52 protein-coding genes, 1 other RNA gene and 3 pseudogenes (2 of these 56 cut by a window edge) are annotated in these 56,738 nt (G+C 66.4%); 29 read left to right on the top strand and 27 right to left on the bottom strand.

The features are described 5' to 3' along the window. The 3 genes in view from hisB to OC159_RS07220 are tightly spaced (at most 45 nt apart) and all read right to left on the bottom strand, a layout consistent with a single transcriptional unit that may run on beyond the window. Window positions 1–24 carry the start of an imidazoleglycerol-phosphate dehydratase HisB gene (hisB, locus tag OC159_RS07230; protein WP_265500479.1) on the bottom strand. Its footprint begins 564 nt before the window's first position, so 24 of the gene's 588 nt are visible here — the first part of the coding sequence; it begins with the start codon at window positions 22–24; the stop codon falls past the left edge of the window. Window positions 25–69: 45 nt separating this feature from the next. Continuing rightward, window positions 70–1,404, bottom strand: a complete 1,335-nt coding sequence (locus OC159_RS07225) for a TrkH family potassium uptake protein (protein ID WP_407674072.1) — start codon at window positions 1,402–1,404, stop codon at window positions 70–72. Window positions 1,405–1,445: 41 nt separating this feature from the next. Continuing rightward, the gene (locus OC159_RS07220) at window positions 1,446–2,102 is read right to left on the bottom strand and encodes a potassium channel family protein (RefSeq protein WP_265500478.1); all 657 of its coding nucleotides are present in this window, start codon (window positions 2,100–2,102) and stop codon (window positions 1,446–1,448) included. A gap of 209 nt (window positions 2,103–2,311) precedes the next feature. On the opposite strand from OC159_RS07220, the gene OC159_RS07215 reads away from it, so the two are divergent. The 4 genes from OC159_RS07215 to OC159_RS07200 all read left to right on the top strand — a co-directional run bounded on the left by OC159_RS07215 (window position 2,312) and on the right by OC159_RS07200 (window position 5,382). Then, a complete protein-coding gene (locus OC159_RS07215) occupies window positions 2,312–4,087 on the top strand; it encodes a BCCT family transporter (RefSeq protein WP_265500477.1) in 1,776 nt (591 codons plus the stop codon). 105 nt (window positions 4,088–4,192) lie between these two features. Then, entirely contained in the window at window positions 4,193–4,681 is a 489-nt protein-coding gene (locus tag OC159_RS07210; RefSeq protein WP_265500476.1) for a hypothetical protein, read from the top strand. A gap of 1 nt (window position 4,682) precedes the next feature. Beyond that, a complete protein-coding gene (locus OC159_RS07205) occupies window positions 4,683–5,042 on the top strand; it encodes a cell division protein ZapA (protein WP_265500475.1) in 360 nt (119 codons plus the stop codon). 73 nt (window positions 5,043–5,115) lie between these two features. Then, on the top strand, window positions 5,116–5,382 hold the full coding sequence (locus tag OC159_RS07200) for a hypothetical protein (protein ID WP_265500474.1): 267 nt from the start codon (window positions 5,116–5,118) through the stop codon (window positions 5,380–5,382). 369 nt (window positions 5,383–5,751) lie between these two features. Here the strand turns inward: OC159_RS07200 and OC159_RS07195 are convergent, their stop codons facing one another. Continuing rightward, window positions 5,752–6,537, bottom strand: a complete 786-nt coding sequence (locus OC159_RS07195) for an alpha/beta fold hydrolase (RefSeq protein ID WP_265500473.1) — start codon at window positions 6,535–6,537, stop codon at window positions 5,752–5,754. Window positions 6,538–6,591: 54 nt separating this feature from the next. Between OC159_RS07195 and OC159_RS07190 the strand changes: the two genes are divergently transcribed. Then, on the top strand, window positions 6,592–6,990 hold the full coding sequence (locus OC159_RS07190) for a hypothetical protein (RefSeq protein WP_265500472.1): 399 nt from the start codon (window positions 6,592–6,594) through the stop codon (window positions 6,988–6,990). A gap of 96 nt (window positions 6,991–7,086) precedes the next feature. Next, on the top strand, window positions 7,087–8,274 hold the full coding sequence (locus OC159_RS07185; protein WP_265500471.1) for an MFS transporter: 1,188 nt from the start codon (window positions 7,087–7,089) through the stop codon (window positions 8,272–8,274). Here OC159_RS07185 and OC159_RS07180 read toward each other — a convergent pair. Further along, a complete protein-coding gene (locus OC159_RS07180; RefSeq protein WP_265500470.1) occupies window positions 8,192–8,956 on the bottom strand; it encodes a DUF599 domain-containing protein in 765 nt (254 codons plus the stop codon). The genes OC159_RS07185 and OC159_RS07180 overlap by 83 nt on opposite strands. An 87-nt stretch (window positions 8,957–9,043) precedes the next feature. On the opposite strand from OC159_RS07180, the gene OC159_RS07175 reads away from it, so the two are divergent. The 4 genes from OC159_RS07175 to OC159_RS07160 all read left to right on the top strand — a co-directional run bounded on the left by OC159_RS07175 (window position 9,044) and on the right by OC159_RS07160 (window position 13,413). Continuing rightward, window positions 9,044–10,504 (top strand): FAD-linked oxidase C-terminal domain-containing protein, encoded by a 1,461-nt coding sequence (locus tag OC159_RS07175; protein WP_407674070.1) that lies wholly within the window; start codon window positions 9,044–9,046, stop codon window positions 10,502–10,504. Then, window positions 10,494–11,534, top strand: a complete 1,041-nt coding sequence (locus tag OC159_RS07170) for an FAD-binding protein (RefSeq protein ID WP_265500469.1) — start codon at window positions 10,494–10,496, stop codon at window positions 11,532–11,534. Before OC159_RS07175 ends, OC159_RS07170 begins: the two co-directional genes overlap by 11 nt. Beyond that, on the top strand, window positions 11,534–12,832 hold the full coding sequence (gene glcF / locus OC159_RS07165; protein WP_265500468.1) for a glycolate oxidase subunit GlcF: 1,299 nt from the start codon (window positions 11,534–11,536) through the stop codon (window positions 12,830–12,832). The genes OC159_RS07170 and glcF overlap by 1 nt, the downstream gene beginning before the upstream one ends. A gap of 128 nt (window positions 12,833–12,960) precedes the next feature. After that, window positions 12,961–13,413, top strand: coding sequence for an Hsp20 family protein (locus OC159_RS07160; RefSeq protein WP_265500467.1), 453 nt, complete (start codon window positions 12,961–12,963; stop codon window positions 13,411–13,413). A gap of 97 nt (window positions 13,414–13,510) precedes the next feature. Here the strand turns inward: OC159_RS07160 and recR are convergent, their stop codons facing one another. The 3 genes from recR to OC159_RS07145 are packed head-to-tail and all read right to left on the bottom strand — an operon-like array spanning window position 13,511 to window position 16,250. After that, the gene (gene recR / locus OC159_RS07155) at window positions 13,511–14,110 is read right to left on the bottom strand and encodes a recombination mediator RecR (protein ID WP_265500466.1); all 600 of its coding nucleotides are present in this window, start codon (window positions 14,108–14,110) and stop codon (window positions 13,511–13,513) included. A gap of 7 nt (window positions 14,111–14,117) precedes the next feature. Then, window positions 14,118–14,462, bottom strand: a complete 345-nt coding sequence (locus tag OC159_RS07150) for a YbaB/EbfC family nucleoid-associated protein (protein ID WP_265500465.1) — start codon at window positions 14,460–14,462, stop codon at window positions 14,118–14,120. A 3-nt stretch (window positions 14,463–14,465) separates the two neighbouring features. Further along, window positions 14,466–16,250, bottom strand: coding sequence for a DNA polymerase III subunit gamma/tau (locus OC159_RS07145; RefSeq protein WP_265500464.1), 1,785 nt, complete (start codon window positions 16,248–16,250; stop codon window positions 14,466–14,468). Window positions 16,251–16,637: 387 nt separating this feature from the next. On the opposite strand from OC159_RS07145, the gene OC159_RS07140 reads away from it, so the two are divergent. Both OC159_RS07140 and OC159_RS07135 read left to right on the top strand, forming a co-directional pair. Beyond that, window positions 16,638–17,264, top strand: a complete 627-nt coding sequence (locus OC159_RS07140; RefSeq protein ID WP_265500463.1) for a hypothetical protein — start codon at window positions 16,638–16,640, stop codon at window positions 17,262–17,264. Beyond that, a complete protein-coding gene (locus OC159_RS07135) occupies window positions 17,183–17,518 on the top strand; it encodes an ATP-binding protein (protein WP_322626715.1) in 336 nt (111 codons plus the stop codon). The genes OC159_RS07140 and OC159_RS07135 overlap by 82 nt, the downstream gene beginning before the upstream one ends. 862 nt (window positions 17,519–18,380) lie before the next feature. Here OC159_RS07135 and OC159_RS07130 read toward each other — a convergent pair. Both OC159_RS07130 and OC159_RS07125 read right to left on the bottom strand, forming a co-directional pair. Then, the gene (locus tag OC159_RS07130; RefSeq protein ID WP_265500462.1) at window positions 18,381–19,523 is read right to left on the bottom strand and encodes a metallophosphoesterase; all 1,143 of its coding nucleotides are present in this window, start codon (window positions 19,521–19,523) and stop codon (window positions 18,381–18,383) included. 422 nt (window positions 19,524–19,945) lie between these two features. After that, window positions 19,946–20,557 carry a winged helix-turn-helix transcriptional regulator gene (locus OC159_RS07125; RefSeq protein WP_265500461.1) on the bottom strand — a complete coding sequence of 204 codons (612 nt, stop codon included), beginning with the start codon at window positions 20,555–20,557 and terminating at the stop codon, window positions 19,946–19,948. A gap of 137 nt (window positions 20,558–20,694) precedes the next feature. Between OC159_RS07125 and OC159_RS07120 the strand changes: the two genes are divergently transcribed. Further along, entirely contained in the window at window positions 20,695–21,144 is a 450-nt protein-coding gene (locus OC159_RS07120) for a VOC family protein (RefSeq protein WP_265500460.1), read from the top strand. Then, window positions 21,113–21,751: a glutathione S-transferase family protein gene (locus OC159_RS07115; protein ID WP_265500459.1), complete on the top strand. Its 639-nt coding sequence runs from the start codon at window positions 21,113–21,115 to the stop codon at window positions 21,749–21,751. The genes OC159_RS07120 and OC159_RS07115 overlap by 32 nt, the downstream gene beginning before the upstream one ends. A 358-nt stretch (window positions 21,752–22,109) precedes the next feature. Here the strand turns inward: OC159_RS07115 and OC159_RS07110 are convergent, their stop codons facing one another. The 5 genes from OC159_RS07110 to OC159_RS07090 form a co-directional block, all read right to left on the bottom strand. Continuing rightward, a complete protein-coding gene (locus OC159_RS07110; RefSeq protein WP_265500458.1) occupies window positions 22,110–24,233 on the bottom strand; it encodes a TonB-dependent siderophore receptor in 2,124 nt (707 codons plus the stop codon). Window positions 24,234–24,355: 122 nt separating this feature from the next. Next, window positions 24,356–25,168 carry an ABC transporter ATP-binding protein gene (locus OC159_RS07105; protein ID WP_265500457.1) on the bottom strand — a complete coding sequence of 271 codons (813 nt, stop codon included), beginning with the start codon at window positions 25,166–25,168 and terminating at the stop codon, window positions 24,356–24,358. Beyond that, on the bottom strand, window positions 25,165–26,199 hold the full coding sequence (locus OC159_RS07100) for a FecCD family ABC transporter permease (protein WP_407674069.1): 1,035 nt from the start codon (window positions 26,197–26,199) through the stop codon (window positions 25,165–25,167). The genes OC159_RS07105 and OC159_RS07100 overlap by 4 nt, the downstream gene beginning before the upstream one ends. After that, window positions 26,196–27,230 (bottom strand): FecCD family ABC transporter permease, encoded by a 1,035-nt coding sequence (locus tag OC159_RS07095; protein ID WP_265500455.1) that lies wholly within the window; start codon window positions 27,228–27,230, stop codon window positions 26,196–26,198. Before OC159_RS07095 ends, OC159_RS07100 begins: the two co-directional genes overlap by 4 nt. Continuing rightward, on the bottom strand, window positions 27,227–28,213 hold the full coding sequence (locus OC159_RS07090) for an iron-siderophore ABC transporter substrate-binding protein (RefSeq protein WP_407674068.1): 987 nt from the start codon (window positions 28,211–28,213) through the stop codon (window positions 27,227–27,229). Before OC159_RS07090 ends, OC159_RS07095 begins: the two co-directional genes overlap by 4 nt. A gap of 264 nt (window positions 28,214–28,477) precedes the next feature. Here OC159_RS07090 and OC159_RS07085 point away from each other — a divergent pair. Both OC159_RS07085 and OC159_RS07080 read left to right on the top strand, forming a co-directional pair. Then, window positions 28,478–29,364 (top strand): annotated as a pseudogene (locus OC159_RS07085) (tyrosine-type recombinase/integrase). A 12-nt stretch (window positions 29,365–29,376) separates the two neighbouring features. Beyond that, a pseudogene (locus OC159_RS07080) lies at window positions 29,377–30,572 on the top strand (IS91 family transposase). 734 nt (window positions 30,573–31,306) lie between these two features. Here OC159_RS07080 and OC159_RS07075 read toward each other — a convergent pair. The 3 genes and pseudogenes from OC159_RS07075 to OC159_RS07065 all read right to left on the bottom strand — a co-directional run. Further along, window positions 31,307–31,850 (bottom strand): annotated as a pseudogene (locus OC159_RS07075) (transposase); the annotation flags it as partial. A gap of 236 nt (window positions 31,851–32,086) precedes the next feature. Next, window positions 32,087–32,183: signal recognition particle sRNA small type (gene ffs, locus OC159_RS07070), an RNA gene on the bottom strand. Window positions 32,184–32,244: 61 nt separating this feature from the next. After that, window positions 32,245–34,059, bottom strand: a complete 1,815-nt coding sequence (locus OC159_RS07065) for a bifunctional 2',3'-cyclic-nucleotide 2'-phosphodiesterase/3'-nucleotidase (protein WP_265500454.1) — start codon at window positions 34,057–34,059, stop codon at window positions 32,245–32,247. A 292-nt stretch (window positions 34,060–34,351) separates the two neighbouring features. On the opposite strand from OC159_RS07065, the gene OC159_RS07060 reads away from it, so the two are divergent. Then, the gene (locus OC159_RS07060; protein WP_265500453.1) at window positions 34,352–34,906 is read left to right on the top strand and encodes a hypothetical protein; all 555 of its coding nucleotides are present in this window, start codon (window positions 34,352–34,354) and stop codon (window positions 34,904–34,906) included. Window positions 34,907–34,910: 4 nt separating this feature from the next. On the opposite strand, the gene OC159_RS07055 is transcribed toward OC159_RS07060, so the two are convergent. Continuing rightward, complete coding sequence (locus OC159_RS07055) at window positions 34,911–35,765, bottom strand: prephenate dehydratase (protein WP_265500452.1); 855 nt, start codon at window positions 35,763–35,765, stop codon at window positions 34,911–34,913. A 123-nt stretch (window positions 35,766–35,888) separates the two neighbouring features. Here OC159_RS07055 and OC159_RS07050 point away from each other — a divergent pair, with 123 nt between their 5' ends. The 11 genes from OC159_RS07050 (at window position 35,889) to OC159_RS07000 (ending at window position 48,759) form a co-directional block, all read left to right on the top strand. Continuing rightward, window positions 35,889–36,431 (top strand): c-type cytochrome, encoded by a 543-nt coding sequence (locus OC159_RS07050; RefSeq protein WP_265500451.1) that lies wholly within the window; start codon window positions 35,889–35,891, stop codon window positions 36,429–36,431. 153 nt (window positions 36,432–36,584) lie between these two features. After that, complete coding sequence (locus OC159_RS07045; RefSeq protein WP_265500450.1) at window positions 36,585–38,462, top strand: extracellular solute-binding protein; 1,878 nt, start codon at window positions 36,585–36,587, stop codon at window positions 38,460–38,462. 97 nt (window positions 38,463–38,559) lie between these two features. Beyond that, complete coding sequence (locus OC159_RS07040; protein WP_265500449.1) at window positions 38,560–39,639, top strand: microcin C ABC transporter permease YejB; 1,080 nt, start codon at window positions 38,560–38,562, stop codon at window positions 39,637–39,639. Beyond that, on the top strand, window positions 39,639–40,742 hold the full coding sequence (locus tag OC159_RS07035) for an ABC transporter permease (RefSeq protein WP_265500448.1): 1,104 nt from the start codon (window positions 39,639–39,641) through the stop codon (window positions 40,740–40,742). Before OC159_RS07040 ends, OC159_RS07035 begins: the two co-directional genes overlap by 1 nt. Continuing rightward, window positions 40,739–42,466 carry an ABC transporter ATP-binding protein gene (locus OC159_RS07030; protein ID WP_265500447.1) on the top strand — a complete coding sequence of 576 codons (1,728 nt, stop codon included), beginning with the start codon at window positions 40,739–40,741 and terminating at the stop codon, window positions 42,464–42,466. Before OC159_RS07035 ends, OC159_RS07030 begins: the two co-directional genes overlap by 4 nt. After that, window positions 42,466–43,689, top strand: a complete 1,224-nt coding sequence (locus tag OC159_RS07025) for a glycosyltransferase (RefSeq protein WP_265500446.1) — start codon at window positions 42,466–42,468, stop codon at window positions 43,687–43,689. Before OC159_RS07030 ends, OC159_RS07025 begins: the two co-directional genes overlap by 1 nt. Window positions 43,690–43,719: 30 nt before the next feature. Beyond that, window positions 43,720–45,129 carry a cysteine--tRNA ligase gene (cysS, locus tag OC159_RS07020; protein ID WP_265500445.1) on the top strand — a complete coding sequence of 470 codons (1,410 nt, stop codon included), beginning with the start codon at window positions 43,720–43,722 and terminating at the stop codon, window positions 45,127–45,129. Continuing rightward, complete coding sequence (locus OC159_RS07015; RefSeq protein ID WP_265500444.1) at window positions 45,126–45,896, top strand: squalene/phytoene synthase family protein; 771 nt, start codon at window positions 45,126–45,128, stop codon at window positions 45,894–45,896. The genes cysS and OC159_RS07015 overlap by 4 nt, the downstream gene beginning before the upstream one ends. 78 nt (window positions 45,897–45,974) lie before the next feature. Continuing rightward, complete coding sequence (locus tag OC159_RS07010) at window positions 45,975–46,841, top strand: ABC transporter permease (protein WP_265500443.1); 867 nt, start codon at window positions 45,975–45,977, stop codon at window positions 46,839–46,841. Then, window positions 46,838–47,650 (top strand): ABC transporter permease, encoded by an 813-nt coding sequence (locus OC159_RS07005; protein ID WP_265500442.1) that lies wholly within the window; start codon window positions 46,838–46,840, stop codon window positions 47,648–47,650. Before OC159_RS07010 ends, OC159_RS07005 begins: the two co-directional genes overlap by 4 nt. A gap of 8 nt (window positions 47,651–47,658) precedes the next feature. Further along, window positions 47,659–48,759, top strand: coding sequence for an ABC transporter ATP-binding protein (locus OC159_RS07000; protein WP_265500514.1), 1,101 nt, complete (start codon window positions 47,659–47,661; stop codon window positions 48,757–48,759). Here the strand turns inward: OC159_RS07000 and OC159_RS06995 are convergent. The 7 genes from OC159_RS06995 to OC159_RS06965 form a co-directional block, all read right to left on the bottom strand. Beyond that, window positions 48,756–49,094, bottom strand: coding sequence for an MmcQ/YjbR family DNA-binding protein (locus tag OC159_RS06995; protein ID WP_265500441.1), 339 nt, complete (start codon window positions 49,092–49,094; stop codon window positions 48,756–48,758). The two genes, OC159_RS07000 and OC159_RS06995, sit on opposite strands and share 4 nt — an antisense overlap. Further along, window positions 49,091–50,434, bottom strand: coding sequence for a cytochrome P450 (locus OC159_RS06990; protein WP_265500440.1), 1,344 nt, complete (start codon window positions 50,432–50,434; stop codon window positions 49,091–49,093). The genes OC159_RS06995 and OC159_RS06990 overlap by 4 nt, the downstream gene beginning before the upstream one ends. Continuing rightward, entirely contained in the window at window positions 50,431–51,618 is a 1,188-nt protein-coding gene (locus tag OC159_RS06985; protein ID WP_265500439.1) for an alpha/beta hydrolase family protein, read from the bottom strand. Before OC159_RS06985 ends, OC159_RS06990 begins: the two co-directional genes overlap by 4 nt. A gap of 58 nt (window positions 51,619–51,676) precedes the next feature. Then, entirely contained in the window at window positions 51,677–52,360 is a 684-nt protein-coding gene (locus tag OC159_RS06980) for a M48 family metallopeptidase (protein ID WP_265500438.1), read from the bottom strand. A 47-nt stretch (window positions 52,361–52,407) separates the two neighbouring features. Beyond that, window positions 52,408–52,728 (bottom strand): hypothetical protein, encoded by a 321-nt coding sequence (locus tag OC159_RS06975; RefSeq protein WP_265500437.1) that lies wholly within the window; start codon window positions 52,726–52,728, stop codon window positions 52,408–52,410. Window positions 52,729–52,916: 188 nt separating this feature from the next. Then, a complete protein-coding gene (locus OC159_RS06970; protein WP_265500436.1) occupies window positions 52,917–54,098 on the bottom strand; it encodes a vWA domain-containing protein in 1,182 nt (393 codons plus the stop codon). Next, a complete protein-coding gene (locus OC159_RS06965; RefSeq protein ID WP_265500435.1) occupies window positions 54,098–54,262 on the bottom strand; it encodes a hypothetical protein in 165 nt (54 codons plus the stop codon). The genes OC159_RS06970 and OC159_RS06965 overlap by 1 nt, the downstream gene beginning before the upstream one ends. A 128-nt stretch (window positions 54,263–54,390) precedes the next feature. On the opposite strand from OC159_RS06965, the gene OC159_RS06960 reads away from it, so the two are divergent. After that, a complete protein-coding gene (locus tag OC159_RS06960) occupies window positions 54,391–56,007 on the top strand; it encodes a GMC family oxidoreductase (protein ID WP_265500434.1) in 1,617 nt (538 codons plus the stop codon). Here the strand turns inward: OC159_RS06960 and OC159_RS06955 are convergent. Continuing rightward, a protein-coding gene (locus OC159_RS06955) for a GH1 family beta-glucosidase (protein ID WP_265500433.1) crosses the window boundary here: on the bottom strand, window positions 56,004–56,738 show its 3' portion. The gene runs 573 nt beyond the window's last position; 735 of the gene's 1,308 nt are visible here — the last part of the coding sequence; the start codon falls outside the window, past its right edge; its stop codon occupies window positions 56,004–56,006. The genes OC159_RS06960 and OC159_RS06955 overlap by 4 nt on opposite strands.

Here is a 56,738-nt window from a genome sequence, read left to right as displayed (position 1 = left end):
GCGGGTGATCGTGGCCTGGCGCATTGGATGTCCTTCGTGTTCGCGGGCCTTATAGGCCCACGGGCGCAATCAGCCAAGATGCACCTGGCCCGCAGGGTACCGCACGCGCGGCATCATCCGCGTGGCCAGGAAGAAACCCAGCGTCAGCGGCCCGACGCGGCCCAGGAACATCACCGTCATGATGACGATGCGACCGAAATCCGTCAGCTCGGCCGTATAGCCGCGCGACAGGCCGGTGGTGCCGAATGCGGACGAGACCTCGAACGCGATGTCGATGAATTCGCCGTCATGGCTGAGCGCCATCAGGAAGACCGCCGTGAAGATCACCGCCGACGCGATCGAGATCAGCGCCATCGCCTTCAGCACGTCGCCAAGCGCGATGGATCGGCCGAAGGCCCAGATCTCGGTCCGGCGACGCAGGAAGGCGGCCGTGGCCAGCACCATCACCACGACGGTCGTCACCTTCAGCCCGCCCGCCGTCGAGGTGGGTCCGCCCCCGATGATCATCAGCGCCATGTAGAGCAGCGAGGTCGAATCGTGCAGGCCGCTGATGTCCGTGCTGTTGAACCCGGCGGTTCGCGTGGTCACGCCCTGGAACCATGCCACGGTCATCCGTGCGCCCCAGCTGTCGTACTGGCCGAGCGTGCGCGGGTTGGTCCATTCCAGCGCCGCAGTCAGGCCGACGCCCACCAAGATCAGGACGGCAGTGCCGATCATCATCAGGCGGGTGTGCAGGCTCCACCCCCGCCAGAAGGGGCGGTTCCAGATGTCCGCCACGACGACATAGCCGATGCCTCCGACGATGAAGAGCGCGGGGATCACCGTGTTCACGATGGGGTCGATGGCATAGCCGGTCAGGCCCGGCGAAAAGGTCGAGAACCCGGCGTTGTTGAAGGCCGATATCGAATGGAAGATCGCGTGCCACAGCCCCCCGGCCAAGCCGTGGTTCGGCATGAAGGACAGGCACAGCAGCATGGCGCCGGCGATCTCGGCCACGATGACCACGCGGAAAATCGTCCAGACCAGCCGCGTCAGGCGGACATAGGAGGTCTGGTTCAGGTCCTCTCGCAGATAGGTCCCCTGGGTGATGCCGACCGGCAGACCCAGTGCCGACCAGACGAGGACCGCAAAGGTCATCAGGCCAAGGCCGCCCATCTGGATCAGCACGGCGACCACCAGCTGGCCCCAGAAGGTCAGCACGAGTTCCGTATCGATCACCGCAAGCCCGGTCACCGTCACCGCCGAGGTCGAGGTGAAGAGCGCATCCATCAGCGTGATCGGCTGGCGCGTCATCGGCGGCAGCAGCAGCAGGAACGCCCCCAGCACGACCAGCGCAAGATAGCCCGAGGCCAGCACCGCAGGCGGCGGGGTCCGGGACAGCCAGCGGGCCAGTGCCCGGCGCAGCCCCAGCAGGCCGGGTGCCTGTCTGCGCCGCGGCGCGCGGCTCACAGCTGATCGCCGAAGCGGGTCAGGTCCACCCGCTTGCCCAGCAGCAGCAGGCGGTCGTTCGTCTGCAGCACCGGGTCGTCGTCGCGGGTCGACCGATATTCTGTTCCCCGCATCATGCCCAGAACCTCGATCCCGCTGTCGATATGCAGGTCGGACAGCTTGCGGCCAGAGAGGCGCAGCGGGATCATCAGGTTCACGACTGAAAAGCCGTTGCCAAGCGCGACATAGTCCTGCACCGCCGGGTTGTTCAGCATCTGAGCGGCATGGCGCCCCATCTCCAGCCCCGGCAGGATCACGCGGTCGGCGCCGATCTTGGACAGAATGCGGTGGTGGGTGCGGCTTTCGGCCTTGGCCCAGATAGTGCCAACGCCGATCAGGCGCAGGTTCATAGCCGCGATGACGCTGTTTTCGAGGTCGTTGCCGATCGACACCAGGCCGACGTCATAGCGGTCGACGCCGGCCTCGCGCAGCGCGCCCTCGTCCGAGGCGTCGAGAATGGCGACCGACGGCAGCTGGTCCGCCAGCATCGAAACCCGCCGAGGGTCCTTGTCGATGCCGAGCACCTGGTTGCCGAAACGCGCCAGTTCCGAGGCGACTACGCTGCCGAAGGCGCCAAGGCCGATGACGACGAAGCTGCGACTCACTCTTCCCATAAGGGACCTCTTGCAACAGGCAAAACGTCGGGATGCTTCATCTGTGCGCAAGTCGAAGTCAAGCTGGGACGTCGCGGCGCCGAACTTGGCCAGTGGCCAATGTGACGGAAATGTGAGATAGCTTGCCCTGTTATGCCCGCAACGGCCGCGGGGCCAAGGCCCCGGTGTCGGGGCCGACGCCCGGCAGGACTCCGAAATGAAAGGCGACGATGACGAAGAAACCCACAAGCCAATCGCCGGGAACGCGTGACGCACGCAATCCTCGGGATGCGCGCGAACAGGACGCGCTGAGCGGCCGCTTTCCGGCCAAACCCAATAAGCCGCTACCTGCGCCCCCGCTGCCAGTGGCCGAAGCGGACGCCAGCCTCGAGGCGCTGCCCGAGCCCGAAGGGCCGACGGAAATCATCGAGACCGACTATACCATCGGTCAGGACAATATCGAGGGGACGGCCCCGTTCGCCTTCGACATACACAACCCGGTCTTCGGCGTGTCGGCAGCCGCAGTGGTGCTGTTCACCGCAGCCACTTTGATCTTTCCCGAGCAACTGGGTCCCGTGTTCGGCGGGATGCGCGACGGGCTGACGGGGAACCTTGACTGGTTCTTCCTGATTGCGGGCAATATCTTCGTGCTGCTGTGCCTGGCGCTGATCGTATCTCCGCTTGGTGCGATCCGCCTCGGCGGTCCCGACGCCACGCCCGATTTCGGACTGATGGGCTGGTTCGCGATGCTGTTTGCGGCAGGCATGGGCATCGGGCTGATGTTCTATGGTGTCAGCGAACCCTTGGGCCACTTCGAGGCTGCCTTGGGCGGCCCTGTGGTCGAAAACGGCGTCAGGACGGACTGGGCGCCGCTTGCCGGGGCAGAGGGTGATCCACTAGCGGCGCGGCGGCTGGCGATGGCCGCGACGATCTTCCACTGGGGCCTGCACCCTTGGGCGATCTATGCGGTGGTGGCACTGGCGCTTGGGCTTTTCGCCTATAACAAGGGCCTGCCGCTGACCCTGCGGTCGGTGTTCTATCCGATCTTCGGGGAACGCGTCTGGGGCTGGCCCGGCCACATCATCGACATCGTCGCCGTGCTTGCGACGATCTTCGGGCTTGCGACCTCGCTGGGGCTGGGTGCACAGCAGGCGACGGCGGGACTGGCCTTCCTGTTCGGCATCTCCGACAGCAACCTGACGCGGATCGTCCTGATCGTGCTGATCACGATGGTGGCTGGCGCCTCGGTCGTGCTGGGGGTCGAGAAGGGGGTCAAGCGCCTGTCCGAGCTGAACATGCTGCTGGCCGTGCTGCTGCTGGTCTTCGTCATCTCCGTCGGCCCTACGGCGACGATCCTGACGGGGTTCTTCGGCAACCTGCGCACCTATGCCGCGGACCTGATCCCGCTGTCGAACCCCTTCGGTCGGACGGACGACAATTTCCGCCAGGGCTGGACGGCGTTCTATTGGGCATGGTGGATCAGCTGGTCACCCTTCGTCGGCATGTTCATCGCCCGCGTGTCGCGCGGCCGGACCGTGCGGCAGTTCCTGGTCGCCGTGCTGATCGTACCGTCGCTGATCTCGGTGCTGTGGATGACGGCACTTGGCGGCACGGCCATCGACATCACGCTTGGCGGCTTCTTGGGCATCACCGAGGCCCCGCTGGAGCTGGAGTTGTTCCAGATGCTGGCGCAGCTGCCGCTGTCGTCGATCACCAGCTTCGTGGGCATCACCCTGGTGATCGTGTTCTTCGTCACATCCTCGGATTCCGGGTCACTGGTGATCGACACGATCGCGGCGGGGGGCAAGGTGAACGCGCCGGTGCCGCAGCGGATCTTCTGGGTCAGCGCCGAGGGGCTGATCGCCATCGCGCTTCTGCTGGGCGGCGGCCTTGTTGCGCTGCAGGCGATGGCGGTTTCGACCGGGTTTCCGTTCACCATCGTGCTTCTGGGCGCCTGCTATGCGCTGGTGCAGGGGCTGATGGCCGAACGGCGGGAACTTGCCTGATCACGCGGTGACGCGCAGGGGACGGGCGGCTTTTGCCGGCCGTCCTTGTCATATCGGTCCGAGGGTGCCAGAAACCCATGAAACGCTATCGAAGGACCGACGCCGATGAGCGACATCACCGCCAGCGAACGCCGGCTCAGTGCCGCGCTTGACCGCATGGACAAGCTGCTGGACGCAAGGCCGGCGCGCGACGGCGGCGACCCGGATGCGCTGGCGGACCTGACCCGCCGCCTCGCCGACGCCGAAAGCCGCAACGCCGATCTTAAACGCCAGCTGTCCGAGGGGCGCCAGCCAAGGGGCGACGCGGACCTGCAGGCGCGTCTGGACACGGCGACCGAGCAATCGGCCCGACTGTCCGCCGCCAACGAGGAGCTGATGGCCGCGAACCGCAACCTGATCGATGCCGACCAGACCGGCGGCGTCGGAGAGGACGAGCGGCGCGAGGCGCTGGAGGCCGAGATCTCGGCCCTGCGCGCCGCCCGGGAAACCGAGATGGCGCAGATGAGCGAGATCATGACCGAGCTCGAGCGCCTGCTGGCGAATGATCCGGCCGCGGCGCCTGCTGCAACCGCTGGCGAAGACAAGGGGGTCTGACATGGCCGAGGTCGAATTCACCATCGGACACAAGGAATATCGCGTCGGTGCCCAGGACGGCGAGGAGCGGCTGCTGCAGCGCGCCGCCCAGATCCTGGACGACGAGGCGCGCCAGATCCTGGACCAGGCGGGCCGGGTGCCAGAGCCGCGGCTGCTGCTGCTGGCCGGGCTGATGCTGGCCGACCGTTACGCCACGCTGGAGGAGCGTGCCGAGAAGGCCGAGCGCCACGTAAGCCGCCTGCAGCAGAACCCGCCCCGGGTCGAGGTGCCGGTGATCCCCTCCGACCTGCGCGAGGCGATGGCAGAACTGGCGGCACGGGCCGAATCGCTGGCAGACCGCCTGGAAGAGCAGCAGAAGTAACGCTTCGTTAAGCTGTCGCTGCGATGCTTCGCGCATGATGCGGATGCTTTGCCTGATCCTTTTGCCGCTTCTCGTGGCGTGCACGACCCCGTCGCCTGATTTCCTCGGCGCGCCGCGCTTGGATGCCGTGATCGAGGGGACCCGGTTCGCGGTCTATCGCCGCGGAAACGAGGCGCAGGTGATTCGCCTCGACCGCCTGTCCCGCGCCGAGTTGGGGGCCGTTCCCGACCGGATGATCCGCGCCGCCGGAGAGGCGACGGGATGCGCGCCGGTCGCCCGCAGCTGGCGGCCGGTGGGCGGGCCCAATTCGGCGGTGGCGCGGGTGAACCTGCGGTGCTGAGGGCGTGGCTTGCTGGCATCAAGTCTGCTTCGCCCTTGCCGGCCCCGGTTCCCGCAAGACCGCCGTTATCTGCCAGCAGTCAGCGCCCCAGTCAGGCGCGGACCTTCCGTCACGCAGATCACGTGGTGGGGCTTCCTCTCCGGCGGCGACGGTGCCCGGATGAAGGCTCTGTTCGGCCAGTTCGGTAAGGATCATCGCGACATCCCCAACAATGCGACGACTGTGAAATCGGGCACAGAAGCCCCTTGAGGTCGCGGTCACAATGGGCTGCACGAAGCAGCAGGTCGCCTTCTCAAGCGGGTTCTGCCGTCGGCAAACGAGACCGCCCTGCCGCGACCGTTCCCTTGGGCCCAACCAAGGGATCGCGTGTCAGGCGCGATCCCGCCCGTCGCCCAGGAAGGCCGCGAGGGTCTCGGCCACGGCCTCGGGCGCGTCGGCATGCAGCCAATGGCCTGCGTCCTTCAAGGTGACGACGCGCACCTGCGGAAAGAACTGGCGCAGGGCGGCCTCTCCGGCGTCACCGACATAGTCGGACCGCGCGCCCCGCAGCGCCATCGCCTTGCCGGTGAAGGTGCCGCGAGGCAGGTCGTCCGGCCAGCCGACGATCTGCGGCATCTGCTGGCGCAGCGCCGGCAGGCTCAGCCGCCAGACCGGCGGGCTCTCCTTCAGGTCAAGGCTCTGCAGCAGGAAGGCGCGAACGCCCGGATCGTTCACGCGCTGCGCCAGCGCCTGGTCGGCTTGGCTGCGGCGGGTGATGCCGGTCAAGTCCAGCCCCTCCATCGCGTCGATGTGGGGCGTCTGGTCGTGGTGATACGCCAGCGGCGCGATGTCCATCACGACCAGCCGCCGGACCAGCGCCGGTTGCGTCAGCGCCAGCACCATCGCGGCCTTGCCGCCCATGGAGTGGCCGACAAGGTCGACGCGCCCGCCCAGGTCCGCGATTAGCCCGGCCAAGTCCCCGGCCAGTGCGGCATAGCCCGCATCGGCGTCATGCGGGCTTTCGCCGTGGTTGCGCAGATCCACGGTGACCACCGGCCGCGTCTCGGCCAGCCTGCGGGCCTGGGCGCCAAGGTTGCGGCCCTGGCCAAAGAGACCGTGGACCAGAAGGACGGGCAGCCCGTCGGAGGGGCCGGAGATGACGTGATGAAGCTTCATGACGCCAGCTTACGGCGTCTGGCGCCGGGCCGCCATCCCGTCTAGATTGCCGCCATGACGCGCAGCGCAGACAGTTTCGAGGACATTCCCCGCATGGCGGACGAGGTCGCCGTGCTGATGGCCTCGCGGTTCGGCGGAGCCCGTCGTGGCGAACGGCCGCCGCTGGCGGCGATGCTGAAGCGGCGGGGCGGGGCGCTGCCGACCCGGCTGCGGCGTCGCGCGGCGCGGCTGGCGCAGGCGGACCTGCAGGCGGCGCAGCCCCGCGTGGCGCGGCAACTGCCGCTCGAGGCGCTGGCCCGCGACCACGCCGCCCTTCTGGCGCATCTGCAGCCGTTGGGAGCGATCGCGCGCTGGCAGGGCCGGGCGATCAGCTTCACCGCCTCGGTCATCTTCGGGCTGCTGGTCCTGGCGGCCGTGGCGATCTGGATCATGGTCAAGCGGGGACTGCTGTAGGCGCCTTGCGCATGATGCAACCCTGACATCCGGCTGCGGCTCTTGCCAAAGCCCGCGCAAGCTGGTGTGAGGGCTAACATCCACGCAGGAGCGAGCATGACGCAGACACCCGATTTCCGCGCCGCGATCCTGGCGCTGGCGCTTGGCGCCTTTGCCATCGGCACTTCGGAATTCGCGGCGATGGGCCTTCTGCCCTTCTTCGCCGCCGACCTGTCCCTGACGGAACCTCAGGCCGGTCACGTCATCAGCGCGTATGCGCTTGGCGTCGTCGTGGGTGCGCCCCTGACCGCGATCCTGGGGGCGCGGCTGCCTCGCAGGCGCTATCTGGCGGCGCTGATGGCGTTCTATGGGGCGGTGAACCTTCTGGCAGCGGTCATGCCGGGGCTGGCCCTGCTCACGGGCACGCGCTTTCTGGCGGGCCTGCCGCATGGCGGCTTCCTGGGCGTTGCGATGCTCTATGCCGCGGATGCGCTGCCGGCAGGGCAGAGGGCCCGAGGCGTGGCGCGCGTGCTGCTTGGGCTGACGGTTGCGAATATCGTGGGCGTCCCGCTGGCCGGCTGGATGGGGCAGAGCATCGGCTGGCGCTGGGGATTTGCGCTGCCGGGCCTGCTGGCGCTGCTCTCGGCCTGGCTGATCCTGCGGGTCGCGCCGCGCGTCGGCGGCAACCCCGATGCCCGCCCCTGGGACGAGCTTCACGCCCTGAAGAACCCGCGCGTGCTGTGGGTGCTGGCCGTGGGCGCCATCGGCTTTGGCGGGCTGTTCGCGGTCTATGCGTTCCTGACGGCGGGCATTCTTGCCACGACGGACGCGCCGGGCTGGGCCATCCCGCTGACGCTGGCGGTCTTCGGCGTCGGCGGCACGCTTGGGACCTGGGGCGCCGGACGCGTGACCGAGATCGTGGGCATCGACCGCGCCGCCTTCCTGTCGCTGGGCGCCATGGCCGCGACGCAGGGCTTCGCGGCGCTGGCCGTCGGCAACTGGCCGCTGATGGTGCTCTCGTCCTTCCTGATTGCCGCGGGGGCCGGGCTGGTGATCCCGCTGCAGACGCGGCTGATGGACGTGGCAGGCTCTGCCCAGAACATGGCCGCCGCGATGAACCACGCAGCCTTCAACGCCGCCAATGCGCTGGGGCCGTTCCTGGCGGGGCTGGCCTTGGCCGCCGGCTGGGGCTGGCGGGCGCCGGGACTGGTCGGCGTGGCGCTTACGGCTGCGGGTGCCGTTGTTCTGGCGTTCGCAGTGCGACGGGACCGGAAAGTGCAGGCGGCGGCAGCGACCGCAGGATGACTTGGCGGGAGGTCGAGGCGAACTCTCGCCGCCAGGTGACCCATAGCACGATCGCCGTTCCCACCAGCAGGGTCCAGGCGCCCATCAACCAGCCGAGCGAGCCGAGCGCGAAGTAGACGCTGCGCAGCCCGGCGTTGAAGCTGCGCGCGGCGGTGATATTCAGGTCGGCCGCCTGCATCGCACGCTCCATCGCGTCGGGGTGGTCGGGGTCATTGGGAACTGCGGCCATGATGACCGCGCAATAGCCGAACAGCCGGTGCGCCCACACGAACTTCAGGAATGCGTTGACCACGAAGAACATCGTCACCAGCAGCCGCAGCTCCCATTCCGTGTCGGCGGCGGGGGCCAGTTCCAGCCCGCTGGCGATGTTGCGCAGACGTTCGCCATTGCCGATCAGGGCCAGAAGGCCGCCGGTCGCGATCATGCAGGCCGACGCGAAGAAGGCCGTGCCTTCGCGCAGGCTGGCAAGGATGTTGCCGTCGAAGATCCGGGGCTCGCGGCTGACGAAGTGGCGCAGCCATTCCCGGCGGAACCTTTTCATCAGAACCGAGACCGACGGACGCGTCGCCGGCGGACGCTCGGTGAACCAGCCGATGCCCAGCCAGGCCGCGAACAGACAGGCCAGTGCGATGATGTCGCGCAGGTCCAAGGGATGGGTTGCAAGCAGGTCCAGCAATGTCATGACGCGACATTAGGCGTGCCGCCCGCGCCTTGAAAGCCCCCTGTCGCCGTCCTATCGTCGGTCGAACGGCAGGGAGGAGAACCGGCCATGATCCAGATGCCCCCACCAGACGCGTCGGTCCTGTCGCGCAGGCAGGCCATCGTCCAGGCGCTGCAGCACGCGCTGCCCGGTGCCGTCATCGACGATCCCGCCGAAACGCGCGCCTATGAATGCGATGCGCTGGCGGCCTATAGCTGTGCACCGCTGGCCGTGGTTCTGCCGTCGTCGACCGAGGACGTGTCGCGCCTGATGCGGCTGTGCCATGACCTGCGCGTTCCGGTCGTGCCGCGCGGCGCGGGGACCAGCCTTGCTGGCGGCTCGATGCCCACGGCCGACGCGGTCGTCCTGGGCCTGTCGCGCATGACCGCTGTGCTGGAAATCGCGTCCGAGGACCGGCTGATCCGCGTGCAGGCCGGGCGTACGAACCTGTCGGTTTCAGGCGCGGTCGACGGGCTTGGCTTCTTCTATGCGCCCGATCCCTCCAGCCAACTGGCCTGCGCCATCGGCGGCAACATCGCGATGAATTCGGGCGGGGCGCATTGCCTGAAATACGGGGTGACCACCAACAACCTGCTGGGCGTGACGATGGTCCTGATGGATGGTTCGGTCGTGACCCTCGGCGGTCCGATGGGCGAGGGACCGGGGCTGGACCTGCTGGGCGTCGTCTGCGGGTCCGAAGGCCAGCTGGGCATCGTGACCGAGGCGACGCTGCGCATCCTGCCCAAGCCCGCCGGCGCCCGTCCGGTGCTGATCGGCTTCGACAACAGCGAGACCGCGGGCGCCTGCGTCGCGGCGATCATCCGCGCGGGCATCATCCCCGTCGCGATCGAGTTCATGGACAGCCCCTGCATCCGCGCGACCGAGACCCATGCCGGCGCCGGCTATCCCGACTGCGAGGCGCTGCTGATCGTCGAGGTCGAGGGCACCGCCCCCGAGATCGACGAGCAGCTGGCCCTCATCCGCGACATCGCGCTGGGGTTCGACCCGGTCGAGTTCCGCGAAAGCCGGTCCGAGGACGAATCCCGCCGCATCTGGCTGGGCCGCAAATCGGCCTTCGGCGCGATGGGCCAGATGGGCGACTATATCTGCCTCGATGGGACGATCCCGGTCACGGCGCTCCCCTCGGTTTTGGCGGGCATCGGCGATCTGTCGCGGCAATACGGGCTGGCGGTCGCCAACGTCTTTCACGCGGGCGACGGCAACATGCACCCGCTGATCATCTATGACGCCAACACGCCCGGCGATCTTGACCGGGCCGAGGCGCTTGGTGCGGACATCCTGCGGCTTTGCGTTGAGGTCGGCGGCTGTCTGACCGGAGAACACGGCGTCGGCATCGAAAAGCGCGACCTGATGAGCGTCCAGTTCCGGCCGTCCGACCTGGAAGCGCAGATGCGCGTCAAGGACGCCTTCGACCCCGATTGGCTTCTGAACGCGGCCAAGGTCTTCCCGCTCGACGTCAGCGCGCCGCGGCGCGAGCGTCGCCTGAACCGGCCCGCCGATGCGGCCTGAGACCGAGAGCCAGCTGGCCGACCTGATCCGAGGCACGCGAGAGTCCCTGTCGATCACCGGCGGCGCCACGCGCCTCTGGCCCGGTGAAGGGCAGGGCGCGCGGGTCGACATGACTGCCATGATCGGCGTCACGCTCTATGAACCCGAGGCGCTGACCCTGGTCGTTCGCGCCGGCACGACGCTTGAAACCGTGCGGCACACGCTGGCGGCGGAAGGCCAGATGCTGGCCTTCGAACCGCCCGGCGCGCCCGGATCGACCATTGGCGGCGTTGCCGCGACGAACGCCTCGGGGCCGCGGCGGGTGCAGGCGGGGGCGGCGCGCGATGCGCTGATCGGCGTGCGCTTCGTCGACGGGCACGGCGAGCTCGTCCAGAACGGCGGCCGCGTCATGAAGAACGTCACGGGCTATGACCTCGTGAAGCTGATGGCGGGCAGTCGCGGCACGCTCGGCGCGCTGACCGAGCTGAGTTTCCGCACTGCGCCCCTGCCGCCCGTCACGACGACGCTGGCGCTGCCGGGCCTCGATGCTCCGGGGGCCATCCGCGCCCTGACCAGTGCCCTGGGCGGCCCCGACGACGTGTCCGGTGCGGCCTGGCTGCCGGGCCACGGCGCGCTGATCCGGCTGGAAGGCCTGGCGGCGTCCGTGAAGGCCCGCGCCGCCGACCTGACCTCTCGCCTCTCAACCTTCGGCACGGTCGTTGAAGGTGACCCCGACGCCTGGCGTCTTCTTTGTGCCGATGCCCAGGATGCGACGCTGGATACCTGGCGCATCATCTGCCGTCCAAGCGAGGCACCCATGCTGCTGGCCCACCTGCCGTTGCCGCTGTTCCTGGACTGGGGTGGCGCGCTGATCCACGTCCAGCTTCCGGCAGGCCAGGTCCCGCAGCTTCCGGCCTTCTCGGGCCATGCCCGCCGCATCTCTGGGGCAAGCCCGGCAATCGTGCCCGCACAAGACCCGGTGACCGCCCGGCTGGAGCGCGAGCTGCAGAACCGCTTCGACCCGCGCAAGACCTTTGCTGGACAAACCTGATGCAGACCCATTTCACGCCAGAACAGCTGTCGGACCCGCTGATCGCGCGGTCGAACAAGATCCTCCGGACCTGCGTCCATTGCGGCTTCTGCACGGCGACATGCCCGACCTACAAGGTTCTCGGCGACGAGTTGGACAGCCCGCGCGGCCGCATCTACCTGATCAAGGACATGCTGGAATCCGGCCGTCCCGCCGATGCCAAGACGGTCAAGCACATCGACCGGTGCCTCGGCTGCCTCAGCTGCATGACGACCTGCCCGTCGGGCGTTCACTATGCCCATCTACTGGAACACGCCCGCGAACATATCGAGGAAACCTATCGCCGGCCGTGGCGCGACCGTGCACTGCGCTTGGTCTTGCGGCTTGTCCTTCCTCACCCTCGGCGGTTCCGGGTGGCGCTGCTGGGCGCCAGGCTGGCGCGGCCGGTGGCGGGCCTGGTGCCGGACAAGCGTCTTCGGGCGATGATCGGCATGGCGCCGGCGCGCATTCCGCCGGTCAGCCGCAACGACGACGGCCAGACCTTTCCTGCCATCGGTGAGCGGCGGGCGCGCGTGGCGCTGATGATCGGTTGCGCGCAGCGGGCGCTGAACACCGACATCAACGACGCGACCATCCGTCTGCTGCGGCGCGCGGGCTGCGAGGTGGTGATCCCCCGCGATTTCGGCTGCTGCGGTGCGCTGACCCTGCACATGGGACAAGAGGCCGACGGCAAGGCCCGCGCCCGCGACAGCATCGCGCGCCTTCTGGCGGCCGAGGCCGAGGGGCCGCTGGACGCGGTCATCATCAACACCTCAGGCTGCGGGACGACGATCAAGGACTATGGCCACCTGTTCGCGGGCGATCCGGTCGAAGCCGACGCCCGGCGCGTTGCGAGCCTGGCCCGCGACGTGACCGAGTTCCTGGTCGGCCTGGGCCTGCCCACGCGCAAGGGCGAGCAGGGAGAGGGGATGCGGGTAGCTTATCACTCGGCCTGTTCGCTGCAGCACGGGCAGCAGATCCGCTCGGCGCCCAAGGATCTGCTGACGCAGGCGGGGTTCCGGGTGGTCGAGCCTGCCGATCCGCATATCTGCTGCGGATCGGCGGGAACGTACAATCTTCTGCAGCCGGAACTGTCGGCCGAACTGAAGTCCCGCAAGGTCGCCACGCTGGAGGCCGTCACGCCGCAGGTGATCGCCGCCGGAAACATCGGCTGCATGATGCAGATCGGCGGCGGCACCCGGCTGCCCGTAGTCCACACGGTCGAGCTGCTGGACTGGGCGACCGGCGGGCCGAAACCGCCTGCGCTCATTTCCGTCTGAGAGGGTCTTGAAACGCATCTTCGGCGCTATAGATCATGGAAACCGGCGGCCTGAATGGCGTCGGTGGAACGCCCGCCCGGGATCCGGGGGGCAGCCATGACATCGCTTTATCCGAGGATGTGACCAAGATGCGTAACTTTGATCTGACCCCGCTCTACCGCGCTTCCGTAGGCTTCGACCGTCTCGCCGACGTGATGGACCGCGCGATGACTGCCGACGTGTCGGCATCGACCTATCCGCCCTACAATATCGAGAAGACCGGCGAGGATGCCTATCGCATCTCGATCGCCGTGGCCGGCTTTACGGCCGATGACCTGAACGTGGAGGTGCGTGACGGCGCCGTGATCGTCTCGGCCCGCAAGGCCGACGAGGACGATGGCCGGACCTACCTGCATCGCGGCATCGCCACGCGCGCGTTCGAGCGTAAGTTCACCTTGGCCGACCATGTCCGCGTCGACGGTGCCAGCCATGCCGACGGCATGCTGCATATCGACCTGGTCCGCGAGATCCCCGAGGCGTTGAAACCGCGCCGCATCGAGATCTCCAAGGCCGCGCCGAAGGTCGCGAAGCTGGACGCCTGATTGCGTCCCGCGACGCCCGGGGGATTACGCATCCCCCGGACCCCCTGCATGGCGTGTGAATCTGGATGGGGCTGCGATCGCGCGGCCCTTTGTCGTGTCAGAGACTCCGCCGGGCGCGCAACGCGGCGCTGATCGTGCCGTCGTCGAGGTAGTCGAGTTCACCGCCGATCGGGACGCCCTGAGCGAGACCGGTGACCTTGACGACCGATCCTTCCAGAGCATCGGCAATGTAATGCGCCGTCGTCTGCCCGTCGACCGTCGCATTCAAGGCAAGGATGACCTCGGTGACCCGTTCGTCGTCGACGCGGGTCAGCAGGGCAGGGATGCCAAGGTCGTCCGGCCCGATCTCGTCCAAGGCCGAAAGCGTTCCGCCGAGGACGTGGTACCTGCCGCGGAACGCCTGTCCGCGTTCCAGCGCCCACAGATCGGCCACGTCCTGCACCACGCAGATCTCGCCCGTCGCACGGGCAGGATCGGTGCAGATGGCGCAGACGTCGCGGTCGGTGATATTGCCGCAGACGGCGCATTCGCGCGAATTCTGCGCCACGCGGTCCAGAAGCTGCGCCAACTGGACCATGTGCTGGCCGCGCTTGCGGACCAGCTGCAGCACGATGCGCCGCGCCGAACGCGGCCCAAGGCCCGGAAGCCGCGCCATCAGAGCGATCAGCGCCTGGATGTCGTCGCTGCCTTCGGCCATCGCAGGATCAGAAGGGCAGCTTCATGCCGGGCGGCAGGCCCAGGCCTTCGCTCATGCGGGCCATCTCAGACTGCATCCTGGCTTCGGCGGCGCGTTGCGCGTCCTTGATTGCGGCCAGGATCAGGTCCTCGACGACCTCCTTTTCCGATGGCACGAAGATCGACGGGTCGATCTCGAGCGCGGTCAACTCACCCTTGGCCGTGCAGGTCGCCTTGACCAGCCCCGCCCCGGATTCGCCGGTGACGGTGACAGAGGCCAGGTCTTCCTGCATCTGGGCCATCTTGTCCTGCATTTCCTTGGCGGTCTTCATCATCTTGGCCATGTCGCCAAAGCCGCCCAAACCCTTGATCATCTCTCAGTCCTCATCCTCGAAGGGGTCCCATTCCTCGACCTCGGCCACAGGGCCGTCGGTTCCGTCGTGGGGGTTGCCCGCGCCCTCCGCCAGGTCTTCGACCTGAACCGCAGGGGCGGCACGGGTGATGTTCAGCAGCGTCGCGCCGGGGAAGGCCGCCAGCACCTGCTGCACGATCGGCAGGGACAGCGCCCGGTCGCGGGCCGCCTGCGCCTCGGCCTCTCGCGTCTCGGCAATGGTCGGGGCGCCGCCCGAGTTCGTCACCGTAACCGCCCAACGCTGTCCGCCGGTCCAGCCGCGCAGCCGCTCGGCAAGCCGCTGCGCGAGGTCCGCGGGCGGGTTCGTGCGCGGCTCGAATTCGATCCGGCCGGGGCTGTAGCGGACCAGTGCGACGTGACGTTCAACCATGACCAGCAGCGTCATGTCGCGCATCCGCCGGATCAGTTCCACGACCGACGCGAAATCGGGATAGGTCTCGACCAGCTCTGGCGCCACGGCAAGTGCCGCCGCCGCGTTGGCGTGCTGGGGTATCGCCGGTGCAGGGCGGGCGCGGCGGGCGGCTTGCGGGGCTTGGCTGGCTGCGGCGCCCGCCACCGAAGGTCCGCGGGAAAACTCACCGGCTGCATGCGCCTGCTGGACACGGCGAATCAGCGCCTCGGGGTCGGGCAGGTCGGCCACGTGGGTCAGGCGGATGACCGCCATCTCCGCGGCCATCATGGCGTTGGGCGCGGCCGAGACCTCCTCCAGCGCCTTCAGCAGCAGCTGCCACATCCGCGACATGACCCGCATCGGCAGACGCTCGGCCAGATCCTTGCCGCGCAGCCGCTCGTCCGGAGAGATCGTGGGATCGTCCAGTGCGTCGGGCGTGATCTTCACGACCGAGATCCAGTGCGTAACCTCTGCCAGGTCGCGCAGCACGGCGACGGGATCGGCGCCGTCGGCATATTGCGACTGCAACTCGGTCAAGGCTGCCGCCGCATCGCCGCGCAGCACCATCTCGAACAGGTCCAGCACCCGGCCCCGGTCGGCCAGGCCCAGCATTGCGCGCACCTGGTCGGCTGTCGTCTCTCCGGCGCCGTGGCTGATCGCCTGGTCCAGAAGGCTTGTCGCGTCGCGGGCCGACCCTTCGGCCGCGCGCGTGATCAGCGCCAGCGCGTCCTCGCTGATCTGCGCGCCTTCGGCGGTCGCGATGCGGGTCAGCAGGGCGATCATCACCTCCGGCTCGATCCGGCGCAGGTCGAATCGCTGGCAGCGCGACAGGACGGTGACCGGAACCTTGCGGATCTCGGTCGTCGCGAAGATGAACTTCACATGGGGCGGCGGCTCTTCCAGCGTCTTCAGCAGCGCGTTGAACGCGCTCGTGGACAGCATGTGAACCTCGTCGATGATGTAGATCTTGTAGCGCGCGGACACGGCGCGATAGTGGACCGATTCGATGATCTCGCGGATGTCCCCGACGCCGGTGCGGGACGCCGCATCCATCTCCATCACGTCGACATGGCGACCTTCGCTGATGGCCACGCAATGTTCGCAAACGCCGCAGGGCTCTGTCGTGGGACCGCCGGTGCCGTCCGGTCCGATGCAGTTCATGCCCTTGGCGATGATCCGCGCCGTGGTCGTCTTTCCGGTCCCGCGGATGCCGGTCATGATGAAGGCCTGCGCGATTCGGTCGGCGGCGAAGGCGTTCTTCAGCGTGCGCACCATGGCGTCCTGCCCGACCAGGTCGGCGAAGGTCTCGGGCCGGTATTTCCTGGCAAGAACCTGATAGGCGGGCGGCGTGTCTGTCATCGGTTCCTCGGGCATCGCATCACCATATCCGCGCGTGCCGGGGGCGACAACCTGATTGGCGAAACCCGGTTGAAAGGGGGGCTGAGCGGCCGTGGATTGCAAGATTTTTCATGGCATCGGGCACCGGATTTACATGGCGGGACCTCCCTTCTGACTGGCCAAGGTACATCATCCGCGTGATTTGTCGCTTGTGCCATCTGCACTCATGGCATGGTTGGTGACATCATGCGCGACGATCAGGTGCGTTGGGATGTGGACGGCAGTCTGGACGTTGCAGCCGGTCATGCCGCTGTTCCGGGCGTTGGTCGCGTGTGAGTGCTGGACGTAATTCCCAGAACGGCTGGATGAAAATTCCCGGTTTGGCGCTGATGCCGATGGTCCGGGGGCATGCCCCGGACCATCGGCGGCGCAGAATTACCCCTGCTGCTGCCAAGGGAAGGGCGGGCAGGTGGTAGGATTGACGGAGATCGTGATGATCCTGGATTTGAGACGCGCCAGACCGGGCTCGACCGCAAGACGGTTCGGAAATACCTGGAACGGGGCCTTGAGTCCCCGATGTATGGACCCAGAGAGCCGGGCGATCGGCTGGCAGATCGGTTCCGATCATATCTGGCAGTGCGGCTTGAAGGCTTTCCTGGCCTGTCGGCCCGCAGGCTGCATCGCGAGATCAAGGGGATGGGGTATGCAGGGGCCTGTTCCACGCTGACAGAATATCTCCGGCTGGTCCGGGCCGTGGCGCCAGGGCAGTTCGAGCGTCGCTTCGAAACGCCCGCCGGCAAGCAGGCACAGGTGGATTTTGCCGAGTTCCAGGTGGAGTTTACCTCTGAAGCCGCCGTGCTGCGGAAGGTCTGGCTGTTCAGCATGGTGCTGGGGCACAGCCGCTGGCTCTGGGGGCGGTTCTGTCCGAACCAAGCGTTGGAAGCCGTGATGCGTTGCCATACCTGCCCATCACCAGCGGTGGCGCCAATCTGTTTTTCCAGCTGGTCAACGCACGTTGTGAAAAAGGCGCCATGACCCTGACCTCCAACCGCGGCTTCGCGGAATGGGGCGAGATCTCCGGTGATCCCGTTGTCGCGACGGCGCTTCTCGACCGCCTGCTCCATCATGCCGTCGTGGTCCAGATCGAGGGCGCCAGCTATCGGCTCCGACATCCCGCCGACCTGACCCCGGAGCACATACGCGCCCCCGCCAACATTGTCCCGCCACCGCCGCCCAAACGCCGCGGTCGGCCACTAGAAAACGGGGGCGACCATCAACTGAACGGCTGATCGCCGAACCCGAAGGGTGGGGAATTTTGCGCCAGAACTTCTGAGGAAATCTGATCCAGCATCTACAGTCGCGATTGCGCGGGCATCGGTATTGTCGGCAAGATCTGTCAACCGGTGCGTCTGCCACAGCTGTCACCTTGGCCTGCATATCCTGGACGTGTCGCCGCAGGGACCTGTGGGGCTCGGCCATGCCCCTTCCTAGCTGTGAACCTTGCGGTATTCCCGCCGATCAGCCCACCCGTTCCGGGCGTCAAGTTTTCGGCATCGGCCTCCAGACGGGCGATGCGGCTGTCGATCTTGCCCCTGATTGATCCGGGTTGGCGGTCGGAAACCTGCGCCCGATTGAAACGCTAGCATCCCCGTACATGCCGATACGGCCCAGCTTTTGCGAACCACGCACAAGTGCGGCGACTGCCCGGACCGTTGTCGCTCAGGAAGTAGAACCATAGACGAACGGCCTGAACAGAATGGTTGATCTAGCAAAGGTGCGCCCTCCGCACCGGCACAAAATGCGAAAATCCGACGTCAGGCAGATCAAGCTCGCTGACGGAGACCAAAGCCATACATCGCGGATGCGTCGATCCCGCCGTCGAGCCGATGGGGAAAACGATCCTCCGCCCGCGCGATACTCTTGATGGATCTCGCCCCGCTGATCCCCAGCCGCCATAGCTAGGCCCGCCAGACTTGGCCCAACGCGACCTGCTGCGGCGTTCCACCGGCTTGTCCAAGTTCTTCGACCTTTGCAGCGGCGAGGGGAGGCCGATCTTGTCCTTCGGAGCCTGCATTGTCGGCTTGCGCAGGTCACATCCGGCGTGCTGGCCAAGCATCGCGAAATCGCGAGCGGGCAACGTTGGCATCTTCGTCATGCGGGGCGCAGGACGACCACCGTCATCTCCGGAGGCACTCCGAAGCGGAAGGCGAAACCGGGTGTGTGTCCCGTGCCATTGCTGACATAGAGTCGCATGTTGCCGATCTTGTAGAGGCCGGAGACGAAGCCGCCGTTCAGGCTTCCGACAAGCCTTCTGAGCCCGATGGCCATGCCGCCATGCGTATGCCCGGACAGCTGCAGATCGACACCAGCCTGGGCAGCACGCCTGGCCAGTTGCGGCTGATGAGCGAGGAGGACGACGGGTACGCCATTTCCTTTCCCCGCAAGGGCCTCTCGAATGTTCGGTGCAACATGGCCGTGTCCGGCTGCGACAGGATCGGTGACGCCGGCCAAGACCATCTCCGCGCTGCCGCGACGGATGACAACGTGACCGTTGAGAAGAGGACGGAGGCCGAGGACCTGGAACGTTTCGATCCACCCGACATAGTCGAAGTAGTACTCATGGTTGCCCGGTACCATGAAGACGCCATCCTTCGCCTGCAACAGGCGCAGGGACGCAAGATCATCCTGACGTGTGGCGGGGATGCCATCAACCACATCACCCGTGATTGCGACAAGATCGGCGCGCTGGTCATTCGCCACGGCAACCACATCCGAAAGCCACCGACCGGGAAACAGATGCGACACGTGAAGGTCGGTCAATTGCAGGATACGGTATCCGTCGAACTCCTCGGGAAGACCTTCGAGAGTGATTTCGACCACCTTGGCGTTGGGAACTTGCAGTGCCTGGCTGACCCCGAGAGCTGACAGCGAAAGCGCACCTGCCCCCATCGTCCAGCGCACCCAAGCGGCAGGGCGAACCAGTCGCCGCGCAACGAGCGAGCGCAGAGCGGTGACAACGTCGAGCGCCACCTGAGACACCGTGAGCATGAGGACGGAGGCGAACAGCCAACTGAGGGTGACGATCAACGGCCTCGGCAGGTCGATCGGGTCCAGAGAGCCGAGCAGCAGCTGGCTGAACAGGCGGTTGAGCGACACGATCAGCACCAGCCCCACAAGCAGGTATCGGAAGGGCCGACCGATCGAAAGCCGGTACACAAAGCGAAACCCGACAATCAGTCCGATACACAGCGTGATGGCATGGAGCGTGAGGATCTGTGGAGTGAACTGGCCCATCTTCATCCTGCCGCAGATGACGCGACCTTGTCGGAATCCTGCACGTGCCGCAACCCACGCGATTCGCTCGCAGCGTGACAGCGCGGCAGCCTCGCGCTGATGGGCCTTAGCCTGGTGTGTCCAGCCGGGCGGCTATCACAGCTTGGAATGCCTTCCAAGACCAAGCTATCGTGATCACATCACCTTGTCTGGAGCGACGGATCTGGCTGTTCCGGAGGCGCCTCGACCTGGGCGCAGAACCGCCGTGTGAAGCTGGCGTCGTCTTGTGGTTCAATCGTTGATGCAGCGATGCAGGCGTCTGGGGATCTTCAGTGGGACAAACAGGCCGCGCAGCAGCTTTGCTCGGCCGATCCAACCTTCCCTATCCCGCTCTTCGTCAAGCATGTCCGTCTGTTCAAGTCTCCACTCGGCCGCAGCACGCGCTAATCAGGATACGGGACCTTCGGCGGAAGATGGAACAGGCTCAGGAAGCGGGCAACATCCTCGATCGTGCCACACGTTTGAACGCCGGCTGCCTCGGATGTCATGTTGCCGTAGAAGAGAGCCGCGAGTCGAGAGGCCGCAGCCGCCTTCAACGCAATCTGTGGATCATCCGGCAGACCGCGGAGGACCTCCAGGCGGCACTGTTCCAATCGACCGGTGAAGCGTGAAGTGCCGATGGTGAAAGCCGCCGTGAAAGCCAGCCCACGAGCCGCATTCCGGTCCAGCATCGTCCGCAACGACATCATGAACGAAGCCGCCGACAGCGGCAGCGTCGAATCGTGCATCGGCGAAGCGGCAGCCCAACGTCCCATCTCTTGGACGATGGGTTCTGCAGCCATGCCCCAGGGCGTCAGCTGAAACAGCTGAACGGGCGCGGGTTCGGTCAGGGCCACGCGGCGCAGGATGCCGTTCGCCTCCATCCCGGAAAGCCGCTCGGTCAGGATCTTGGCGCTGATCCCCGGCAGCTCGGCCCGGAGGTCCGAAAAGCGGCGGGGCCCGAACAACAGCTCGCGCAGGATCAACAGCGTCCAACGTTCGCCCAGCAGCTCCATCCCGAAGGCCGTTCCGCAGGCGTCGTCATACCAACGGCCGTGAGAAGGTCCTGACGCTTCGGTGTCTTTTCCTAACTTCATAGTTTCCTTTAGCAACTCGTGCCTCATCCCGTCAAGGCCAGCAGAGGAGCGAATCGATGACCCGGATCTTCATTAACCTGCCCGTCGCCGACGTTGCTGGGGCGACGATCCACGTGATGCTGCTCTCCCAAGTTTCTTATGCGACCTTCACTGACGCGCCCAACATCGACACACCGACGCGGAGCGGCGCCCTGTTCTGCCTGTCCTTCGACAGCCGCGGAGCGGTGGACGAAATCCACCACCTGGCAACAGCCGTCGGCGGGATCGAAACGCGACCGATCAAGGATCACGGCTTCATGTATGGCCGGGCCTTCGACGATCCCGGTGGCCACGGCTGGAAGTCGATTTGGATGGACACTGGTGCCGCCGAGGCGGGCACCCGCGACATGCCGGAGGCCCAACATTGTCGCTTGACCCCGCCGCCCCGATCACCTTCACCGCCTTCGACTGGGTGTCGGGTTGCGCCAAAGCCAAGTGCGCGACCTGCGCGTCAGGCGGACGCTTGAGGAGGACGGCCGGCCCTACGCCGTGCGCTTCCTGTCCCAAGGGGCACAGAAGCGGGCTTCCCACCGGGCGCTTCAGCCCTTCGGGCAGGTCCCGACACAAGAGGAGGGCGACCTTGCCCTGTTCGAAAGCGGCGCAATCGTCTGGCACATCGCCGGGCGGTTCCCCGGATTGATGCCAACGGACGCGGCGGCGCGGGCAAAATCCCTGGTGGGCCTTTGCGGCGCAGACACGCCGGAGCCGCCGATCATGGATCATCCCATCGCCACGCTTTTCGAGGCGGACAAGCCATGGTCGGTCCCGCGTCTGCCGTCCGTGCGTGCGCGCATCGAAAAGCGGCTCGGCGAGGCCGCGGACCGGCTCGGGGATGCAGAGTGGTTCGGCGGCAGCTTCGGTGCGGGCAATCTTCTGATGATCTCGGTCCTTCGGATCATCGATGGCCAGGATATGCTGAGGCCTTGGCCGAACCTCGCAGCCAATGTCGCGCACGGCACCTCTCGCGGTGCCTTCCGCGCGCTGGCCGACCACATGGCAGGCTTCACCGGCACCGCGCCCGACGAATTCCTGGAATGGCAGCGCCAGATGGAAGCCAAGGCGCAGATCACATGACCGATGTCGCAGCATCGACGGCAGCCGCTTCCGGTGGCGATCGGTGCGCCTCTGTTGCAGGGAACCGATTTCTACGCGCGGGGCCAGCGAGGCAATCCGCACCGCATCGGCACGAAGTGCCATCGGCGGGAAGAGACGTTGCAGATCGTGGAGCGGGCGAAGAAAGTTTCCCGACTTGGGACAGAGCGATTAGCAAGCGCCGTCGTCGACACTTGAAAATACCGGCTGCCGTTGCGGATGCACTTGTCGCGGGCACGCCGCATCTGACAGCTGGCCGGATCGCGCCGAAGTCAAGAGATGCTTGGCCGCCGAGGCCTGGGGCTTGGCGGCGCCAGTGGACTTGACGCCGCCAAAGGTTCTAGAAGCTGTGTCGAAGCGTCACCGCGACCTCGCGGCCAGGGTTGTAGTAGTCGGCGCTGCCCCGACCGACGACGTGCTTTTCATCCGTCAGGTTGTGGACGTTGATGGCAACTTCGGTATTTTCGGTCACGTCATAGCTGTAAGCCGCGTCGAGTAGCAGGGCAGCGTCGCTCTTGCCGTTGTTGTTCTGCGTCGTGAAGAAATACGTTCCTGTATACCGGGCGCCCAGGCCGAAGGTCATGTCGCCGCGATCGCCGCCGCCGGGCAGGGTGTAGTCGAGCCAGAGCGACGCCATGTGGTTCGGCACGGATCCCATTTCGTTGCCCGTGACCTCCACGCCTCGCACCGGATCCGACCGCAGCACCTCGGTGTCGGCATAGGAGTATGCGGCAGTCAGGCTGACGTTGGAGGCAAGCTCGGCCTTTGCTTCCAGATCGATCCCCCTTACCCTGATTTCTCCGACGAGCGAGCGCTCGAATGTGTCCGGATCGACGACCGTGATGTTCGTCTTGCTCAGGTCGTAGATCGCGGCGCTGAAGAGGGCATTCGTGCCGAGAGGCTCGTATTTCAGACCAACCTCGTATTGCTCGCCCCGTTCCGGCTCGACGCCGAGGATCGGAGGCGCGACCGACTCGGCATAGCTGGCGTAAGCGGACATTTCGGGCGTGATCTTCCAGGTCAGGGCGCCGCGCAGCGAGGTTTCAGAGAAGTCGTCGCTGGTGGTGGTGCTGGCCAGCAGGTCGTCCACTTGCAGGTCGAGCCGGTCATGACGGGCACCAACCGTAGCGATGAACCTGTCGTCGAAAGAAAGGTTCTGCTGCACGAAGACGGCTTTCGTCCGGCTGTCACGCGCTTCGACCAGATAGGGGTCGAGGCTGGTCGGCGCGCCGGAGTAGTCCGGATCCTCAGGATCGATGGGCGTGCCTGATCCGAAGAAGGAGCTTTGCGAGGACGCTACATCCCGGTACTCGATGCCTGCCAGGGTACTGCTGTCAATGCGTCCGAAGCTGCGGTCATACTGGAGGATCACGTCGCCCGCGATCTCCTCGGCAGAGCCGTCCGTCCCGAAATACCCACGTCCGACAGGAACAACGCCGGCGTCGCCAGAAACGTAGACGTAGCCAAAGTCATCGGCCGTATCGCTGTAGCGCAGGTTCGACCGGAGCGACAGGCCGCTGCCGAAGTCATGTTCGGCGATCAGGCTGACGGTGGTGCGTTCGACGTTCAGATAGTTGAAGTCGGGCTCGCCCAGGAAGAGGTCGCGGTCGTAGTCGCCATGGCGCGGGTAACCGCCGCCGTTGGGGGTTGCCTCGCGGTCGAGGTAGTCGGCGATCAGGCTGATCGAGGTGACGTCGCTCGGCTGCCAGGTCAGGCCGCCCATCAGGAACTTCTCGTCATCCTGAGAGAAGTCATATTCCCGCTCGCTGTCCTGCAGCTTGCCCGTGAAACGATAGGACAGCGTCGCGTCCGGATCCAGGACGTCACCGAAATCGAAGCCGACTTCCTTGCGGTCGTGCGAGCCGAACGTGGTGAAGATCTCGGAGAAGCGGTCGCCGCGCGGACGCTTCGTCACGAAGTTGATCGAACCGCCCGGATCCGCCACACCGAACAGGGTCGAGTTCGCGCCCCGGACGATCTCGACCCGTTCATAGGCCAGTGGTTCCTCGCGGATACCCCGCATCGAGCCGAGCGTGATGCCGTCGCGATAGGTCGAGGCTTGGAAGCCGCGGATCAGGAAATAGTCGTTGCGGTCGTCCGTGCCGTAATAGTCGCTGATCGCACCCGCCGAATACTGCAGGACATCCTCGAGAGTGCGGGCATCGCGGCGCTCGATTTCCTTCTCGGTGATGACGGAGACAGAGGCGGGCGTGTCGAGGATGCTCGTGGCGACCTTTCCGCCGACCGCCATCTCTCTTGCGACGATGGAATTCGCATCGTCGTCCGCGCCCGACACTTCGAGTGTGATGGCGGGAAGCCGGATCACCGGCGAGATGCGCGTCCCCTCTGCTTCTTGCGCCAGGCTGGCGACGGGCAGGAACGACAGGGCGCAACAGCACAACAGCGCGGCGCGGCGCGACGGCAGCCGGATCAGGGTCCTGGCAAGGCGGATTTTCTGGGGCACAACGAATCCTTATTTAAACCGTCGGATATGCATCTGCTCTATGGACGCCGAACTGCTGGTGCAAGCAGCGCGGACACTGCAGCCAGCGCGCGTGACATAAAGGCGACAGTATTTGTAAGTTATTATGGGCTTTCGGCGCGGGTCCTGTGCCGGCCGATGGGCAGCATCATCGGCCGCCCCGAAACCGGATCGGTCACGATCCGGCTTGTAAGCCCGAAGACCTGGTGAACCGTCCGCTCGACAAGCACGTCTTCGGGGGGGCCTTGGACCAGCAGCTGCCCATGGCGCAGCGCCACAAGGTGATCGGCATAACGGGCCGCCAAATTCAGGTCATGCAGGACCATGACGATGGTGGTGCCACGCCGCGCGTTCAGGTCGCAAAGCAGATCCAGGAGTTCGATCTGGTGCGACACGTCAAGAAACGTCGTCGGCTCGTCCAGCATCAGCAGGTCGGTGTCCTGGGCCAATGCCATGGCGATCCAAGCTCTCTGCCGTTGGCCGCCCGAAAGCTCGTCCACTGACCGGTCAGCGAGGTCCGACATCCTGGTGGCATCCAGGGCGGCAGCGACGGCTTCGTCATCTGTCCGCCTCCACCGCGACACCAGCCCCTGATGCGGATGTCGGCCCCGGCTGACCAGATCCGCAACCGTGATCCCCTCGGGCGCCACGGGTGACTGCGGCAGAAGGCCAAGGACGCGGGCCAGCGCGCGCGTCGGCATGCGGTGGATCGAGCCGCCATCCAGCGTCACCTGTCCGGCATCGGGCCGCAGCAGGCGCGACATGACCCGCAGCAGGGTGGACTTGCCGCAGGCGTTCGCGCCCACGATGGCCGTGATCTGGCCAGGCAGCAGGTCGAGGTTCAGGCCCTGGAGGATAGGCGTGCCGCCGTACCCGGCGGTCAGCTCCGTGACGCTCAGTTGGTGATCGACGGTCAAAGCGTTCCTCCGGTCCGGTTGGCGCGGATGATGAGAAAGATCAGGAAGGGTGCCCCCAGGGCTCCGGTGACGACGCCGACGGGATAACGACCGGGAAGCAGGAACTGGCCTGCATAATCCCCTGTCAGAACCAGCAAGGCACCGACCAGTGCTGCCGGCACCAGCACCGACCCATGAGACCCGACGACCCGGGCGGCTATCGGACCAGACAGGAAGGCCGTAAAGGCGATCGGACCCGTCGTCGCGGTTGCGACCGCGATCAGGCCGACCGCGCCCAAAATGACCGTCATGCGTGTCATCCCGACACGAACGCCCAAGGCCGAGGCCACGTCGTCGCCCATCCGCAGCATCTCGAGGTCGCGGCTGCGGGCCAGCAGCAAGCCGCCCAGGACCAGCAGCACCAGCAGAAGAAGGCCGGCTTGGTCAAGCCGCGCGCCGTTGACGCTGCCCGTCAACCAGCGCATCGCCTCTTGAAGGTCCCATGCCGGGGCACGTGCCAAGGCATAAGCAATGAAGCTGTGGATCATCGCCGAAATCCCGATCCCCACCAGGATCAGCCGCGAGCCCGCGACCCCGCCCTTGAAGGACAGTGCATAGATCAGCAGCGCAACCCCCAGGCCCGCCGCAATGGCGATCCCGGAAACGCTGGCGCCGTCCAGCGACAGGAACACGATCGCGAAAACGGCGGCGGCACTGGCCCCCGCGCTGATCCCGATGATGTCGGGACTGGCCAGCGGGTTGCGCAGCATGACCTGAAATGCCGCGCCTCCCATGCCGAAGCACATGCCTGCCAAGATCGAGATCACCGCGCGCGGCAGCCGCAATTGCCCGACGGTGAAGCTGGCGCCGGCCACGTCCCCGCCCAGCAGGACCCGCAGGACATCGGCAGGGGGCGTGACGCTCTGGCCCAGCATCAGGGCCAGCAGGAAGCAGACGGCCAGCAGGGCCAGCAGACCGCCGATCATGGCTCGACGCCAGCCTCTTCGCAGCCTGCGGCCGCGTTGCAGGATGCCGATGGTCGTGCTGGTCATAGTTCGCGCACTCGCTGGCGGCGAACGATCCAGATGAAGACCGGCGCACCGACCAATGCAGTGACGATGCCGACGTCAAGCTCGCTTGGCCGCGCCACCAGGCGCCCGACGATGTCGGACAGGATCAGCAGCGCCGCACCACCAAGCGCCGAAGCCGGCAGCAGCCACCGATAGTCGCCGCCCAGCATCAGCCGGCACACATGCGGCACCACCAGACCTACGAAGCCGATGGGACCGCAGATGGCGGTCGTCGCCCCGCACAGCAGCACCGCCCCAAGCGCAACCACGCCACGCGCCAGCGCCACGCGCTCTCCCAGCCCGGCCGCGACCTCGTCGCCCATGGCCAGCAGGTTCAGCTTGCGCCCCGACAGCTGCGCGATGAGGAAGCCTGCCAGCAGGAACGGCAGCACCAGCCATATCCGATCGAAGGTCGCCCCGCCGACGCCGCCCACCTGCCAGGACCGAACGCCGCCCGAGATGTCGGCCCGCGGCAGCACCACCGCCAATGTCAGCGAAGAGAAAGCGACCGAGGTTGCCGCGCCGGCCAACGCCAGCTTCAGCGGCGTCGGACCGCCACGGCCGAGGGAGCCGACGACATAGACGAAAGTTGCCGTGACAGCGGCGCCGAGGACGGCCACCCAGACGAAGGACGCCGCCGCACTCATCCCGAACCAGGCCAGGCCGATGACGACCGCCAATGCTGCGCCGTTGTTGATACCGAGGATGCCCGGATCGGCCAGAGGATTCCGCGTCACGCCCTGCATCATCGCCCCAGAAAGGCCGAGGGCGGCCCCGGCAAGCCCGGCAAGCATGGTCCGTGGGATGCGCAGGGCAACGGCTGCCTGTCCGATGGTTTCTGTGCCGCCCTGCAGTCCTGCCAGAAGGTCCGTCCATGCTACGATACGCGTGCCCACAGCCGTCGACAACAGCCCCAACACGACCACCGCTACGGCCAACGCCAGCAGCGTCGCCGCCCGTCCTGCGGCGGCCCGTCCTGCGGGGCGGCCCTCAAGCGCAAGCGCCTCGGTCATTCGCCGGCGCTGGCAGCTTCCGCCAGCATGGCGACATAATCATCCAGCACCCACGAGATCGAGAGCGGCGTCGGGTTTGCCCCCGTGCCGACGGCGTCATTGCCCAGCATGACCAACGCCCCGTTCGCCACGGCCGGCATGTGCGACACCAGCGGATCGGCCAGCAGCCGTTCCCGCAGATCAGAGCTTCCGTAGGACACGAAGATGTCCACGTCCTCGAAGCTGTCGATCAGTTCTGCACTCACTTCGCCGGAATATTGGCCCGGCTGCGTTGCCTCCTGCACACTGGCGGGCATCGTCAGGCCGAGGTCCTGGAAGAACTTCACGCGCGTATCGTTGGCCGAATAGAAGCGGATTACGCTCAGGTCGGTGCTGTCCAGATGCGTGATGAACATCGCGGACTTTCCCTCTAACTCGGGATATCCGGCCAGCGTGTCCTGGATCTCGCGTTCCAGGCGCGAGATCAGCTCCTCCCCCTCGGATGCCATGCCCATTCCCGCTGCGTTCAACCGGATCATTTCGCGCCAGTCGGTGGACCAGGCTGCTTCGGGATAAGCGACGACCGGCGCAATCTGGCTCAGCATGTCGTAGTCGGTCTGGCTGAGCCCCGAATATGCCGCAAGGATGACGTCGGGATCGCTGGCGGCCACTGCCTCGAAATCGATCCCGTCGCCTTCGTCGAACAGGGGTGGAGCCTCAGCGCCAAGCTCGTCCAGCCGCGCCTCGACCCAGGGAAGCAGGCCGTCGCCGTCCTCGTCCCCGAAGCCCGCGGCAGCAAAGCCGACCGGAACGATCCCAAGAGCCAGCGGCACCTCGTGGTTGGCCCATGCGACCGTGGCAACCCTTTCGGGCCGCTCGGGAAGGACCGTTTGGCCGAAGGCATGCTCGATGACCAAAGGATAGGAGTTCTCTTGCGCGGCTGCTCCAGTCACCGCAAGGGCTGATAGAAGCGGGACCAGCGCAAGAACAAGGTGATGCGTCACAAGTAGTTCCTTACTGTTTCAGTCGACCTTCCACGCCTGCGCTGGTGTGTCAAGATCTATGCCGCAGCTACTTTGTCCGCATCGCCGGCATGCCAGATGACCGCTCTCGGAAGCCGGAGTGCAACTGTCGCCCAAGGACTAAGCCGCTCCGCGGCACTGGCGCCTTTGGCGAACGTTCGGCGCCGCTTTCACAGTAGCTCTATGTTTGAAGCCTATCCGGGCTGACGATCGGGGTCTTCCTCCTTCATCAGACAGGAGGTTCACATGACGGAGGAACGAACCACCCCGCTTCGGCAGCGGATGATCGAAGACATGCGCATCCGTGGCATGGGCGAGAAGGCTCAGCAGGCTCATATCCGTGCCGTCAAGGATTTCGCAGCCTTTCTGAAGAGCTCGCCCGACACGGCCACGCCGGAAGAGTTGCGGGCTTATCAATTGGACATGACTGATACGGGGGTCACGCCCTCGACCTTCAACGCCCGCATTGTGGCGCTGCGGTTCTTCTTTGGCATGACCTGCGGGCGCGAAGAGATGAAGCGGTTCATGCAGTTCCGGACCGAGCCGCGCCGGTTGCCCGTGGTTTTCAGCGTGGAGGAGGTGTCCGACATTCTGATGGCAGCACCCGGACCGGGTCTGAAGTATCGGGCGGCTCTCAGCATCTCCTATGGTGCCGGACTGCGTTCGGCCGAGGTGTGCAATCTCAGGATCGGCGACATCGACAGCGACCGGATGCTGATCCATGTCGAGCAAGGCAAGGGCAAGAAGGACCGCAAGGTCATGCTGTCGCCTAGCCTGCTGGAGCTGTTGCGCACCTACTGGCGCGAGGCGCGTCCTGACGGCTGGCTCTTCCCGGGCCTGCCAAGGATTAGCCCGATCTCTCCGCGACAACTGCACCGGGCATTCACCTCGGCCAAGAACATGGCGGGGATCAAAAGGCCGCCACGCTGCACACCCTGCGCCACAGCTTTGCGACTCATCTGCTGGAAGCGAACACCGACGTGCGGGTGATCCAAGTGTTGTTGGGACATGCCAAGCTCAGCACCACCGCCCAATACACCCATGTCGCCACGAAGACGATCCGGGACACTGTCAGCCCCTTCGAGATGCTCTCGAAGCTGCAGGACCGCACAATCGAGCGAAGTCTGGAGTGACCCGCGCCGGGCGTGCCCCGGCCCAGGCTGGAGATCGCTGACATCTTCCGCGTCCATGGGCCTGCGTGGCGGCAGGCCAATGCGGGTCATGTCAGCCGGACCCAGCTCAAGGTGATGTCGGCGATCGAGGCCTGCCGGACCGAGGCGCTTGGGCCAGGCACGTGGCGGCGTGTGGCAAGTCCAGCCACCAGCACATCGCCTACAATTCCTGCAAGAACCGGCACTGCCCCAAGTGCCAGGGTCCGGCGGCGCGTGACTGGATGGCAGCGCGCGCTCAGGACTTGCTGCCGGTCGAGTATTTCCACGTGGTCTTCACCCTGCCGGCCCAGATCGCGCAGATCGCATTTTGGAACAAGAAGGCGGTCTATGACCTGCTATTCCGCGCCTCGGCCGAGACGGTGATGACCATCGCCGCCGATCCCAAGCGTCTCGGCGCAAAGGTCGGCATGACGGCGGTGCTGCATACCTGGGGCTCGGCGCTGATCCACCATCCCCATATCCACATGATCGTCCCCGGCGGCGGCCTGTCGCCGGACGGCACCAAGTGGATCGCCTGTAAGCCCGGCTTCTTTGTCCACGTGCAAGTGCTGTCGCGGCTCTTTCGCCGCTTCTTTCTGGATGGGTTGCTCGCCCTTCATCGCACCGGGCAGTCGGTCTTCTACGGTGACCTGGCTCAGCTGAAAGAAACCAGGGCCTTGGCCACGTGGCTTGCCCCGTTCCGCAAGATCGAACGGGTGGTTTACGCCAAACCACCTTTTGGTGGCCCCAAAGCAGTGTTGGCATATCTGAGCCGCTATACCCACCGTGTGGCCATCTCGAACAGCCGACTGGTCAGCGCCGATGCCAGGACCGTTGCCTTCCGCTGGAAGGATTACCGCACCCGACAAAGCGACCGCCATAAGATCATGCGGCTGGCTACCCATGAGTTCATCCGCCGTTTCCTGATCCACGTCCTGCCCGACGGGTTTCACCGCATCCGGCATTACGGCCTGCTCGCCAGCACCAGCCGAAAGGTCAGCATTGCAAAGATCCGAAGCCTGCTCGGGGAGGCGCAACCCGAGCCAGCACCTCAGGTCGCCGTTGAGGTCATCCCTCTTACCCTGCGTGAACCGTGCCCCTGCTGCGGCGGCCCGATGCGGATCATCGAGATCTTCCGGCGCGGGCAGAAGCCGCAGTCACCGGAACCGCAACGCGAGCAGGCAGCATGATGATACGCCCATCACCTTGGCCGATCCGCCGCCGGTTCTGCATCAGACGCCGGACTGTCGGTGCTTGCCCAGGGCTGCTCATTCGGTGGAAAATGGGCGCAATGCACCATCATCAGGATCTGTATGCCCCCGCATTCCTCGATGATAGGGCCGCGCGCGTGCCGCCTCTACACCTGGGGGGCTTGCCAGATGCAATGGCGGCTCCCACCGGAAGCACTCTTTCCCATAGGTGGCGCCAAGCTCCTCGCGGCTTCGTCCTTGGGAGGTTTGCCAACGCGGGCCGCCCGAACACTAGGCGCCACCCTCACGCCACGGCCCGCATCGGAAAACCTTCACCAAAGCGGCATTCACCGTCGCGGCAGCGACTTGCCACAGGCAGCGTCCGCTATTCGAGACGGATCGGCCAATGACCGGAGCGGATTTTCCTGCCGGCATCTGGAAGGCGCCGACAAAAAGTGCCGTGCCCAAACCGATGGCTGCGGGTCACCTAGCAGGGTGCTGACCCGGTCGACGATTTAGATGGTTTCCCGGCTAGGCGATCGACGAAGATCATGGTCGGGTCCTCCAGGGCTCGAGGCTTGGGTGCCTGATGCCCCGTCTGTGGTCACGCCCTCAGAAGCCGGGGTAGCGATGTCTTTATCGAGATTGGCAAGCGCGTCATCCACGACCTGTCGGATCTTGTGCAGCGTGTCGCACAGGAATGCGCTCCTCAAGATCAACACAGCTGAACAGCGACGGGCGTAGCTCTGGCGCAGATCGATCCTGGCTTCTTTCGCCAACCCCACCAGCCGTGCGCGCGCCCGCTCGGAAAGCCGCGCATCCGGGGGATGGGCGATGGCTTTTTCCATCACGGTTGTGTCGACCGCGACCCGCTTCAGGCTCTTGTCGCCGCCCGCGCCGGCGGCTCGGCCTGCTTCAAGGGGTCCTGATCAGCAGCCACTCCACTCCTTCCTCGCCGATCCGCTTGCGCCAGCGCACCAGCGACGAGGGATCGATCGGCGGGCGGTGCCGGAAGAACGTCTCGCCGGTGAAGTGCTGATGATACGGGTTCTCGACCCAACGGGCGACGACGGCCTCGTCCGACAGCTTGAAGGCATGCTGGCGATACATCAGCCCCGCCACCAGGCGCGGCGACGGCGCAGGCCGACCCTGATGCGACGGGAAGAAGCGCGCCCCCCGATCGATCAGTGCCGCAGGCTTCACCGACTCGTGGCGGGTGTCGACCAGTCGGGGGCGGAGCAGGTCATCCTGTTCAGGAGCACGAAAATGGGGCTTCATCGGCGACCGGATCGCAAGGCTTCTGGCCAAGCATACGAAACCCTGCGATTCAACGCGAGCAAATCCGCAGCTTCATCGCGCAAAATCAACGAGCCAAGTGTTGTTCAGGCCGGACAAAGCGCGACAGGTGACGGGTGATTTCAACCATACGAGAGATTTGGTGTGTAATACCGCAAGGACTACACGCTCTCAAACTCAAGGCAAGCTCTACGATAGAACAGCCTACGGAGTTAGGGGGTGAGAGGCTGGACAACGACCCAAACGGGACCCGTTACGGCTGCTTCCTTCCGGACCTGACCGAGTTGGCGGGGCGTCCGCCCGCGCCAACCTCTCGATGCGTGACATAAGGCGCGCGGCTGCGGGATGCAAGCCCTGTCCCGCCGCAACCCGAGCCTCAGAGATACAGCCTGATCCGGGCGAAACCTTCGGGCGACAGACCTGCAGGCTCTGACCGGCACGAGGCCGGCAGGGGGCGGCCGAGGGCCGCCGGCGCAGTCTCGAAGATGACGGTCGCATTTGCCTGCGGAACGAAGCGCCAATGCGGCTTTTCGGGGATCCGGACCCGCCGCTGTTGCCGGACATATCGGCGCAGCACGTCCAGCGTCATCGCGTCCCGCGCCAGTGCCACCGCATCCGGCGACACGAGCGGGCTGAAGAGGCCGCAGGTTGCCAGCCGATACGAGTTGGTCGCCAGGATGAACTCTTGATCCTCTGCCACCGGGCGGCCGCGCCAGCGCAGGTCGCCGATCCGGCGCCCCTCGGGCGAGGCCAGGCTGCCCTCAGGGTGGAACCGCGCGGGCTGCGACAGGTCGATCCGCCACTCAACGCCCTCGATGACGTCGAAGTTGTAGGCCGGGAAGTCGGGGTTCAGCAGGGGCTGGTCAGGGGCGTCTGGGAACACCCTGTTGAAAATGCTGGCAGAGCGTTCCAGCCAGTCGCGAATCTGGCTTCCCGTCAGCCGGACGGCCGCGACGCGGTTCGGGAAGGAATAGACATCCGCCAGGTGACGCTGGTCCATCCGTCCTGCCGGGACGTCGGTGAAATGGTCGGCCCCGCCGCGTCCCCCCGCACGGTAGGGCGCCGCCGCCGACAGGACCGGCAGATGTGCAAGCCTCGTCCTCGACAGGCGCTGCCTGACGTGCCACCGCTGCGCCCGGTTCACCAGCCGCAGCGCCGCATCGTAGCCGATCAGCGAAAAGTGGCTGCTGAGAGCCGTCTCGGTCCGCCCGATGCGCATGCCCAGCTGCCTCAGCGTGCAGCGATGGGCAGAGTTGACCGGCCGCACCACCAAGGGCGAGGCCGGCGTGCCCGGGGCCACAGGCTCGGCCCGGACGCGAAAGTCCGAGATGCGAAACGCGCCGTTCTCGTCGATGCTGAAGTCCAGGTCGATCACCCCGACATGCGACCCGGCAAATCCTGGCATCACGGCGGGCTTGCCCGCAAGCGTGCCGCGGGCCGCGTCGATGCCCTCGCGGCCGTGCCAGCGAGGTGACGGAAACACCTCGTGCGTATGGCCGGCGATCACGACGTCGATCCCCTGCAGCCCCGCCAGCGCCGTTGCCGCATGCTCCATCCTGGGGAACGGGTCGGGCGCGCCGATCCCGCTATGGGCAAGTGCGACGACCAGGTCCACCCCCATGCCGCGCAGGCGGGGCACCAGCTGGCGAGCGGTGGCGATGATGTCCGCGCTGCGCATCTCGTCGCGCAGGTCCTGGTCCCATTCGTCCGTCTGCGGCGGAAGAAACCCGATCACCCCGATCCGCAGGATACGGTGCCGCCCGTCAGGGCCGGTCAGGCGGCGCTCGATGACCGTGTGGCTGGCAAAAGCCGATCCGTGGCGCAGCGAGAGGTTCGCGGCCAGCATCGGGAAATCTGCTTGCGCGACGACACGACGAAGGTACGTCAGCCCGAAGTTGAAGTCGTGGTTGCCAAGCGCGGCCGCGTCGTAGCCGAGCGCATTCATTGCGGCAATCGCCGGATGCGCCGAACCGCCCTGAACAGTGCTCCGCGCAAGGACGTCGCCCATTGGCCCCCCCTGCAGGAAGTCGCCGTTGTCCAGCAGGATCGACGTCTCGGTCTCGTTCCGGAGCCGGGAGATCAGCGTGGCGGTGCGCGCAAGGCCCAAGCCCTCGACCGGCCGGTTCGCAAGGTAATCGAATGGCAGAAGGTGCATGTGCACGTCGCTGGTGGCGAGGATCCGCAGACGCATGGGTGTAGCCGTACCGTCCTGCGCGTCACCTTGCGGAGTGGCCGTCGCTATAGATTGACCTGGGCCATCACCTGGCCGTGCGTGTAGGGTCATGTCCGTCAACTGCCCGGATGAGGCCATCTTGTCCCATGGTTAGCGCGGCAAAGGCAAGGACGACAACCGGAGATTGCAGTTTAACGAATTTTACATGGATAGCGGGAGAGATTCGATCTAATCTGCACATAAGAATCGGAATGCCAAAGCCGATATGTCACATTTGTGACTCGTGCCGAGTGGGGGGCGAAGAATGCTGATGACCTGGTTGAACACGAATGCCGATCTGGACTATCAGCCGGTGGCGGTTTCTGGTTTCCAAGATGCTTCGAGCAAGGTCAGCGGGTTGTTACGCATGAAGTTCTCGACACGCCTCGACGGCGAGCTTCCAGCCGACAAATTGTTTGCCGCAATCGGTAATTTCGACGCAATGGAACGTCTGCTGATCGGTCGGGGTGCAAGCGTGGCCCGCATCGATCCGGCTCAAGAGCCGGGGATCGGCATGGGATGGAACATCGGCTTCGATTGGCGCGGTCGCGCCCGCAGCCTGAGGCTGGCCGTCACCCGCTTCGACCGGCCCGAACTGCTGACGATGGTCGGGCGGTCCGAGGCGGTCGACGTGGCCGTCAATGCGACCGTGGTTGCGCTCAGCCGAGCCAGATCGCGCCTGATCTTCGAGACCGAGGTTCGGCCGCGAAACATGAAGGCGCGACTGATGCTTCAGACGGCCAAGCTGGGCAAGGCGCAGCTGGACCGTCGCTACCAGAACCGCATCCGCGAATTCGTCGACCAGATGAGCGGGCAGGTCGCCTGACGCGTCAGTCCGCCGCCTGCCGCTGCGCTTCGCGCAGGGGATCGGCCGGATAGACGCCCAACACGTTCAGGCTGGACGTGAAATAGGACAGCTCGTCCATCGCCAGCCGGACATTCGCGTCCCCGGGGTGTCCCTCGATATCGGCATAGAACTGGGTCGCGGTGAAGACGCCATCTACCATGTAGCTTTCCAGCTTGGTCATGTTGACGCCGTTCGTGGCAAACCCGCCCATCGCCTTGTAGAGCGCGGCAGGAATGTTGCGCACCCGGAAGACGAAACTGGTCAGCATCCGGTCGGCACGACGGCTGAAATCGGGCTCGCGCGACATGATCAGGAAGCGCGTCGTGTTGTTCTGTCGATCCTCGATCTCGTCGGCCAGGCGGTCGAGGCCGTAGATCTCGCCCGCAAGGGGCGCCGCGAGGGCCGCCAGCGACGGAATGCCGCGCTGCGCCACGTCCTTGGCCGATCCGGCCGTGTCGCCACCCGTCATCGGGCGGATGCCGTGACGGCGCAGAAAGCCGCGGCACTGGCCCAGAAGGACCGTGTGGCTCATGGCGTCGGTGACGTCCACGAGCCGCGTTCCGGGCACGGCGAGCAGGCTGATATGAACGCGCACAAAGGCTTCATCCACGATGTGCAGGCCGGATTCGGGCAGCAAATGGTGGATATCGGCCACCCGACCATAGGTTGAGTTCTCGACCGGCAGCATGGCCAGGTCGGCCTCGCCGGCGCGCACGGCTTCGATGACATCCTCAAAGGTGCGGCAGGGCAGCGGGTCCATCTGGGGCCGGGCGGAGCGGCAGGCTTCGTGGCTGTAGGCGCCGGGTTCTCCCTGAAAGGCGATACGATTCGTCGTCATGGCAAGGTTCCCCGCGTCTGCGAATTTTGGAGGTGCCGGGGTAACTACACCTTGAACCTTCAAAGTGAAAGCGGATACATACCGCTCGACTTGACGAGCTTACCAAGGCGGGGACCGCACGCGATGTTCAACACCATGACCCTGACCAAGGCAGCCGGAGCCTTCATCGGCGCGCTGCTGTTCCTGATGCTGGCCAACTGGGGCGCGTCGGCTCTGTTCCACGTCGGCCCGGCCGGGCACGGCGGGGGCCATGGCGAGGAAGAGATCGCGCAGGCCTACACGATTCCCGTTCCCGAAGCCGCCGAAGGCGGCGCCGAGGAAGAACCCGAAATCAACTTCGACGAACTGATGGCATCTGCCGATGCCGCCGCGGGTGAACGTGAATGGGCGAAATGCCGGTCCTGCCACGCGCTTGACGGCAGCGACGGCGTCGGCCCGCACCTGAACGGCGTCGTCGGCCGCGAAGTCGCAAGCGTCGCGGGCTTCGGCTATACCGACGCGATGGTCGCCCATGCCGCCGAGGCACCGGTTTGGGACCCGAACGCCATCCAGCACTTCATCGAGAACCCCCGCGGCGTCGTTCCCGGCACCGCCATGAGCTTCGCAGGTCTCAAGGACCCTCAGGCGCGTGCAAACCTGATCGCCTATCTGCAGTCGAACTCCTGATCGCCGGACATCGGATGAAGAGGCGTCGCCTTTCGGGCGGCGCCTTTCTTGTTGGCAGGGCGGGGCAGGCGTCAACGGATGCTCACGAAAACGCGGCTTGAGGGGCGGGGTCGGCTGGCCTAGCCTGCCGCAACGTCTGAAGGAGCCTGCCCCATGCGCCATGCCGCCCTCTCTGCCGCCGTTCTTGCTGCCCTGGCCATCGCGGCCCCGATCCACGCGCAGGACCCGGCCCGGACCAGCGAAGACGGCAAGGTCATTCGGGCGCATGGCGTCTCGATCTTCGATGAACTGGCACTGTCCGTCGACTTCGACCACCTGCCTTACGTGAACCCCGACGCGCCCAAGGGGGGTGAGATCTCTCAGTCGATCCCCAATTCCAGCGGCTTCGACAACTACAACCCCTTCACCTTCCGTGGCCGGGCGGCTGCCCTGTCGACGATCATGCTTGAATCGGTCCTGACTGTCCCCGCGAATGAGGTCGGCGCGGCCTACTGCCTGCTCTGCGAGACGATCGAATATCCCGAAAGCCGCGACTGGGTAATCTTCAACCTGCGCCCGGAGGTTAGGTTCAGCGACGGCACGCCGCTGACCGCGCATGACATCCTCTTCAGCTACGAGACGTTGCGCGACAAGGGCCTGTCCAGCTTTCGCACCGTCATCGGTCAGCAGGTCGCCAAGGCCGAGGTGCTGGACGACCACCGCATCCGCTTCGACTTCACCGCCGACTATCCACGCCGCGACCTGATCCAGTCGGTTGGCAGCCTGCCGGTCTTCAGCCGCGCCGACTTTGAGGCCAACGATCGCGACCTGGAACAGACGATGCAGGAGCCCTTCGTCGGATCCGGCCCCTATGTCTTCGACCGAGCGGACCTGAACCGTAACGTCAGCTATCGCCGCGACACGGATTATTGGGGCGCGGACCTCGCGATCAACCGCGGTCGTTTCAACTTCGACCGCATCCGGTACGAGTACTTCTCGGACTATGACGCCGCGTTCGAGGCGTTCAAGGCCGGCGAATACACCTTCCGCCGAGAGGTCAGCAGCATCATCTGGGCGACGCGCTATGATTTTCCTGCCGTCCAGAACGGCTGGGTCAAGATGGAGACGCTGCCCGACGGCAACATCGCCTCGGGGCAGGCTTGGGTGCTGAACCTGCGCAAGCCCAAGTTCCAGGACCCCCGCGTCCGCGAGGCGATCGGTCTGGCCTTCAACTTCGAGTGGTCCAACAAGTCGCTGTTTTATGGCCTCTACGACCGCGTCGACAGTTTTTGGGAAAACAGCGACCTCGAAGCCACCGGCACACCTTCGGAGGGCGAACTGGCGTTGCTGGAGCCGCTGGCGGCGGACCTGCCCGAGGGCATCCTGACGGATGAGGTCGTGACCGCCCCCGAAAGCGGCGCCCGCCAGACAGACCGCCCGAACCTGCGCCGCGCCGCGCAGTTGCTGAACGACGCGGGCTGGGTGACTGGAGACGACGGCCTGCGCCGCAACGAGGCGGGCGAGGTCCTGACGCTGGAGATCCTGAACGACAGCCAGACGTTCGACCGCGTGATCAATCCCTTCGTCGAAAATCTTCGCGCACTTGGGGTCGACGCCCGCAACGCTCGCGTGGACAACGCCGAATACGAAAATCGCCGCCGCAGCTTCGACTTCGACATGATCGGCGACCACCTGGGCCAGTCCGAGATCCCGGGTGCAGGGCTTCAGCAGTATTTCGGCTCCGCGAACGTGGGCGACGTCTTCAACTCGATGGGGCTGGCCAACCCGGCGATCGACGCACTGATCAAGAACGTCGAGGAGGCCGATACGCAGGACGAACTGACAACCGGCGTGCATGCTCTGGACCGGGCGCTGCGCAGCCTGCATTTCTGGGTGCCGCAGTGGTACAACGCCAACCACCTGGTCGCCTATTACGACATGTTCGGCCGCCCCGAGGAACTGCCGCCCTATGCCTTGGGCGAGCTGGATTTCTGGTGGTACGACGACGAGAAGGCCGAGGCTCTGCGCGCGGCCGGCGCCCTGCGGAACTGAGCTTGATTTCCGGGGCGGGATTGCCGACAAGACGCATCAACCAGACGGGGCCGTCAAGGCCCCCGTATTCCCGCCAGGGCGGCAGAGGGGCAGGCTGATGGGCGCCTATATCCTGCGGCGTTTGCTGCTGATCATCCCGACGCTGATCGGCATCATGCTGGTCAACTTCACGCTGACTCAGTTCGTGCCCGGGGGTCCTATCGAACAGATCGCCGCGCAGATACAGGGCGAGGGCGACGCCTTCCGCAACATTTCTGGCGGCGGCGCCGAGGCAGGTCAGCAGGCCGCGCCGTCCGGGTATGAAGGCGCGCAGGGTTTGCCGCCGGAATTCATCGCGCAGCTGGAAAAGGAATTCGGCTTCGACAAGCCGCCGGTCGAACGCTTTCTGACGATGCTGTGGAATTATCTTCGGTTCGACTTCGGCACGTCCTGGTTCCGATCGGTCAGCGTCATTGACCTGGTGATCGAGAAGATGCCGGTGTCGATCACTCTCGGGCTGTGGTCCACGGTGATCGCCTATGTGATCTCGATCCCGCTCGGCATCCGCAAGGCGACGCGGGACGGGACGCGCTTCGACACCTGGACCTCGGGCGTGATCATCATGGCCTATGCGATCCCGGCCTTCCTGTTCGCGGTCATGCTGATGGTGCTGTTCGCCGGCGGCAGTTACTGGCAGATCTTTCCGTTGCGCGGCCTGACCAGTGACAACTTTGCGGACCTGTCCACCTGGGGCAAGATCAAGGACTATGTCTGGCACGCGACCCTGCCGGTGCTGGCCGCCACGATCAGCAGCTTTGCCACGCTGACGCTTCTGACCAAGAACAGCTTTCTGGACGAGATCAACAAGCAGTACGTGATGACCGCCCGCGCCAAGGGTCTGGCCGAGCGCCGCGTTCTTTATGGTCACGTCTTCCGCAACGCCATGCTGATCGTGATAGCGGGATTTCCAGCGGTGTTCCTGGGCGTGTTCTTCGGCTCGTCCATCCTCATCGAGACAGTCTTCTCGCTCGACGGTCTGGGACGGCTTGGCTTCGAGGCGGCGGTCCAGCGCGACTACCCGGTAATCTTCGGCACGCTCTATGTCTTTGGCCTGCTGTCGCTGGTCATCGGCATCCTGTCGGACCTGATGTATGTCTTCGTCGATCCTCGGATCGACTTCGAGAAAAGGGCCGGCTGATGGCGATGTCGGAACTGAACCGCCGCCGCTGGCGCAGCTTCCGCCGGAACGGTCGCGCCTTCTGGTCGCTGGTGATCTTCAGCGTCCTGTTCGTCGTCGCGATGTTCGCCGAGGTGGTGGCCAACGACAAGCCGATCGTCGTCAGATATCGCGGCGATCTGTATTGGCCCGCCTATAACTTCTATCCCGAAACCGCCTTCGGTGGCGATTTCGGAACCGAGGCGATCTATCGCGATCCGGCAGTCCAATGCCTGATCGTGTCGGGCGGCAGCCAGGACTGCTGGGACGATCCGGAAGGCCTGATCGAGACCATCGACACCGGCGCCAGCGAGATCCCCGAAGCCGAGCGGGGTTGGATGATCTGGCCGCCGATCCCCTACCACTACCGCACGATCAACAATGTCGGCACCGCGCCAAGCGTCCCCGATGCGGATCACTGGCTGGGCACCGACGACACCGCGCGCGACGTGCTGGCCCGCGTGATCTATGGCTTCCGCACATCGATCCTGTTCACGCTGATCGTGACGGTGGTGGCATCCACCATCGGCATCGCGGCGGGGGCGATTCAAGGCTATTTCGGCGGGCGCACCGACCTCGTCTTCCAACGGGTGCTGGAGATCTGGGCCTCGACCCCCGGTCTTTACGTCATCATCATCCTGTTCGCGATCCTGGGACGCAGCTTCTGGCTTCTGGTCTTCGTGACGATCCTGTTCGGCTGGCCCGCGCTGGTGGGCGTCGTCCGGGCCGAGTTCCTGCGTGCGCGGAACTTCGAATATGTTCGGGCAGCCCGTGCGCTTGGGGTCAGCGACCGCAAGATCATGTTCCGCCATATCCTGCCCAACGCGATGGTCGCCACGCTGACCATGCTGCCCTTCGTCGTGACCGGCACGATCAGCGGCCTCGCGGCGCTGGACTATCTGGGCTACGGCCTGCCCGCCGGATCGGCGTCGCTGGGCGAGATGGCGCTGCAGGCCAAGCAGAACCTGCAGGCGCCCTGGCTGGCCTTCACCGCATTCTTCACCTTTGCGATCATGCTGTCGTTGCTGGTCTTCATCTTCGAGGGCGTCCGCGACGCTTTCGACCCGCGAAAGACGTTCCGATGAGCCGCCCTGACGACAAGGGCACGTTGCCGCCCACCGTCCTGATGACCGCCGCGCCAGCGCCCGCGCACGAGGATCACGGCCCCGGAGTGCCTGGTCATCCCGAGGGGCATCCGGCACCCTCACCCACCGCGCCTGCGGACGCGGTGCTGGCCGTTTGCGACCTGCGCATCGGCTTCCGTTCCGAAGGGAAGGTCGTGCCCGCCGTCAGGGGCGTCAGCTTCCACATCGGCAAAGGCGAGACCGTGGCGCTGGTGGGCGAATCCGGGTCGGGAAAGTCGATCACGGCACTGTCCACGGTGCAGCTTCTGGGCCCATCGGCCGTGGTCGAGGGCTCGGTCCGCTATGACGGGCGCGAAATGGTCGGCGCCCCCGAACGCACCTTGCGAGAGATCCGTGGCAACGACATCAGCTTCATCTTTCAAGAGCCGATGACCTCGCTGAACCCGCTGCACACGCTGGAAAAGCAGCTTTCGGAAAGCTTGGCGCTGCACCAGGGGTTGACCGGGGCCAAGGCGCGGGCGCGGATCGTCCAGCTGCTGACGCGTGTCGGTATCCGCGACCCCGAAAGCCGGCTGGCCGATTACCCCCACCAGCTGTCCGGTGGGCAGCGGCAGCGCGTGATGATCGCGATGGCGCTGGCCAACGGTCCGGACCTGCTGATAGCGGACGAGCCTACGACTGCGCTGGACGTGACCATCCAGGCACAGATCCTGGAACTGCTGGCCGAACTGAAGACGGCCGAGGGCCTGTCGATGCTGTTCATCAGCCACGACCTGGGCATCGTGCGCCGCATCGCCGACCGCGTCTGCGTCATGAAGGACGGAGAGATCGTCGAACAGGGCCCGGTCGAGCAGATCTTCCGCGACCCGCGCCACCTTTATACACAAAAGCTGCTGCATGCCGAACCGCAGGGCCGGGCCCAGCCCGTGGCCCCCGATGCGCCCGTGCTGGTCGAGACGCGGGACCTGAAAGTCTGGTTCCCCATCCAGCGCGGCCTGCTGCGCCGCACTGTTGGGCATGTGAAGGCCGTGAACGGCGCCACCCTGTCCCTGCGGGCAGGCGAGACGCTTGGCGTGGTGGGCGAATCCGGCAGCGGCAAGACCACGCTGGCGCTGGCGATCATGCGGCTGATCGAAAGCGACGGCCCGATCCTCTTCATGGGGCAGGACATCCAGGGCTGGGGCGGGGGGCAGCTGCGCCGCCTGCGCCGCGACATGCAGATCGTGTTCCAGGACCCTTATGGCAGCCTCTCCCCGCGCATGACGGTCGAACAGATCATCACCGAGGGGCTGGGTGTCCACGGCATCGACAAGTCCCGCGACCGCCGCGCCCTGGTCAGCGAGATCATGGCCGAGGTCGGGCTGAACCCCGAGATGATGCACCGCTATCCCCATGAATTCAGCGGCGGCCAGCGCCAGCGCATCGCCATCGCCCGGGCCATGATCCTGCGCCCCAAGGTGGTCGTTCTGGACGAACCGACCAGCGCGCTGGACATGACCGTGCAGGTGCAGATCGTGGACCTCTTGCGCGACCTGCAGCGCCGGCACGGACTGGCCTTCCTGTTCATCAGCCACGACCTGCGCGTGGTTCGCGCGATGGCCCATCACATCATGGTCATGCGCGCAGGCGAAGTGGTCGAGCAGGGCGACGTGGCGCAGATCTTCGATCATCCGCAGCAGGACTATACCCGCGCGCTTCTGAAGGCGGCCTTTCCGGACGCGTGATGAAGATCCTCTTCGTGCATCAGAACTTTCCGGGCCAGTTCCCGCACCTGGCCCCGGCCCTTGTCGCGCGTGGTCACGAGGTGCTGGCCCTGACGGATGAAAAGAACCAGCGTCCCAGCCCGGTCACGACCCTGCGCTACAAGTCGCCAGAGACGGTGCAGACCGACAGCGCGCTTGGCCGCAGCTTCGCCCAGAACGCCGAGCGCGGCCTTCTGGCGGCGCGCGGCGCGCGGGCGATGCGGGACCGCCACGGCTTTCATCCCCACATCATCATCGGTCACCCCGGCTGGGGCGAGACGCTGTTCCTGAAGGAGATCTGGCCGCACGCCACGCTGCTGGTATATGCTGAGCTGATGTATCGCACCCGCGGCCACGATGTCGGCTTCGACCCCGAGATCAGCCCTGACAGCGACGAGTCGCGCTTCATGACGGTCGCCCGGTCGGCCCACCTGGTCCAGAGCATCGTGCAGGCGGACGCGGCCATCTCGCCGACGCGGTACCAGGCTGACAGCTTTCCGCCAGAGCTGCGCGGCAAGATCGCGGTCATCCATGACGGCATCGACACCTCGGCGGTCGCGCCGGACCCGGAGGCGCAGCTGACCCTGCCGAACGGGCGCGTGCTGCGGGCGGGTGACGAGGTTCTCAGCTTCGTGTCGCGGTCGCTGGAGCCTTACCGAGGTTTCCACGTCTTCATGCGGGCGCTGCCGCAGGTCCTGGCGGCCCGACCGGATGCGCAGGTCGTCCTGGTCGGGGCCGAGGGTACCAGCTATGGCGGCAAGCCGAAGAACGCCGGCAGCTGGAAGCAGGCGCTGCTGTCAGAGGTCGGGGCGCAGCTGGACCTGTCGCGTGTCCACTTTCTGGGCCGGGTGCCCTATGGCACCTACCTGTCGCTGCTGCGCGTGGCGCGGGTGCATTGCTATCTGACCTATCCTTTCGTGCTGTCCTGGTCGCTGACCGAGGCGATGGCGGCGGGGGGCTACGTGGTCGGCTCTGACACCGAGCCTGTGCGAGAGCTGATCCGCGACGGGCAGAACGGCCGGCTGGTGCCGTTCTTCGACCTTGCCGCGCTGTCGGCGGCCCTTGTCCGGGGCCTTGAGGGCGATCCAGATGCCCCGGCCATTCGCGAGGCTGCCCGGCAGACGATCCTGTCGGGCTATGACCTGAGAGCCAACAGCCTGCCCCGGCAGATTGCCTGGGTGGAAAGCCGGGGCGCGATGCGCTAAATCCCTGCGACGATATGAAAGGGGCCCGCGATGGCGCAGATCAGGCTGACCAACACCCGCACCCGCACGAAAGAGGACTTCGTCCCCATCGATCCCGGCAACGTGCGCCTGTACCTGTGTGGCCCCACAGTCTATGATCGCGCGCATCTGGGCAATGCCCGGCCGGTCCTGGTCTTCGATCTTCTGGTCCGGATGCTGCGCCATGTTTATGGCGCCGGGGCAGTAACTTATGTTCGGAACTTCACTGACGTCGACGACAAGATCAACGCCGAGGCGCAGCGCCGCAAGGCAGCGGGGCGACCCGGCACGCTGGAGGATCTGATTGCCGAGCGCAGCGACGAGACCATCGGCTGGTATCATCAGGACATGGATGCGCTCGGGGCGCTGCGGCCCGATCACGAGCCGCGCGCGACCGCCTATGTCGGCCAGATGATCGAGATGACGCGCGACCTGATCGCCAATGGCCACGCCTATGAGGCAGAGCGCCATGTCCTGTTCGACGTCCGGTCCTTTCGGGACTATGGCAAGCTGTCGGGGCGGTCGGTGGACGACATGATCGCCGGCGCGCGGGTCGAGGTCGCGCCCTACAAGCGCGACCCGATGGATTTCGTGCTGTGGAAGCCGTCGGATGCGGACCTGCCGGGCTGGGACAGCCCTTGGGGTCGGGGACGTCCCGGGTGGCACATTGAATGCTCGGCCATGTCGGCGGCGCTGCTGGGGCCCAGTTTCGACATCCATGGCGGCGGCATCGACTTGCAGTTCCCGCATCATGAAAACGAGATTGCCCAGAGCTGCTGCGCCCATCCCGACGCGGGCTTCGCCAACGTCTGGCTGCACAACGAGATGCTGCAGGTCGAGGGCAAGAAGATGTCCAAGTCGCTTGGCAACTTCTTCACGGTGCGCGACCTGCTGGACCGGGGCGTGCCGGGAGAGGTGATCCGCTTCGTGATGCTGTCGACGCATTACCGCAAGCCGATGGATTGGACCGATGCCAAGGCGCGCGAGGCCGAAGCGGTGCTTCGGCGGTGGCGTGGGCTTGTCGCGGGCATCGAGCCCGCGCCAAGCCCGGCGCCCGCCGTCATCGATGCTCTGAGCGACGACCTGAACTCGGCGGGCGCCATCGCGGCGTTGCACGAACTTGCGGCGAAGGGGGACGGCGCGGGGCTGCTGGCCTCGGCGCGGATGCTGGGGCTGTTGCTGCCCGAGATGGGCGGGTGGGCCGAGGCGGGGGACGCGGCCGCGGATCAGATCGCAGTGCTGCTTGCGGCGCGGCTTGCGGCGCGGCAGGCGCGAGACTTCGCAACCGCCGATGCGATCCGCGAAGGCTTTGCGGCGGCAGGGGTCGAGGTGAAGGACACCCCGCAAGGGCCGGAATGGTCGCTGGCGGCGGGTTTCGATCCGGCGCGGCTGGCGGACCTGGCGAAGGCCCACGGCGCATGACGCTGGACGCCTGCACCGAGGCGCTGCGCCAGCACGACCCCGACCGGTTCGGGGCGGTGCTTGCGGCCGAGGCGCAGGATCGTCATGCATTGGCAACGCTTTACGCGCTGAACCTCGAAATCGCGAGAGCGCCGTTCCAGTCGAACGAGCCGATGCTGGCCGAGATTAGGCTGCAATGGTGGATCGACCGGCTGGCAGAGATGGGGCGCGGCACGCCGCCGCCCCTTCACGACGTGCTGACGCCCCTGTGGGAGGCGTGGGGGACGGATGCCGGTGATTTGACCCCGCTGGCCGAGGCGCGGCATCGCGATTGCGAGCGTCTGCCCTTCGCCACGCCGGCCGAGGTCACGGCCTATGTCGATGCGACGGCGGGCACTCTCATGTGGGCTGCGGCCCGTCGTTGCGGGGCGACCGAAGGCACGCGCGACATCGTCGCCCACCAGGCGCGCGGTGCGGGGCTTGCCGCATGGCTGCGCGCCCTGCCGCAATTGCAGGCCCTGGGCCTTGGTCTGGCACGGGCCGACCGAAAGGACACGGCAGCCTTGGCGCGTCAGGCGGGCGACGGCCTGCGCATGGCGGCCCGCCTGCACGGCAAGCTGCCCAAGAGAGCCGCCGCGGCCCTGTATCCCGGCCCCCGCGTGCCGCGCCTGCTGTCCGAGATCGTCGCGGGCCGTGTCGATCCCTTCACCGCGACGCCGCAGATCGTGCCGTTCCAGCGGCGTGCGTCGCTGGCACGGCTGGCGCTGACAGGACGCTGGTGGCGCTGAGCGAAAAGTTGCTTTTCCTGACGGCGCGGCTATGGAAGGAATCGGAAGACCCGGAACGGGCAGCAGGAAAGGGACCGGATGGCCAAGTTCGACGCAGAGGCTCGCGCGGGCCTGTCGCTGATCGCGCCGCCCTTCCTTTATGCGCTGCTGATCCTGGCGGCGCCGATCCTGACGATCCTGGCCTACAGCTTCCTGACCGATGGCTACCTGGAGATCCTGCGCGATTTTACCTGGGTGAACTATGCCCAGGTCTTCACCGATCCGATCGTGCGGACGGTGATGCTGCGGTCGCTGATGGTGGCGGCCATCGTGACGCTGGCGACGGTCCTGACGGCGTTTCCGATCGCCTATTACGTCAGCTTCATGGTCAGGCCGGAAAAGAAGGCCATGTGGCTGTTCCTGATCACGATTCCCTTCTGGACCAGCTACCTGATCCGGGTGTTCCTGTGGAAGGTGATCCTGGGCTACAACGGCGTCGTCAATTCGTCGCTGACCGGGCTTGGCATCATCGACGAGCCGCTGACCTTCATCCTCTACAACATCAACGCCATCGTCATCACGCTGGCCCATGCCTATGCGCCCTTCGCGATCCTGCCGATCTTCGTGGCTCTGGAAAAGATCGACCGGTCCCTGCTGGAAGCCGGGCGCGACCTGGGCGAAAGCCGGGCGATGACCTTCTGGCGCGTGACGCTGCCGCTGGCGATGCCGGGCGTGATCGCCGCGACGCTGATCGTCTTCATCCCGACCATCGGCGACTATGTCACGCCCGAGGTGATCGGCGGCGGCAAGATCCCGATGATCGCGAACCTCATCCAGGTGCAGATGCTGGCGCTGGACAACCGGCCGCTTGGGTCCGCGCTGGCGGTCACGGCGATGGTCGTCGTGGCGCTGGTCAGCCTGTTGTTCCTGTTCCTCAACCGCCGCTTCCTGAAGGTGCGCCAATGAACCGGTCGGGCCGGGGCCTCCAGGCCTATGCAGTCATTTACCTGCTGTTCCTTTACGCGCCGATCATCCTTCTTCCGATCTTCGCGTTCAATTCCGGCACCATCATCGCCTTCCCCTTGCAGGGCTTTTCGACCGAGTGGTTCGAGCAGATGTGGTCCAACACCACGCTGCGCCGGGCGCTGGCAAATTCGCTGACCATCGCGGTCTCGGCCTCGGTGCTGGCGACGTGCCTGGGGATTTTTGCCGCGCGCGCGTCGACCCGCTTCGCCTTTCCGGGCAAGGGAGGCATCATGGGATTCATCATGCTGCCGATGGTCCTGCCCGAGATCATCGTCGCCATGTCGCTGCTGGTCGTTCTGCTGGGGGTGGGCGTCCAACTGTCGCTGCTGACGGTGATCGCCGGGCACACGCTGATCTGCATGCCCTATGCGATCGCGGTTCTGTCGACCGCGTTTTCATCGCTGGACCGCAGCCTCGAGGAGGCCGCCTATGACCTTGGCGAAAGCAGGTGGGGCGCGTTCCGGCTGGTCACGCTGCCGCTGGTCATGCCGGGCATCATCAGCGCGCTGCTGATCTCCTTCACGATCAGCCTGGACGAGTTCATCATCGCCTTTTTCCTGGCCGGGAACGAGCCCACGCTGCCGACCTATATCTTCAGCCAGCTGCGCTTTCCGCGCGCGATCCCCGTCATCATGGCGCTCGGGACGGTGCTGGTCCTCATCTCGATCGTGCTTCTGGCGATCGGTGAATATTTCCGCCGCCGGGGCAATGCCCGCATTGGCGGCTCGCCTACCGGAGGGTTGCTGTGACCGAGGCCATGATCGCCTGCAAGGGCGTGCACAAGTATTACGGCGACTATCATGCGCTGCGCGGCATCGACCTGACCATCCGCGCCGGAGAGTTCTTTTCGCTGCTGGGACCGTCGGGCTGCGGGAAAACCACGCTTCTGCGCACCATCGCCGGGTTCGAGGACATCAGCCAGGGCGTCGTCCTGATCGACGGGCGCGACATGGGCGAGGTTCCGGCGAACAAGCGCCCGACGAACATGGTGTTTCAGTCCTATGCAATCTTCCCGCACCTGACGGTGGCCGAAAACGTGGCGTTCGGCCTGCGCCGCGATCCGCGCCCAAAGGCCGACAAGGCCGCCGCGGTCGAGGAGGCGCTGGCGATGGTCGGTCTCAAGGGCTATGGCGCCCGCTCCGCGCATGCGCTCTCGGGTGGCCAGCGGCAGCGGGTTGCGCTGGCCCGTGCGTTGATCCTGAAGCCCAAGGTGCTGCTGCTGGACGAGCCCTTGTCCGCGCTGGACCGAAAGATGCGCGAGCAGATGCAGGTCGAACTGATCAAACTGCAGCGCCAGGTCGGCATTACCTTCGTCCTGGTCACCCACGACCAGGAGGAGGCGCTGGTCATGTCGGACCGCATCGCCGTCATGTTCGAGGGCGAGATCGCCCAGCTTGACGGTCCCGAGGCGCTTTACGCGCGTCCGGCCACGCGCCGGGTCGCGGATTTCATCGGCGTGATGAATTTCCTGCCCGCGCGGATCTTGTCCGAATCCGCCGGCACCGTCACGGTCGAGGTCGCGGGTCTGGGCCAGGTCGAGCTGCCCGAGCGCCAGATCAGCCGCGCCGATCCCGAAGACGACGGGCCGATGATCGGATTTCGGCCGGAAACCATGACGCTGCTGGGTCCGACCGCCACCCACAGCCAACCTCGCGAAACCAACGCCAGCATCGACGAGGTCGTCTATTACGGCGACATGACCTATTACGACTTGCGGCTGGACGGGGCAGATCAGCTGGACGGCAAGGCGCGTCCGGTGCGGATTTCAATGCGCAACGTCTTTGGCCGCGACGTGCAAGAGGTCGGCACCCGCACGCGCCTGGCCTGGTCGCCGGGTTCGCTGGTCCTGTTCCGCTAATCCGGCAGCGCGGCCTGTACCTTGCGGGGCAGCGTCGCGCGGATCAGGCGATAGCTGGCGGTGATGCGGTGTTCCAGCTCGTCTCGCGGCGCCTCCAGCGGCAGGGCGATCCAGCCGGCGTGCAGATAGGGCGCGCGCTGGCCGACTTCGGCCTCGATCAGCATGGCGGCCATCACGGCGCTTTCGGTCTTGACGCTGACGGTGGGCGTGAGGGCGCCGGTGACGGCGAACATCTTTCCGGCGACCTTCCAACAGTGGTGCCCGCCGCCCCAAGGGTCGCTGCATTCCGCGCCGGGCAGCGCGGCGCAGATGTCGTTGACGGCCTCGCGGCTCATCGATGCTCCTCTCGCGGTGTCAGGCGCAGCCAGATGCCGTCGGCTGCGCGAATGGTCAGGCGGGCGACCGGCATGGGCTGTCGTTCGGTCACCTCCAGCCGCCAGCGTCCGACAATCGCGGCCAGCATGACGACGCCTTCGACCATGGCAAGCCCGGCGCCGGGGCATGCGCGGGGGCCGGCCGAGAAGGGGATATAGGCGCAGCGGGCGCTTGCCTTGCCTTCGGCGGTGTCCCACCGCGCCGGGTCGAAGGCGTCGGGACGGTCCCAGAGGCGATTGTGACGGTGCAGGTGCCAGGGTGACAGGACCAGCTGCGCCCCCCGCGGCACGGCGCGGGTGCGGAACGTCTCTGACCGCGTCGCCTCTCTCGCGAACATGGCGACGGCGGGGTAAAGGCGCAGCGCCTCCCGGAACACGGCACGAGTGGTCCTCAACGCGCCGACGCTGGCGAAGTCTTCAGTCAGCAGCGTGCTTTCGGCCGCAACGCGGTCCTGCCAGTCCGGATGCGCCGCAAGAAGCCACAGCGCCCATGCAAGGACCGAGGCGCTTGTTTCGTGACCGGCCAGGAACAGGACCGCGACCTGGTCCACCATCTCGGCCCGGCTGAAACAGGTGCCGGTCCTGGGGTCCGGTGTGGTCATGATCCTTGTCGCCAAATCGTCCGGCGCCGTCCCGGCGGCGACGGCCTTCTGGCGGTCGTGGACCAGCCCCGTGATCAGCCCCCGGATCTGCGTGGCGGTCGCCCGTGTTCGGTGGGAATGCGGGCGCGGGACCCAGCGGGGCAGGGGCAGCAGCGCGGCCAGGTTCACCAGCGGCTGCGCAGCCTGGTGGTCGCGGAAGGCGGCAAAGACCTCGGCGGCGATGCGGTGTTCGATGGGCAGGGAAAACAGCGTCCGGAAGATGACATCTGCCGCGGCATGGGTCGCCTCGGGCTCCAGGTCCTGGGTGCCGGGTTGCAGCCGGTCCGCCGCGGCGCGGGCGGCATCCAAGACGGCGGGATAGCTGTCGCGCAGCCGCCCGCCTTCGAAGCTGGGGTCGATGATGCGGCGCTGGCGGGCCCAATCCTCGCCGTTCGAGATGAAGACGCCGTTGCCCAGAAGCGGGGCCAGCCCTTCGCGCATCCGGCTCGACTTGGGAAAGTCGGCGGGCCTATCCTGCAGGATCAGGCGGACCAGCGCCGGGTCGTTGCAGAAGAAGCTGTGGATCAGCGGGTTCCTGAACTCGGCCATCCATGCGCCATAGAGCCGCTCTGGCAGGGCGGAAAGCAGGTCGCGCCGAAAGCCCCGCATCAGGCCGCGCAACGTGCCGCGCCCCGTGGCGCCCTGCGGACGCGGGGTCATCGCGCGCCGACCGGCCGGGTGATGCGCCCGGGGGAATGCCTGCGGCTGGCAAAGCGCTGCGCCAGCGTCAGCGGCCCTGCCGTGATCGCGAAATAGTCGTAGTTGTGCGGCAGATCGAAGGCGCGGAGATACTGGAAATGCAGCGTCAGCCAGCGTCCCCGCAGCGCCGCCCGCCGTTCGGGCGACAGCGTCTTTCGGAACGCGGCCGACAGCACCAGCGGCCAGCGCTGGTCCGCGCCGCCCCCACCGCACACCGCCACCGGGTCACAGAGCGCGAAGCAGCAGGCGTCGCCCGGCGCCGTCACGTCCGCCCAGAACAGCCCCTCGGCACGGCCAAGGAACGCCAGGTCGTCACGCAGCCGGCCCGCATCTGGCAGGAACGCCGCCATCGGGACGACATGGCCAAGCGTCAGCAGCGACAGTGCAGGCGCACCGGCCGGACCCTGCCGCAGCAGATCGGCCACAAGCGAGATCGCAAGATAGGCGCCCGAGGAATGGCCGACGACCAGCACCTCGTCGGTGCCCTCGTCCAGGATCGTGCGCAGCCGGTCGCGGAACTGCAGCAGCCGCGCCTCGAGCGCGGGGGGATAGGCGCCGCGGTGCTGGGCCGTGAAGGCATAGTCGTGCATCAGGTAATAGGCGTAGAACCGGTGGTCCAACCGCCGCCCCAGCCACAGGACGCCCCCGGCCATCGCCGCGCCCAGAACGCATCCCGGCAGCAGCCCCGCGCCGCCGCCGATCGCGGCTGTCGCGCCCCAGGCAGCAACCGCTCCGACCAGCAGCGCCAGCAGCAGCTGGCCCAGCAGCACGACGATGGGATAGAGTGCGGCGATGACCGGCCCCCGCCGCAGCTTCATCAGCCGCCACAGCGCCCCCGTCGCGACATAGGCGTGGAAGGTGCGCAGAAGCTGGCCATAGGTGCCCAGGATTCCCCGCCGCATGGACGCCTGCACGAGGTCTGACCAGAGCGCGACTTCGACGGTGGCCAGCGTGTCGCGGCCCTCGACATGACCTTCGACGAACCAGGCGTAGCGGCCGGCACTGGCGGGACGCAACTTCAGGCGGTGCCCCGAGATGCGCGCCTGATCGGTGGCTTCCTTTCGGTAGAGTTCGCGGTAGCGGCGCGGGGGAACCGGGTCGAAGCCGGGCAGGTAGAGGACATGGCGGCGGAACGGTCGGGTCATGGGGCCTCGGGGTTGAGGCGCAGAATACCCTTCATTGTCCGCGCCACAACCCTGACGATCATCCGTCCCGCCAGCGGGCCTCGTGCGCCTCGATTGCGGCGATGCGGCGGGCGGTCGGCGGGTGCGACAGGAACCAGGCGGGGGCGGTGCCGCGGTTGCCGGTCAGCCGGTCCAGCTTGTGGAACAGCGACTTCTGCGGGCCGGTGCCAAGGCCCGCCTTGATCATCAGCGCGCTGGCGAAGCGGTCGGCCTCGAATTCGTCCTGGCGTGACAGGCGCGCCGCGACGGCGGTGGCGACGGCATTGGCGATCCATGCGCCGATACCCGGCAGAAAGCGGCCAAGAACCCCCGACAGCGCCAGCCGGATGGCGTTCTGGCCCGCGAAGTCGATCATCCGCCGACGCGAATGCCCCAGCGACACGTGGCCCAACTCGTGTGCGATGACGCTGGCCAGTTCCTCGGCCGTGACCTCGCAGGCGTCCAGCTTGCGGATGAAGCCGCGCGTCAGGAAGATGCGCCCGTCCGGGGCGGCGAGGCCGTTGATCGGCTCGACCTCGTAGATGTGGGCCTCGATCGGGGGCAGGTCCATCGCGCGGCCGAGGCGTTCCAGCATCGGCGTCAGGCGCGGGTGGCGCAGTGGGGTGGCCTTCTCGTTCAACTCGTGCTTCAGCCGCCATGCGGAAAAGAACCACATCGCGGCAAGGTAGAGGCCCAGCAGAAGGATCGGCGTGAACTTGAGCATGTGCCCAATATGGGCCCGCCGCGCCGGCGGCGCCAGATGCGCGACGCCTAGAGGCCGAGGCCAAGCGCCGCAGCCACCGCCTTCAGCGCCGGCGCCTCGGTTCTGCGGAAGCCGCGTCCCGCCTGGCGGCTTAGGGCACACGGTGGACGGTGGTCCAGATTGTCACCCGGGGGGATGCTGGCTGCCATGAAACGAGGCAGCGACAGGCTTGCGGCGCAGGCGACGTAGTTACTGGACGGCCCCAGCGGCGTCACAAGCCAGCGTGACGGGAACACCGCCCGCGCCGCGCGACCGGCGCCTGCGCGCGTGCCAGCACCGCATCCCGACGCCAGCCGAGGCTGCAGCCGCCGCGCCAGCAGGAAGGCCACCCAGTCGCCAAGCACGGCGCCGACGACTGCCGCAAGGCCGTTTCTGCCAGCTGTAGGTGGCCCGCCCCGTCAGCGCCCGCGCGCCCACCAGCAGGACCGAGGTCGGGACGGCACCATCATGCAGGACAGGAACGCCGAGAGACCCAGCAGCCACGGTCCCCACGCCGGCAGCAGTCGGGTCAGGGCAATCACCCCAGCATCCGCATGGCGCGGGTCAGCCCGTCCAGCGTCAGCGGCATCATGCGGTTTTCAAAGATCTGGCCGATCATCCCGATCGACTGCGTGTTTCCCCAATGGGCCTCGGGGACCGGGTTCAGCCAGGTGTGGTCGGTCCAGGTCTGCGTCAGGCGGCGCAGCCAGACCTCTCCGGCCTCGGGGTTCCAGTGTTCGTTCGCGCCGCCGGGGACCGCGATCTCATAGGGCGACATCGACGCGTCGCCCACCACGATGCACTTGTAGTCGCGGCCATAGCGGTGGAGCACGTCCCAGGTCGGCACCTGTTCACCCCACCGACGGCGATTGTCGGTCCACAAGCCTTCATAGATGCAGTTGTGAAAATAGAAATGCTGCATGTGCTTGAATTCGGCGCGGGCGGCGCTGAACAACTCGTCCACGACGCGGATATGGTCGTCCATGCTGCCGCCGACATCGAGAAATAGCAGCACCTTGACGGCGTTCCGACGCTCGGGCCGGGTCTTGACGTCGATATAGCCATGATCGGCGGTGGCGCGGATCGTGCCGGGCAGGTCCAGCTCTTCGGCCGCGCCGTGGCGGGCCCATTGCCGCAGGCGCTTCAGGGCGACCTTGATGTTGCGGGTGCCCAGTTCGACCCGGTCGTCAAAGTCGCGGAACTCTCGGTTGTCCCAGACCTTGACGGCGCGGCGGTGACGGCTTTCGTCCTGGCCGATCCGGACGCCCTCGGGGTTATAGCCATAGGCCCCGAAGGGCGAGGTGCCTGCCGTGCCGATCCACTTGTTGCCGCCCTGGTGGCGGCCTTGCTGTTCGGTCAGCCGCTGGCGCAGCTTGTCCATCAGCGCCTCGAAGCTGCCGCTGCCTTGGACAGCGGCCTTCTCGGCGTCGGTCAGCAGCTTTTCGGCCAGTTTTTCCAGCCACTCGCGGGGCAGGGTGCGGTCGTTGACCAGCGCCTCGACCGGGATGTCCTGCAGGCCGCCGAAGGTTTCCGCGAAGGCGCGGTCAAAGCGGTCCAGGTGCCGCTCGTCCTTGACCAGCACCAGCCGCGCGAAACCATAGAAGCCGTCGACCGTCCAGCCTGCGACGCCCGCCTGCATCCCCCCCATCAGGTCCAGCCATTCCCGCAGCGAGACCGGAACCCCCTGCCGGCGCAAGCTGTCGAGGAAGGGCAGGAACATCAGGCCATCCGGTGAATGATGATCGTGGCGAACAGGCCGATCATGGCAAAGCCCAAGGCGAAGGCAATGGCGTATTGCACCTTGTCGCGGCTGTTCCCACGAAGCTGGGCGGCGCGGCGCCAGCCCAGCAGCGCTCCGATGATGGCGGCGGCGATGACGATCATGGCGGTCCTTTCGGGGGGGCCTGTCTGTTGCCGTTGCAGATAGCCCGCGCCACGCGCGACCGCAACTGCAAGCGCCGCCTTGCCCCGGTCCGGCACCACAGCTAGCGTCCTGGGCAGGGAGGACGGGGATGCAGGATCTCGGTGAATACGATTACGTCATCGTGGGCGCGGGCTCGGCCGGATGCGTTCTGGCGAACCGGCTGTCGGCCGACCCGCGCCACCGTGTCCTGCTGCTGGAGGCCGGGGGCCACGACAACCGCTTCTGGGTGCATGTGCCGGTGGGCTATCTATACGCGATGGGCAACCCGACGCTGGACTGGTGTTACCGGACAGAGCCCGAGGCCGGGTTGAACGGGCGGCGGTTGAACTATCCCCGCGGGCGGGTGCTGGGCGGTTGTTCGTCGATCAACGGGATGATCTACATGCGCGGGCAGGCGGCCGATTACGACCGCTGGCGGCAGATGGGCAATGTGGGTTGGGGCTGGTCCGACGTGCTGGCGCATTTCCGCGCCACCGAACGCCACTATGGCCCCGCCTGCGACTTTCACGGCGACGCGGGGGAGCTGCGGGTGGAACAACAGCGGCTGCGCTGGCCGATCCTCGAGGCCGTGTCCGAGGCCGCGCAGGAACTGGGTTTGCCGGCCTGCCCGGACTTCAACTGCGGCGACAATGAAGGCGTGGGCTACTTTCCTGTGACACAGCGTCGCGGCATCCGCTGGAACGCCCGCAAGGCTTTCCTGGACCCGGCGCGCGGCCGCCCGAACCTGCGGATCGAGACGGGTGCGCAGGTCCAGCGGCTGTCGCTGGACAGGCGTCGCGCGACCGGCGTTCTGTTCCACCGGCACGGCCAGACCTTCGTTGCGCGGGCGCGGGGCGAGGTGATCCTGGCGGCAGGGGCGATCAACTCGCCCGCGCTGCTGGAGCTGTCGGGCATCGGCCAGCCCGACCGGCTGGCGGCGGTCGGGGTCGCGCCGGTCCACGACCTGCCGGGCGTGGGAGAGAACCTGCAGGACCACCTGCAACTGCGCACCGTCTTCCGCATCAGCGGGGCGCGGACGCTGAACGACCGGGCGCGGACGATCTGGGGCAAGGCCGGGATCGCGCTGGAATACGCGCTCCGCCGCAGCGGGCCGATGGCGATGGCGCCCAGCCAGCTGGGGATCTTTGCCAAATCCTCCGGCGCGTTCAAGACGGCGAACATCGAATACCACGTCCAGCCGCTATCGCTGGGCAAGTTCGGCGATCCGCTGGACGATTTTCCGGGGCTGACCATCTCGGTCTGCAACCTTCGGCCGGACAGCGTAGGGGCCTGCCACATCACGTCACCCGATCCGGCCGCCGCCCCGGCCATCGCGCCGCGCTATCTGTCGGCGGCGTCGGACCGGCAGGTGGCCGTGGAGAGCCTGCGCCATGCCCGGCGCCTGATGGCCACGCGCCGAATGGCCGCCTTCGCGCCGGTCGAGGTCAAGCCCGGCCCCGATCTGGTCAGCGACGAGGATCTGGTCCGCGCGGCGGGCGAGGTCGGGACCACGATCTTTCACCCGGTCGGCACCACGAAGATGGGCAGCGACCCGATGTCGGTTGTCGATGCGCAGCTGCGCGTCCGCGGCATCGCCGGGCTGCGGGTCGTCGATGCCGGCGTGATGCCTTCGATCGTATCGGGCAACACCCACGCGCCGGTGACGATGATCGCGGACAAGGCCAGCAGCATGATCCGGCAGGCGGCGCGAGAAGGCGCGCTTTAGCCCCGCAGCATCCTGTGGAACGCGTGCCAGCTGGCCTTCGGCGTCCGCGCCATCGTGTCGTAATCGACGTGGACCAGCCCGAAGCGCGGGCCGTAGCCCCAGCCCCATTCGTAATTGTCCAGCAGCGACCAGTAGAAGAAGCCGCGCACGTCGACGCCTTGATCCATCGCCGCCCTGGTGGCGCGCAGGTGGTCCGCGATAAACTCCACCCGGCGGTCGTCCTGCGTCACGTCCGGTCCCGCCCCCAGTGCCATGCCGTTTTCCGTGACATAGAGCGGCAGGTTGCCCGTGTGGTCGCGCGCCAGCCGGGTCAGGAACTCGGTCAGGCCCTCGGGGCGGATCTCCCAGTCCATCTGGGTCTTGGGCAGGGGGCCGGACAGTTCGGCCGCATGCGGCCAGAGGCCGGGGTCGGGGGCATGGAGCTTGCGCGTGTAGTAGTTCACGCCTAGCCAATCCAAGGGTTGCGCGATCAGCTCCATGTCGGCTTGCCAGCGGTCGGGCAGGTGCGGGCCGATCCCCTCCAGCGCGGCATCGGGATAGCCTTGTCCCATCAGCGCGCGGATGAACCACTGGTTGTAGATCGCGTCCTGCGTCTCGGCGGCCCTTGCCGCAGCGGGACTGTCGTCCGCCGGGTGACAGGTTTCGAAGTTGAGGACGATGCCCAGGCTCGTTGCACCCTCGGCGCGCAGCGCGCGGATGGCGGTGCCATGGGCCAGAAGGACGTGGTGCAT

Origin of the sequence: Paracoccus beibuensis, assembly GCF_026162625.1 — a bacterium.
Classification (GTDB): domain Bacteria; phylum Pseudomonadota; class Alphaproteobacteria; order Rhodobacterales; family Rhodobacteraceae; genus Paracoccus; species Paracoccus beibuensis.
This window is presented reverse-complemented; position numbering and strand designations above follow the sequence as displayed.

Coding starts and splice junctions, on each gene's coding strand:
- OC159_RS07025 (WP_265500446.1), top strand. CDS start 42,466: ATGAAGATCCTCTTCGTGCATCAGAACTTTCCGGGCCAGTTCCCGCAC.
- OC159_RS07000 (WP_265500514.1), top strand. CDS start 47,659: ATGATCGCCTGCAAGGGCGTGCACAAGTATTACGGCGACTATCATGCG.
- OC159_RS07215 (WP_265500477.1), top strand. CDS start 2,312: ATGACGAAGAAACCCACAAGCCAATCGCCGGGAACGCGTGACGCACGC.
- OC159_RS07100 (WP_407674069.1), bottom strand. CDS start 26,199: ATGACCAGCACGACCATCGGCATCCTGCAACGCGGCCGCAGGCTGCGA.
- OC159_RS07030 (WP_265500447.1), top strand. CDS start 40,739: ATGAGCCGCCCTGACGACAAGGGCACGTTGCCGCCCACCGTCCTGATG.
- OC159_RS06980 (WP_265500438.1), bottom strand. CDS start 52,360: ATGCTCAAGTTCACGCCGATCCTTCTGCTGGGCCTCTACCTTGCCGCG.
- OC159_RS07015 (WP_265500444.1), top strand. CDS start 45,126: ATGACGCTGGACGCCTGCACCGAGGCGCTGCGCCAGCACGACCCCGAC.
- OC159_RS06990 (WP_265500440.1), bottom strand. CDS start 50,434: ATGACCCCGCGTCCGCAGGGCGCCACGGGGCGCGGCACGTTGCGCGGC.
- OC159_RS07120 (WP_265500460.1), top strand. CDS start 20,695: ATGACCCGGATCTTCATTAACCTGCCCGTCGCCGACGTTGCTGGGGCG.
- OC159_RS07145 (WP_265500464.1), bottom strand. CDS start 16,250: ATGACAGACACGCCGCCCGCCTATCAGGTTCTTGCCAGGAAATACCGG.
- OC159_RS07065 (WP_265500454.1), bottom strand. CDS start 34,059: ATGCGTCTGCGGATCCTCGCCACCAGCGACGTGCACATGCACCTTCTG.
- OC159_RS07180 (WP_265500470.1), bottom strand. CDS start 8,956: ATGACATTGCTGGACCTGCTTGCAACCCATCCCTTGGACCTGCGCGAC.
- OC159_RS07055 (WP_265500452.1), bottom strand. CDS start 35,765: ATGACGACGAATCGTATCGCCTTTCAGGGAGAACCCGGCGCCTACAGC.
- OC159_RS07010 (WP_265500443.1), top strand. CDS start 45,975: ATGGCCAAGTTCGACGCAGAGGCTCGCGCGGGCCTGTCGCTGATCGCG.
- OC159_RS07210 (WP_265500476.1), top strand. CDS start 4,193: ATGAGCGACATCACCGCCAGCGAACGCCGGCTCAGTGCCGCGCTTGAC.
- cysS (WP_265500445.1), top strand. CDS start 43,720: ATGGCGCAGATCAGGCTGACCAACACCCGCACCCGCACGAAAGAGGAC.
- OC159_RS06960 (WP_265500434.1), top strand. CDS start 54,391: ATGCAGGATCTCGGTGAATACGATTACGTCATCGTGGGCGCGGGCTCG.
- OC159_RS07190 (WP_265500472.1), top strand. CDS start 6,592: ATGACGCGCAGCGCAGACAGTTTCGAGGACATTCCCCGCATGGCGGAC.
- OC159_RS07150 (WP_265500465.1), bottom strand. CDS start 14,462: ATGATCAAGGGTTTGGGCGGCTTTGGCGACATGGCCAAGATGATGAAG.
- OC159_RS06985 (WP_265500439.1), bottom strand. CDS start 51,618: ATGACCCGACCGTTCCGCCGCCATGTCCTCTACCTGCCCGGCTTCGAC.
- OC159_RS07130 (WP_265500462.1), bottom strand. CDS start 19,523: ATGGGCCAGTTCACTCCACAGATCCTCACGCTCCATGCCATCACGCTG.
- OC159_RS07195 (WP_265500473.1), bottom strand. CDS start 6,537: ATGAAGCTTCATCACGTCATCTCCGGCCCCTCCGACGGGCTGCCCGTC.
- OC159_RS06995 (WP_265500441.1), bottom strand. CDS start 49,094: ATGAGCCGCGAGGCCGTCAACGACATCTGCGCCGCGCTGCCCGGCGCG.
- OC159_RS07095 (WP_265500455.1), bottom strand. CDS start 27,230: ATGACCGAGGCGCTTGCGCTTGAGGGCCGCCCCGCAGGACGGGCCGCC.
- OC159_RS07185 (WP_265500471.1), top strand. CDS start 7,087: ATGACGCAGACACCCGATTTCCGCGCCGCGATCCTGGCGCTGGCGCTT.
- OC159_RS07125 (WP_265500461.1), bottom strand. CDS start 20,557: ATGGAGCTGCTGGGCGAACGTTGGACGCTGTTGATCCTGCGCGAGCTG.
- glcF (WP_265500468.1), top strand. CDS start 11,534: ATGCAGACCCATTTCACGCCAGAACAGCTGTCGGACCCGCTGATCGCG.
- OC159_RS07160 (WP_265500467.1), top strand. CDS start 12,961: ATGCGTAACTTTGATCTGACCCCGCTCTACCGCGCTTCCGTAGGCTTC.
- OC159_RS07170 (WP_265500469.1), top strand. CDS start 10,494: ATGCGGCCTGAGACCGAGAGCCAGCTGGCCGACCTGATCCGAGGCACG.
- OC159_RS07220 (WP_265500478.1), bottom strand. CDS start 2,102: ATGGGAAGAGTGAGTCGCAGCTTCGTCGTCATCGGCCTTGGCGCCTTC.
- OC159_RS06965 (WP_265500435.1), bottom strand. CDS start 54,262: ATGATCGTCATCGCCGCCGCCATCATCGGAGCGCTGCTGGGCTGGCGC.
- recR (WP_265500466.1), bottom strand. CDS start 14,110: ATGGCCGAAGGCAGCGACGACATCCAGGCGCTGATCGCTCTGATGGCG.
- OC159_RS06970 (WP_265500436.1), bottom strand. CDS start 54,098: ATGTTCCTGCCCTTCCTCGACAGCTTGCGCCGGCAGGGGGTTCCGGTC.
- OC159_RS07060 (WP_265500453.1), top strand. CDS start 34,352: ATGACCTGGTTGAACACGAATGCCGATCTGGACTATCAGCCGGTGGCG.
- OC159_RS07050 (WP_265500451.1), top strand. CDS start 35,889: ATGTTCAACACCATGACCCTGACCAAGGCAGCCGGAGCCTTCATCGGC.
- OC159_RS07005 (WP_265500442.1), top strand. CDS start 46,838: ATGAACCGGTCGGGCCGGGGCCTCCAGGCCTATGCAGTCATTTACCTG.
- OC159_RS07175 (WP_407674070.1), top strand. CDS start 9,044: ATGATCCAGATGCCCCCACCAGACGCGTCGGTCCTGTCGCGCAGGCAG.
- OC159_RS07045 (WP_265500450.1), top strand. CDS start 36,585: ATGCGCCATGCCGCCCTCTCTGCCGCCGTTCTTGCTGCCCTGGCCATC.
- OC159_RS07140 (WP_265500463.1), top strand. CDS start 16,638: ATGCCCCGGACCATCGGCGGCGCAGAATTACCCCTGCTGCTGCCAAGG.
- OC159_RS07040 (WP_265500449.1), top strand. CDS start 38,560: ATGGGCGCCTATATCCTGCGGCGTTTGCTGCTGATCATCCCGACGCTG.
- OC159_RS07035 (WP_265500448.1), top strand. CDS start 39,639: ATGGCGATGTCGGAACTGAACCGCCGCCGCTGGCGCAGCTTCCGCCGG.
- OC159_RS07205 (WP_265500475.1), top strand. CDS start 4,683: ATGGCCGAGGTCGAATTCACCATCGGACACAAGGAATATCGCGTCGGT.